At 65.9% G+C, this 57671-nt stretch carries 41 protein-coding genes (2 of these 41 cut by a window edge); 20 read left to right on the top strand and 21 right to left on the bottom strand.

From position 1 onward, the window contains the following. On the top strand, window positions 1-342 hold the end of the coding sequence (locus tag AB0N05_RS34815; RefSeq protein ID WP_364702117.1) for an NAD(P)-dependent oxidoreductase. It extends 462 nt beyond the left edge of the window; 342 of the gene's 804 nt are visible here — the last part of the coding sequence; its start codon lies beyond the left edge, outside the window; the stop codon is at window positions 340-342. Between the two features lie 546 nt (window positions 343-888). Then, window positions 889-2034, top strand: a complete 1146-nt coding sequence (locus tag AB0N05_RS34810) for an LLM class flavin-dependent oxidoreductase (RefSeq protein ID WP_364702114.1) — start codon at window positions 889-891, stop codon at window positions 2032-2034. Between the two features lie 37 nt (window positions 2035-2071). Here the strand turns inward: AB0N05_RS34810 and AB0N05_RS34805 are convergent, their stop codons facing one another. Next, window positions 2072-2452, bottom strand: a complete 381-nt coding sequence (locus tag AB0N05_RS34805) for a PLD nuclease N-terminal domain-containing protein (RefSeq protein WP_364702111.1) — start codon at window positions 2450-2452, stop codon at window positions 2072-2074. Window positions 2453-2711: 259 nt separating this feature from the next. On the opposite strand from AB0N05_RS34805, the gene AB0N05_RS34800 reads away from it, so the two are divergent. The 3 genes from AB0N05_RS34800 to AB0N05_RS34790 are packed head-to-tail and all read left to right on the top strand — an operon-like array spanning window position 2712 to window position 4809. Next, window positions 2712-3842 carry a GGDEF domain-containing protein gene (locus AB0N05_RS34800; RefSeq protein ID WP_364702109.1) on the top strand — a complete coding sequence of 377 codons (1131 nt, stop codon included), beginning with the start codon at window positions 2712-2714 and terminating at the stop codon, window positions 3840-3842. 20 nt (window positions 3843-3862) lie between these two features. Then, a complete protein-coding gene (locus AB0N05_RS34795) occupies window positions 3863-4378 on the top strand; it encodes an SRPBCC family protein (RefSeq protein WP_364702106.1) in 516 nt (171 codons plus the stop codon). Then, on the top strand, window positions 4375-4809 hold the full coding sequence (locus tag AB0N05_RS34790) for a hypothetical protein (RefSeq protein ID WP_364702103.1): 435 nt from the start codon (window positions 4375-4377) through the stop codon (window positions 4807-4809). Before AB0N05_RS34795 ends, AB0N05_RS34790 begins: the two co-directional genes overlap by 4 nt. Window positions 4810-4823: 14 nt before the next feature. On the opposite strand, the gene AB0N05_RS34785 is transcribed toward AB0N05_RS34790, so the two are convergent. The 5 genes from AB0N05_RS34785 to AB0N05_RS34765 form a co-directional block, all read right to left on the bottom strand. Next, window positions 4824-5129, bottom strand: a complete 306-nt coding sequence (locus AB0N05_RS34785) for a hypothetical protein (protein WP_364702100.1) — start codon at window positions 5127-5129, stop codon at window positions 4824-4826. Between the two features lie 222 nt (window positions 5130-5351). Then, complete coding sequence (locus tag AB0N05_RS34780; RefSeq protein WP_364702098.1) at window positions 5352-6227, bottom strand: SAM-dependent methyltransferase; 876 nt, start codon at window positions 6225-6227, stop codon at window positions 5352-5354. Between the two features lie 47 nt (window positions 6228-6274). Continuing rightward, the gene (locus AB0N05_RS34775) at window positions 6275-7459 is read right to left on the bottom strand and encodes an acyl-CoA dehydrogenase family protein (protein WP_364702095.1); all 1185 of its coding nucleotides are present in this window, start codon (window positions 7457-7459) and stop codon (window positions 6275-6277) included. A gap of 120 nt (window positions 7460-7579) precedes the next feature. Beyond that, window positions 7580-8191, bottom strand: coding sequence for a TetR family transcriptional regulator (locus AB0N05_RS34770; protein ID WP_364702092.1), 612 nt, complete (start codon window positions 8189-8191; stop codon window positions 7580-7582). Beyond that, window positions 8175-9032 carry an IclR family transcriptional regulator gene (locus AB0N05_RS34765; RefSeq protein ID WP_364702089.1) on the bottom strand — a complete coding sequence of 286 codons (858 nt, stop codon included), beginning with the start codon at window positions 9030-9032 and terminating at the stop codon, window positions 8175-8177. The genes AB0N05_RS34770 and AB0N05_RS34765 overlap by 17 nt, the downstream gene beginning before the upstream one ends. Window positions 9033-9116: 84 nt before the next feature. On the opposite strand from AB0N05_RS34765, the gene AB0N05_RS34760 reads away from it, so the two are divergent. The 3 genes from AB0N05_RS34760 (at window position 9117) to AB0N05_RS34750 (ending at window position 10902) form a co-directional block, all read left to right on the top strand. Next, the gene (locus tag AB0N05_RS34760; protein WP_364702086.1) at window positions 9117-9782 is read left to right on the top strand and encodes a YdcF family protein; all 666 of its coding nucleotides are present in this window, start codon (window positions 9117-9119) and stop codon (window positions 9780-9782) included. A 91-nt stretch (window positions 9783-9873) separates the two neighbouring features. Further along, on the top strand, window positions 9874-10245 hold the full coding sequence (locus AB0N05_RS34755; RefSeq protein ID WP_364702083.1) for a nuclear transport factor 2 family protein: 372 nt from the start codon (window positions 9874-9876) through the stop codon (window positions 10243-10245). Between the two features lie 81 nt (window positions 10246-10326). Beyond that, entirely contained in the window at window positions 10327-10902 is a 576-nt protein-coding gene (locus tag AB0N05_RS34750) for a hypothetical protein (RefSeq protein WP_364702080.1), read from the top strand. A gap of 12 nt (window positions 10903-10914) precedes the next feature. Here the strand turns inward: AB0N05_RS34750 and mgrA are convergent, their stop codons facing one another. Together mgrA and AB0N05_RS34740 are read right to left on the bottom strand one after the other, a co-directional pair. Then, on the bottom strand, window positions 10915-11955 hold the full coding sequence (gene mgrA, locus AB0N05_RS34745) for an L-glyceraldehyde 3-phosphate reductase (protein WP_364702077.1): 1041 nt from the start codon (window positions 11953-11955) through the stop codon (window positions 10915-10917). 34 nt (window positions 11956-11989) lie between these two features. Continuing rightward, window positions 11990-12580 carry a dihydrofolate reductase family protein gene (locus tag AB0N05_RS34740; protein ID WP_364702074.1) on the bottom strand — a complete coding sequence of 197 codons (591 nt, stop codon included), beginning with the start codon at window positions 12578-12580 and terminating at the stop codon, window positions 11990-11992. 104 nt (window positions 12581-12684) lie between these two features. Between AB0N05_RS34740 and AB0N05_RS34735 the strand changes: the two genes are divergently transcribed. Then, window positions 12685-13731, top strand: coding sequence for a sigma-70 family RNA polymerase sigma factor (locus AB0N05_RS34735; RefSeq protein WP_364702071.1), 1047 nt, complete (start codon window positions 12685-12687; stop codon window positions 13729-13731). Here AB0N05_RS34735 and AB0N05_RS34730 read toward each other — a convergent pair. Beyond that, on the bottom strand, window positions 13728-14168 hold the full coding sequence (locus AB0N05_RS34730) for a DUF6636 domain-containing protein (RefSeq protein ID WP_364702068.1): 441 nt from the start codon (window positions 14166-14168) through the stop codon (window positions 13728-13730). The two genes, AB0N05_RS34735 and AB0N05_RS34730, sit on opposite strands and share 4 nt — an antisense overlap. Window positions 14169-14308: 140 nt before the next feature. On the opposite strand from AB0N05_RS34730, the gene AB0N05_RS34725 reads away from it, so the two are divergent. The 3 genes from AB0N05_RS34725 to AB0N05_RS34715 are packed head-to-tail and all read left to right on the top strand — an operon-like array spanning window position 14309 to window position 17122. Then, the gene (locus tag AB0N05_RS34725; RefSeq protein ID WP_364702065.1) at window positions 14309-15073 is read left to right on the top strand and encodes an ATP-binding cassette domain-containing protein; all 765 of its coding nucleotides are present in this window, start codon (window positions 14309-14311) and stop codon (window positions 15071-15073) included. Further along, entirely contained in the window at window positions 15070-16101 is a 1032-nt protein-coding gene (locus tag AB0N05_RS34720; protein WP_364702061.1) for an ABC transporter permease, read from the top strand. Before AB0N05_RS34725 ends, AB0N05_RS34720 begins: the two co-directional genes overlap by 4 nt. A gap of 28 nt (window positions 16102-16129) precedes the next feature. After that, on the top strand, window positions 16130-17122 hold the full coding sequence (locus AB0N05_RS34715) for an ABC transporter substrate-binding protein (RefSeq protein WP_364702059.1): 993 nt from the start codon (window positions 16130-16132) through the stop codon (window positions 17120-17122). Window positions 17123-17180: 58 nt separating this feature from the next. Here the strand turns inward: AB0N05_RS34715 and AB0N05_RS34710 are convergent, their stop codons facing one another. Next, window positions 17181-18137, bottom strand: coding sequence for an AEC family transporter (locus tag AB0N05_RS34710; RefSeq protein WP_364702056.1), 957 nt, complete (start codon window positions 18135-18137; stop codon window positions 17181-17183). On the opposite strand from AB0N05_RS34710, the gene AB0N05_RS34705 reads away from it, so the two are divergent. Next, window positions 18049-19005 carry a thioesterase family protein gene (locus AB0N05_RS34705; protein WP_364702053.1) on the top strand — a complete coding sequence of 319 codons (957 nt, stop codon included), beginning with the start codon at window positions 18049-18051 and terminating at the stop codon, window positions 19003-19005. The two genes, AB0N05_RS34710 and AB0N05_RS34705, sit on opposite strands and share 89 nt — an antisense overlap. A 15-nt stretch (window positions 19006-19020) precedes the next feature. On the opposite strand, the gene AB0N05_RS34700 is transcribed toward AB0N05_RS34705, so the two are convergent. The 3 genes from AB0N05_RS34700 to AB0N05_RS34690 form a co-directional block, all read right to left on the bottom strand. Beyond that, entirely contained in the window at window positions 19021-20427 is a 1407-nt protein-coding gene (locus AB0N05_RS34700; RefSeq protein ID WP_364702050.1) for a serine/threonine-protein kinase, read from the bottom strand. A 37-nt stretch (window positions 20428-20464) separates the two neighbouring features. Next, window positions 20465-36805 (bottom strand): amino acid adenylation domain-containing protein, encoded by a 16341-nt coding sequence (locus AB0N05_RS34695; protein ID WP_364702047.1) that lies wholly within the window; start codon window positions 36803-36805, stop codon window positions 20465-20467. 286 nt (window positions 36806-37091) lie between these two features. After that, on the bottom strand, window positions 37092-38003 hold the full coding sequence (locus AB0N05_RS34690) for a LysR family transcriptional regulator (RefSeq protein ID WP_364702044.1): 912 nt from the start codon (window positions 38001-38003) through the stop codon (window positions 37092-37094). A gap of 140 nt (window positions 38004-38143) precedes the next feature. Here AB0N05_RS34690 and AB0N05_RS34685 point away from each other — a divergent pair, with 140 nt between their 5' ends. The 4 genes from AB0N05_RS34685 to AB0N05_RS34670 all read left to right on the top strand — a co-directional run bounded on the left by AB0N05_RS34685 (window position 38144) and on the right by AB0N05_RS34670 (window position 43887). Next, complete coding sequence (locus tag AB0N05_RS34685) at window positions 38144-39538, top strand: MFS transporter (RefSeq protein ID WP_364702042.1); 1395 nt, start codon at window positions 38144-38146, stop codon at window positions 39536-39538. After that, window positions 39535-40287, top strand: a complete 753-nt coding sequence (locus AB0N05_RS34680) for a 3-hydroxybutyrate dehydrogenase (protein WP_364702040.1) — start codon at window positions 39535-39537, stop codon at window positions 40285-40287. Before AB0N05_RS34685 ends, AB0N05_RS34680 begins: the two co-directional genes overlap by 4 nt. Beyond that, a complete protein-coding gene (locus AB0N05_RS34675) occupies window positions 40284-42260 on the top strand; it encodes an acetoacetate--CoA ligase (RefSeq protein ID WP_364702037.1) in 1977 nt (658 codons plus the stop codon). The genes AB0N05_RS34680 and AB0N05_RS34675 overlap by 4 nt, the downstream gene beginning before the upstream one ends. A 124-nt stretch (window positions 42261-42384) precedes the next feature. After that, on the top strand, window positions 42385-43887 hold the full coding sequence (locus tag AB0N05_RS34670; protein WP_364702034.1) for a DUF222 domain-containing protein: 1503 nt from the start codon (window positions 42385-42387) through the stop codon (window positions 43885-43887). Between the two features lie 656 nt (window positions 43888-44543). Here the strand turns inward: AB0N05_RS34670 and AB0N05_RS34665 are convergent. Further along, window positions 44544-45137, bottom strand: a complete 594-nt coding sequence (locus tag AB0N05_RS34665; protein ID WP_364702030.1) for a TetR/AcrR family transcriptional regulator — start codon at window positions 45135-45137, stop codon at window positions 44544-44546. Window positions 45138-45154: 17 nt separating this feature from the next. Between AB0N05_RS34665 and AB0N05_RS34660 the strand changes: the two genes are divergently transcribed. Together AB0N05_RS34660 and AB0N05_RS34655 are read left to right on the top strand one after the other, a co-directional pair. Further along, entirely contained in the window at window positions 45155-46129 is a 975-nt protein-coding gene (locus AB0N05_RS34660; RefSeq protein ID WP_364702027.1) for an alpha/beta hydrolase, read from the top strand. After that, window positions 46126-48501, top strand: coding sequence for a glycoside hydrolase family 3 C-terminal domain-containing protein (locus AB0N05_RS34655; protein WP_364702025.1), 2376 nt, complete (start codon window positions 46126-46128; stop codon window positions 48499-48501). Before AB0N05_RS34660 ends, AB0N05_RS34655 begins: the two co-directional genes overlap by 4 nt. A 20-nt stretch (window positions 48502-48521) precedes the next feature. Here the strand turns inward: AB0N05_RS34655 and AB0N05_RS34650 are convergent, their stop codons facing one another. The 7 genes from AB0N05_RS34650 to AB0N05_RS34620 are packed head-to-tail and all read right to left on the bottom strand — an operon-like array spanning window position 48522 to window position 57363. Further along, window positions 48522-49184, bottom strand: a complete 663-nt coding sequence (locus AB0N05_RS34650) for an FHA domain-containing protein (protein WP_364702022.1) — start codon at window positions 49182-49184, stop codon at window positions 48522-48524. Further along, the gene (locus AB0N05_RS34645) at window positions 49181-50473 is read right to left on the bottom strand and encodes a VWA domain-containing protein (RefSeq protein WP_364702020.1); all 1293 of its coding nucleotides are present in this window, start codon (window positions 50471-50473) and stop codon (window positions 49181-49183) included. The genes AB0N05_RS34650 and AB0N05_RS34645 overlap by 4 nt, the downstream gene beginning before the upstream one ends. After that, a complete protein-coding gene (locus tag AB0N05_RS34640; protein ID WP_364702017.1) occupies window positions 50470-51591 on the bottom strand; it encodes a protein phosphatase 2C domain-containing protein in 1122 nt (373 codons plus the stop codon). The genes AB0N05_RS34645 and AB0N05_RS34640 overlap by 4 nt, the downstream gene beginning before the upstream one ends. Then, complete coding sequence (locus AB0N05_RS34635) at window positions 51591-53954, bottom strand: tetratricopeptide repeat protein (protein WP_364702014.1); 2364 nt, start codon at window positions 53952-53954, stop codon at window positions 51591-51593. The genes AB0N05_RS34640 and AB0N05_RS34635 overlap by 1 nt, the downstream gene beginning before the upstream one ends. Further along, window positions 53951-55132: a hypothetical protein gene (locus tag AB0N05_RS34630; RefSeq protein ID WP_364702011.1), complete on the bottom strand. Its 1182-nt coding sequence runs from the start codon at window positions 55130-55132 to the stop codon at window positions 53951-53953. The genes AB0N05_RS34635 and AB0N05_RS34630 overlap by 4 nt, the downstream gene beginning before the upstream one ends. Before the next feature lie 6 nt (window positions 55133-55138). Further along, window positions 55139-56104 carry a glutamate ABC transporter substrate-binding protein gene (locus AB0N05_RS34625; protein ID WP_364702008.1) on the bottom strand — a complete coding sequence of 322 codons (966 nt, stop codon included), beginning with the start codon at window positions 56102-56104 and terminating at the stop codon, window positions 55139-55141. After that, the gene (locus AB0N05_RS34620; protein ID WP_364702006.1) at window positions 56101-57363 is read right to left on the bottom strand and encodes a hypothetical protein; all 1263 of its coding nucleotides are present in this window, start codon (window positions 57361-57363) and stop codon (window positions 56101-56103) included. The genes AB0N05_RS34625 and AB0N05_RS34620 overlap by 4 nt, the downstream gene beginning before the upstream one ends. Window positions 57364-57571: 208 nt before the next feature. Here AB0N05_RS34620 and AB0N05_RS34615 point away from each other — a divergent pair, with 208 nt between their 5' ends. Continuing rightward, window positions 57572-57671, top strand: the 5' portion of a protein-coding gene (locus AB0N05_RS34615; protein WP_364702003.1) for a hypothetical protein. It continues 50 nt past the right edge of the window; the window shows 100 of its 150 coding nt (coding positions 1-100); its start codon is at window positions 57572-57574; its stop codon lies beyond the right edge, outside the window.

Below are 57671 nucleotides of genomic sequence, written 5' to 3'. Positions count from 1 at the left end.
CTCTACCATTCACGATTCGGCATGGATGTGACCTGTCTGCGCATCGGCAGCTGCTTCGAGCGGCCGACCGACCCGCGCCAGCTGTCGATCTGGCTTTCGCCCGACGATTGCGCCCGCCTGCTCGAGGCCTGCCTGGCCACCGAAAAGCCCGGCTACCGCGTGCTGTGGGGCGTTTCGGCCAATACCCGCGCCATCGTCTCACTGCGCGAGGCCGAGGAGATCGGCTACCGGAGCCTCGATGACGCCGAACGATTCGCCGCCGACGTGCCGCCCGGCATGGTTCCCGAATATATCGGCGGAGCGTTCTGCGATGCGCCACTCGGACAGCCCAACCCACTGTGAGAACAGATCGAATACTGTTTGGGCGGGAAGGGGTTTCGCCTCGAAGGTGAGCCCGATGAATCTCGTCAGGGAGGCTCGAGGCGCGGCCGCGTGCGGGATGGCAACCCGTATGGTCGGTGAGCTCCCTGCTTCGTCAGCTACGTTGTGGTTCAAACGATTTCGCGCGCGATAATGGAGTTGCGTGTTCAGGGGTGTCTCCCAGTAGGATCGACTATGGGGCCGACATCCTTATCCCCCCGAGGCTGTCGCCCCACTCGGCGGCGTGTTCTACCCCTAGTCGGGTCAGTAGCCACCGCTGATGTCGATGTCGCCGGGCAACTCCCCCCTTCGCCCGGCGGCATCCACAGCGCATATCGCCCGGAGCCCCCACACTGATCCTGCGCGCTGCCCGCCTCCCAGCACTGGAAACCGAACAACGCAGGGCGGGTGCGGCGTAGGGCTTGTCTCTGGGCGCGGGGATGACGCGCGTTCGCCGGACACGGCGGCGGGTTCGACGAGATAATCGGTGCGGCACCGACTCTGGTGTTTTGGTCGAGAGGAGACCCCGTGTCGGACTCGCGTGATCAGAGATCGTTTTCGGTGGGGACGCTCGCCGGGGTGAATCCGCCGCTCGGGGCGGCGCGCTTCGCGGTGCGGATGGCACGGTTGGGGCGGCTGGATTCGATATTGACGCCGGATCATTTGATCGGGGTGTTCCCGCGTTCGGTGTGGGACAGCGATTTCACGCCGCAAGCCAAGACGCTTCGCAGCCCGGACGAGCAGTTCGATTACGCTCCGGTGCTGGCGCATTTGGCCGCCGGGGCGGGGCGGGTGCAGTTGGGGGTCGGCGTGACGGATCCGCATCGTCGCCATCCGGTGTTGCTGGCGCAGACGTTTCTCACGCTGGCGCATATGACCAAGGTGCCGCCCATTCTGGGTATCGGCTCCGGCGAGCGGGAGAACCTCGACCCGTATGGCTTCACCTGGAATCGTCCGGTGGATCGCTTGGAGGAGGCCCTACAGGTGATTCGCGCCTGCCTGACCTCGACGGAGCCGATCGAATTCACCGGCCGCTACTACCAGATCGACAGGGCCCCACTGGATTTGACCGTCCCGGCCGATCGCATGCCGCAAATCTGGATCGGCGCGCACGGTCCGCGCATGCTGGAGCTGACCGGGCGCTACGCCGACGGGTGGTATCCGTGGGAGCCGGTGACGCCGGGGGAGTACGAGCGCAGGCTGGACCTGGTCCGCAAATCCGCGCTCGCGGCCGGACGCGATCCCGAGGCTATCGTCCCCGCTCAGATGGTCCAGATTCTCACCGCCCGCACCCAGTCGGGGATCCGCCGACTGCTCCGCGCACCGGCGGTCCGCTATCTGGGCCTGTTCGCCTCGGCCGAAGTATGGGCGCGCAATGGCGCGAAACATCCACTCGGAGAGAACTTCCGGGGCCTGATCGATCTCATGCCCCACCAGCTGAGTGCGGCCGAGGTGCGGGAGGCGATCGCCGAGGTTCCGGATGAGGTCCTGCACGACTGGCTGATCATCGGCACACCCACCGAGATCCTGGCCCGCGTGCGCGCCCTGGCCGACGCCGGACTGCGGCACGCGATCATTTTTCCGTCCTCCGCGCTGGTATCCAACGCGGATGCGGCGTTCAGTTACGGCGTGGTGCTGTGGCTGGCCGCCAAACTGCGCCGATCGCCCGAGTGACCGAGGTCAGTTCACTTGCGGCCCTGAGTGTTCAGCGTCAAACCTGCTCGCCGCTTTCGCGACGGCGATCGATTTCCTGCTGGCGCGCCGCCTCCTGGCGTCGCGCTTCGGCGCGCTGCATTTCGGCGCGCTCCCGGAGTCCGCGCAAGAACGCTTCGTCCGCGGCCGGATCCGCGGGGACGTAGCGGCCCGGACGGTCGTATTCGGAATAGCTCGTCGTGGACCGAGGGCGGGTCTCGGCGATCGGGCGGCCGAGGATCAGCCACAGCAGCGCGCCCACGGTCGGCACCAGAATGACGATCAGCAACCAGCCGCCCTTCGGCAGGTGCCGGACCCCGCCCTCCGGACAGGTGATGATGTCGATCAGGCAATAGATCCACAGGCCCAGCGTGATCAGTGCTACGGCGGCGTACGGCATTGGTGAAATCTCCTGAATTATGTGCGGATCGCGGGCGATTGCCGCGCCGCACTTCCTCCCCGCGAACCCGATCCGGGCGCGCCTTTGTCCGGAGAAATGTACCCGGTGCCGATAACGACCGAATGCCTTATGACATGGCTTACAGTCATGCGAAGGCCGCATCGTGCCTGAATAGACTGCGTTGACCGGCCGAACGCGGGGGTGAACGGCGGGGTGCGGCTCGACAATGTGAGGTTCGTCCGGAGTCGAGGGGCGGTACATGCGAGTTGATCTGCGATTGCTGCGGGATTGGTGGCGTGAGGACGTCGACTACAACTGGGTGGTCGACGCCATCGCGTCCCGCTCGGCGCTCGGAGTCTTGAAGATCGCGATCGGATTGTGTGGCCTGGCCGCGCCGATCATCGGACTGCTGACCGTATTGTCTCCGGCGGGACCGGACGGCCTGCTGGGCAGGGGAGTCCTGTGGCTGCTCATCGGCGCGGGCGCGCTGTGGGGTGTGCGCTGGTGGGTGCTGCCCTGGCCCGCCGAGTCGGAATCGCTGCTGCTGATCGCGGCTGCCGATATCAGCATCACCGCGGTGTGCGCATTGAGTCCCGGGTATGTGGTCCGGTCGGTCGGGATGATGCTGCTCTTGATCGTAGGTGTGTACGTCAGCGCCTTCCAAAGTCCGAAAACCCTTGCCGTGCAGACTATGTGGTCGCTGGCTTCGGCGGGACTGCTGGCCGCGCCGCTCTTCGGCAGCGGGGACATCACCTCGGCGCTGATCATGATCATGGGGATGGCGGCGGCCGTGGTCGTGCCTCCGGGATTGCAGTTCTGTTACTGGGTGCTGCGCTGCGAAATGCTCTCGGACCCGCTGACGCAACTGCTGAGCAGGCGCGGCCTCGACTACCACACGGCGATCCTGCTCTCGCGTCCCTCGCCGCTGCCGATCGGTGTCCTGATGATCGACCTGGACCGGTTCAAAACCGTCAATGACACCTTCGGTCACGCCGCCGGTGACGAGGTCCTGGTGCGCACCGCGGATCGATTGCGTCGGAACGCGCCCGCCGGTGGCATTGTGTCCCGGTTCGGTGGTGAGGAGTTCGCGATCATCGTCCGCCTGCCGATCGCGGCGGCCGTCGACGCGGCCGATCGCCTGCGTCGTGTCATCGCCGAGCCGATCGGCTCGATCTCGGTCACGGCCAGCATCGGCCTGGCGATTGTCGATCGGGAGGTGATCGGCGATCGGCCCCGCGATCAACAGGGGGTCTGGGAGCTCGTCCGTTCCGCCGACCGGGCGATGTATCAGGCGAAACAGCAGGGCGGCGATGCCGTCGTGATCGCCGATCTCACTCCGCCTCGCAAGATCGAGGGTCCGGCGGCGGTGCGTAGCGCTACACTCGAATAGTGTCTGGGACAATTTCGACCGTGCTCAATACCTTCCGACTCAACCCCGGTATCGAGCGCACGAAATACGAAGCAGGGCAACAGGATCGCAGTTCGCGGATTATTGCCGCCCCGCCCGAACGGCTTTATGACCTCGTCAGCGATATCACCCAGATGGGTCGATGGAGTCCGGAAAATCGTGGCGGCCGGTGGATCGGGGGAGCGAGCGGGCCGGTTGCCGGTGCCTACTTCATCGGTTTCAACCGTCGTGGCCCGGTCGTCTGGGCGACTCCCTGCCAGGTGACGGTTGCCGACCGGGGGCGGCGATTCGAATTCGATGTCTATCTCATCGGCGCGCGGTGGGGCTATCTATTCGAACCATGCGACGGCGGGACACGTGTCACCGAATATCGGGACTGGCCCTATTCCGCACCGCTGATGAAACTGCTTCGATGGACAGGTCCCCTCGGCCGCCCGCGCGACAATTTAGCCCTGGACGGCCTCCAGAAGACGCTCGTGCGTCTGCAAGAAATTGCCGAAAAAGGAGGACTGCCATGATCGACAGTCGGTTTCACCCGGGTCCGCTCGTTCTCGTGGCGGCGGCCTGCTGTTCAGTAATTCTCGCCGCTCCCGCATTCGCGAAATCAGCGGCATCGATCGCGGTCGATTCCACCGTGGTCTACAACGTCTCGACCTTGACCGTCAGCGGTTCGGCCACCTGCGATGGCGGCGGCACCGCGGGAGTGAACATCACGAACGGCTCCCTGGAGCAGATGTTCCAAGGCGGCGTCGGCGGCCCGATAGCCATCCAACTCGACGGCGCGGTCCTGGTCGACTGCGACGGATCCGCACACACCTGGTCAGGCAACCTTGTCGCCCCCGGCCGCATACTGCCCACCGATTCCGGCGGAAGCCTCACAGCCACCCTCTCCCAAGGCTCTACCGTCATAGCCACCACCGGTTCGCGCCCCATCCACATCGTCCGCTGACCGAAGCCCGGTCGCTACTTCTCGGTGTCTTCGGTTTCGCTCGGAGTCGTGCCGGACTTCTTGGTCGTCAACGGAACGTTGACCCGACGCTTGCGCTGCTGTGCGGCGACCAGCTCCTGTGCCGCGACTATCTCGGTGTGGGAGGTCGTGGTGTCGCCGAAGTCTTCCTGCATGACCGAGCCAGGGAGTACACCGCCATATCCAGCGGTGGCGAACGGATGATTGAACTCGCCGCCCCCGATCCCGTGCCGCTTGATCTTGACGAGCCGGATCGTCATCAGGGTGACGGGCGCGAGTGTCAAGGCGATCGCCATAATCACCCAGGCCAGCGTAGATCCATCCACATCGGCTCCCCTCGCATTGTCTGCGCCGCCTGCCGGTCGCCCGGTTTCGGCAGTGTCCAGCCAACATAACCGCTGGTCAGGTGTGATTGCCCGGCGGGTCGAGGTTCGGCGCGTCGTCGGTGCACACCCGCCGACGTCGACCAGCCGGATGAACGATTCGATTCCGACGGCCGAGTGGAGAGCGAATCTCGGGCGAGGCTACTGAGTCGGTGCGGCCGTCGTCCTTCCGGCGCGCAGTACGTGCGGCGGGTTGAGGGTGGAGGTCGGTGCGGGGATTCCGGCGTAGTGCTGGATCAGCGCGAGACTGTCCAGATCTTCGATCGAATTGAAACCCAGTGTGCGCAAATCGGATTCGATTTGTACGGGGGTGAGGAAGCACAGCCAGGGCTCGCCCAGGGCGGCCACGCGGGCTGAGCGTTCGCGCAGGAATTCGATCTCGGCGGGGGAGTCGGGGTCGGCCGGACACAGGTAGTCGAAGACGACTCGGGTCGGGGCGGCCTGGTCGGCGATGAAGCGGAGGGTGTCGAGGACGGTTTGCTCGGTCAGGTACATGACGACGCCGAGCCAGACGAAGACCGCGGGCTGGTCGCGATCGAAGCCCACGGCGCTCAATCCCGCTGCGAGGGTTTGAGTTTCGAAGTCCACGGGGGTGAAGGTCAGCGAATCCGGGAGGGGGATGCCCGCCGTTTCGAGCCGGTCCCGCTTCCAGGCTTGCGTGTCCGGATGGTCGACCTCGAATACCCGGACGCCGGGGTACGGATTGCGGTACGCGAAGGTGTCGAGCCCGGCGCCAAGTACCACCACCTGCCGTGCGCCCGCGGCGACCGCTTCGGCAATGGTGTCGTCGGCGAAGCGGGCGCGTGCGGCCACGAACAGTCGCCGCCGGTATTGAATCGCGGCCGCGCCCGGGTCGGTCAGCGTGTTGGCGTCCATGTCAATGAGCTTCTCGGGGCTCGCACCGGCGATCCGGATGGCCATCGGATCGGTGAAAATGCGTGGCTCATTGGCGATTTGGTGATACGCGCGGGCGTAGGCGGTGGCGAGGGCAGTGCGACTTGGTTGTCCGATCCGCATACCGGAGAACCTACGTGCAGTGTCTTGCCCGCGCCACCGACTGTCGCTCAGATCATGGCGCGCAGCATCCCCTGAGGTTCGACTCCCATCGAGGTCAGCGCCGCCGAATGGTAGAGCGAGCCCGGCGTGTGGATGGCGTGTTGCAGGCCGACGTGGGCATCGCGCCAGAAGCGTTGCATGACATTCTGCTTGCGCACCGCATTGCCGCCGGAGCGGGCGAAGATCTCGTCGACCGCGGCGACGGCTCGCCAGGCGCAGCGAACCTGATTGCGCCGCACCATGGATCGGTCTTCGAAGGTGATCGGTTGTCCCGTATCGGCGAGATCGTAGAGCCGGCTCACGCCGTCCAGGAGTTGGATGCGGGAGGCGGAGATCTCGGCGGCTGCCTCCGAGATCGCGGACAGCACGTACGGGTCGTCCTTGATCTTGGTGCCCATGGCGGTGACTCGGTCGCGCTGATAGTCCAGGTGCGCGGCCAGGGCGCCCTCGGCAATGCCGACCACCGCGGCGGTGATGCCGAGCGGGAACATGGCCCAGAACGGGAGCTTGTAGACGGTTTCGGTACGCCCGGCGCGTTCGGCGGCGATCTCGCCCTCCGCGACCTCGGCGGAGTCGATGGTCCGGTAGGTGGGGATGAACGCGCCCTTGACGAGGATGTCCTTGCTTCCCGTTCCGCACAGGCCGATCACGTCCCACGAGTCGTCGACGATCGTGTAATCCTTGCGCGGCAGCACCACATGCAGTGCCTTGGGCGGCATGACGGGCTTGCCCTCGGCGTCGCCGACCAGTGCGCCGAGGAAGATCCAGTCGCAGTGATCGGTGCCGGAGGAGAAGCTCCAGTGGCCGTTCAGGATGTATCCGCCGTCGGCCGGGGTGGCGACCCCCTGGGCGGCGTAGGGGGAGGCGATCCAGGTGTCCGGGTTCTCGCCCCACACTTCGGTCTGGAGTGTGCGGTCCATGAGCGCCATTTCCCAGGGGTGCACGCCGCCGACGCCGGTGACCCAGCCGGTGGATCCGCAGCGGGCGGAGACCGCCATGACGGCCTCGGCGAAATCGCGCGGGTGCGCGGCGTAGCCGCCGAAGTCGGTGGGCTGCAAGAGCCGCATCACACCGGCCTGGCGCATGAGCTTGACGCTTTCGTCGGAGAGCTTGCCCAGGCGTTCGGTCTCCTCGGCGGTCGCCGCCAGCCGGTCGGCGATTTCCGCTACCCGGCGAACAACCTCGTGCGACATGTCCGCACCTCCGAAACTGAGAGCTGATGCCGCACCGTGCGATGCGACTGATTCGACGCTAGGGCGCGAATTGCCTGGCTACGAGTGGGATTCCCGCTGATCGAAACGCCGGTTCGCGGGTCAGCGCGCGTATCGCGCGAGGATGAGCCGGGTGGCCACGCGCATATCCTCGTCGGCGCGCGTGCCCGGCACCCAGCCGCTGAGGGTCGAGACCAGTACGCCCCACCAGCTGTAGACGAGCAGCCGGATGGCGCTGTGGTCTTGCTCGTCGGGTACCGGATTGCCGAGGGTGTTCCAAATTGCTTGCGGCAGTGCGGCTTCAGCTCCGAGCCAGCTGGGATTGTCCGGGGCGTCGGCCATATAGTTGCCCGCGGTGGCGCGCAGCATGGAGGAGCACAGCAGCGGGGTACGCAGCAGTTGCCGATTCAGTCGGACCAGGTTCTCGCCGACGGCGGTCACCGGATCGGCGTCCTCGCGGGTCCATTCACGATGTGCGAAGTGCACGATCTGAGCCTCGAAGACTCCGGCGAAAAGCTGTGTCTTGGAAGGGAAATACCGATACAGAGTGCCGATGGCAACCCCGGCGTTCTTCGCCACATCGAGCATCTGCACCCGGTCGAAGTCCGCGGTAGCCCCGAGCTCCGCCGCCACCTCCAGAATCTTTTCGCGCCGCGCCGCCTGACTGCGTGACCCCGGCGCGGCGGGCGTGCGTGCCTCAGCGATTCGCGCCACCGGTCCCCGCTCTCCCCTGCTCCTGCCTCGCGATTCTCAGCGTAGGCCGATTCGGCGCCGCGGGCCCGCCCAGCAACTCGTCGGAAATAGCGCGCGCCGCCTTCGCCACCAGCGGAGCAACTCGATCCAGCGGAGTATTCGCATCGCCGACCACCGAGATGGCACCCACCGGTCCTTCGGGATTGCGCAAAGCCATAGCGGCACAAGCGATCCCCGAGGCGTACTCCCCCCGCTCGAACGCCAGCCCGTTGGCGGTCCGAATATTGTTCAGCGCCCGATGCAAGACGCCGAGGTCACCAATGCTGCGCGGAGTCCTACGCGGAATCCCGTCCGCGTACTCGAGATCGATACGCTCCGCAGGCAGCCAAGCAAGTATCGCCTTCCCCAGCGCCGTGCAGTGCGCAGGCGCCCGCCCCCCAACTCGTGACGGCACATCAACAGCCGACCGCCCACCCACCTTGTCGAGGTAATAAACCTCAGCCCCATCCAAAACCGCAAGGTGCACTACAAGATTCGTCCGCAGACTCAAATCCAGCAAAACCGGCGCGGCCGCAGCCCGCAACGCACTATGCCCAATCTCCCGCCCCCCAAGCCCGAGTGACCGCTCACCCAGCCGATACCCGGTAGCAGTCCGATCGATCCACCGCTGCCGAGTCAACTGCTCGAGTATCCGATAGGTACTGGACCGAGGCAGATTGGTCCGCTGAGCCACCTGCTCCAACGTCCGCACCGTATGCGGCCGCTCGAACAAATCCATGATCAGCGTTATCCGCTCCACCATCGCCGTAGGAGCCTGCCGCCCATCCTCGGATTCCGCCCCCAAGCTCAACATCGAGGTCATCAAACCCACCTCTCCAAAACTGAAACCAATTCTAGTTCGAGGCTAGCAGCGCAGGTGACGACTGGGAAGAGGAGGATGCGTCGCATGACGTCTGCGCTGCTGCCGGAGGAGTTTCGTGCTGAGGTCGAGGTCCTTTGGGATTACACGCAGATGCACCATGAGGTGCGCCCCGTGGACGTCGCGGTAGGGCTGGGCAGCCACGATCTGGGGGTTGCCTCGTATGCGGCCGACCTGTACCGCCGAGGCATGTTTCCGCTGATTGTCTTTACCGGTGCGCATGGACCATTCACTGTGGAACGGTTTCCGCGTGGGGAGGCGGTGCACTTTCGGGAGCTCGCAATCGAACTCGGGGTCCCGGATCGCGCGATACTTGTCGAGCCTCGGGCAACGAATACCGGTGAGAACATCGACTTCACCCGGAAGCTGCTGGAAGATGTCGTAGGCCGCGAGATCGAGTCGGTGATGCTGATCTGCCGTCCCTATCAGCAGCGCCGCAGCTATGCGATTTGCCGAAAGCGCTGGCCCGCAGTCGATGTCGTATGCAGTTCGCGGCCGCTGCCCCTGGATCAGTACATTGCTGACATCGGTGACACCGACCGTGTCATCATCTCGCTTGTCGGCGAAATTCAACGCCTCTGGGTGTATCCGGCCCGTGACTGGGCGATTCGGCAGCAGGTTCCGGATGACGTTCGTCAGGCGTACTCGCGGCTTGTGGATGCCGGCTTCACCGGACGACTGCTTCCCGGATAGTCAGTGGGTCAGCCGGACTACCGGGCTGTAAGGCCATTGGCCGTGGGCGCACGAGCCCGGACTGCGGTGGGCGGCGTTGTAGGTTCGGGGGATGGACCGGAATGCTGTTGAGGCGTGGGTTGCGGGATATGAGCGGGCTTGGCGGTCGGAGGGGACCGACGGGCTGGGGGAGTTGTTCGGGGTGGAGGTGGAATACCTCGCTTCGCCTTGGGCTCAGCCGATTCGGGGGTTGGGGGAGTTGGGGAAGTTTTGGGAGGAGGGGCGGGATGGGGCTGATGAGGCGTTTGTGATGGAGTCGGAAGTGGTTGCGGTGGAGGGGGAGACGGCCGTGGTTCGGGTGGCGGTGGAGTATGCGCGGGATGTGCCGTGGCGGGATTTGTGGGTGTTGCGGTTCGGGCAGGACGGGCTGTGTAGGCGGTTTGAGGAGTGGCCGTTTGCGCCGGGGCAGGAGGATGGGCAGTGAGGGGTGGTTGCTGGCTGGTGGCTCGGTAACCAGGGTTTGCCCGGAGGTGGGGCGGGATGGGGGTGTGCGACGATCGACGGTATGAAATCGCTTGGCGCGCTCCTGGTTTGCGCACCTTTGTGTATTGCCGGGTATGGCGTGATCAGGTTGATCGGGAAGGCTGACGGGCAGTACGGGCCGGGGTTGGATTGGCAGTTCGCGCATTTGGTCGGGTTGTTGGGGCTGGGGTTGTTCATTCCGGTGGTGGTCGGGCTCGGGTGGATGCTTCCCTCGGGCGGGGTGCGGAATGCGGTGGTCACGGTCACGCTGATCGGGTTGGCGGCCACGATCATTCAGTTCGGGGCGGATGTCGTTTTCGCCGCGGAGGCGAATGATGCCGTGGATATGAGCAGGCGCAGTGATGACTTCTCGGCTATTCCGGGGATTCGGATGGCGATCTATTCGGTGGGGCCGCAGCTGTTCTTCCTCGGCCTGGTGGTGCTGACGGCGCTGCTGGTGCGGGCGCGGCGGTTGCCGTGGTGGAGTCCGGTGGTCGCTCTGGCCAGCGTGCTGCTGCCCGCGGTGAACCTCGGCCTGCTGCCCATCGCGGGGGTCGGGTTGCTCGCCGCCATCTGCCCGGCGTCGGATTCGCGGACTCGTCAGATGTCGAATGTTTGACGTTCGAGCGGGTTAGAGCGCGCCCAGGCGGGCGTCGCGCCAGAGATCGACGGCTCCATCGTTCTTCAGCAGACCGTCGATCTCGGCGAGTTCGGCCGCGTCGAAGTCGAGATTGTCGAGCGCGCCCACGTTCTGGTCCAGCTGCTCGGTCGAGGATGCGCCGACTACCAGCGAGGTGACCCGCTGATCGCGCAGCGCCCAGGCCAGGGCCAGTTGGGCCAGGGTCTGCCCGCGCCGTCCCGCGATGGTGTTCAGCTCACGCAGACGTTCGATCATCTCGGTGGTGAGCAGCTCGGTCTGGAACGACTTGCCTTGGGTGGCACGGGATCCCTCGGGCACACCGTCGAGATACTTGCCGGTGAGCATGCCCTGCGCGAGCGCGGTGAAGCCGATGACGCCGAACCCGTGCTCGTCGGCGGTATCGAGCAGCCCATCGGTTTCGATCCAGCGATTGAGCATCGAATACGAGGGCTGGTGGATGAGCAGCGGCGTACCCAGTTCGCGCAACAACCGCGCCATGGTCGCCGAATCCGCAGCGGTGTACGAGGAGATGCCGACATAGAGCGCTTTGCCTTGCCGCACAGCGGTATCCAGCGCGGCAGCGGTCTCCTCGAGCGGCGTCGTCGGGTCGAATCGGTGCGAGTAGAAGATATCGACGTAATCCAGCCCGAGCCGGGTGAGCGACTGATCGAGCGAGGCCAGCACATACTTCCGCGACCCGCCGCCCTGCCCGTACGGTCCGGGCCACATATCCCAACCCGCCTTGGTGGAGATGATCAATTCGTCGCGGTATCGCGAAAGATCCTCGCGCAGTAGACGTCCCGCATTGATCTCGGCAGCACCGTACGGCGGACCATAGTTATTGGCCAGATCGAAGTGAGTGATGCCGAGATCGAACGCATGCAGGGCGACCTCGCGCTGGGTCTCGAAGGGACGGTCGTCGCCGAAGTTGTGCCAGAAGCCGAGCGAGAGCAACGGCAGATCCAGACCGGATCGTCCGCTGCGGCGGTAGCGCATGGCCTCATAGCGGTTCGGAGCGGCGACGAACGTCATCGATGATCCCCTTCTGCTGTCGGAAGCTTCCAGCCTAATCAGAGACGAATTCGTAGGTGCAGGAGAGGAGCCCCTCACCGATCTTGTGGGTGTCGATGAGGTGCATCGGCTTCTTGTCGCGGGTCTCGTCGAACAGGCGCACGCCGGTGCCGAGCACGACCGGGAAGACGACCAGCCGCAGTTTGTCGGCCAGGTTCTGCTCGATCAATGTGCGCACGAGCCGATAGCTGCCGTAGACCAGGATGTCACCGTCCACTTTCCGCTTCAGCTCCGAAATCTCCTTTGTCGCATCCCCATTGAGGACCGTGGTGTTGCTCCACCCAGGATTCTCGAGCGTCGACGACACGACGTACTTGGGGAGGCTGTTCATTCTGTCGGCCCACCCGCGGCTCACGCGGATGTCCATATGTGGCGTCCGGGCCGCGAACCACTCGAAGCTCCGCCTGCCCAGCAGTAGTGCCTCGGCGCTCAGCGCTTCCTCCGTCTCAACGGCGGTCCAGTCTTCGAGGTCCTTACTGCCCACGAACTGGTGGAACCAACCGCCCAGCTTGAAGCCTTCCTGACCGTCCGGGTCTTGGACCACTCCATCGAGAGTGGCATTTGTGCTGATGACGATCTTTCCCATTTCCGTGCTCCCTTGACAGTGTTGTCGGCTAGCACTGATCCAGACGTCGCGGGCGCGGGAAAGGGGGCGCGCCCCCTTCGCGCCTTGCCCGGCGTCCATACAGGATGGAACTGCACACGAGGAATGAGGTGGCGAGCGTGGAGTCGGAGCGGGCAGACCTATTGTCGAGGGCGCGAGCCGGGGACGGCGAGGCGTTCCGAGCGCTGACCGAGCCACATCGCCGCGAGCTACAGGTGCACTGCTACCGGATGCTCGGATCCTTTCAGGATGCCGAGGACGCTCTCCAGGACACGATGCTCGCCGCGTGGCGAGGTCTCGAACAATTCGACGGGCGCGCCTCGATGCGCACCTGGCTCTATCGCATTGCCACCAACCGGTGCCTCGACGCGCTGCGCTCGGCCCGCCGACGCCCCGCCAAGCAGTGGGATATTCCGGGGATCGAACCACCCGAACCCACTCGTCTCGGCGAAATCCCTTGGCTTGAGCCCTATCCCGATGCCCTGCTGGATGGTGCGATGAGTGTGCCGCTCGGGCCGGAAGCGCGCTATGAACAAACCGAATCCATCTCGCTGGCGTTTGTGACCGCCCTGCAGATCTTGCCGCCTCGTCAGCTCGCCATTCTCATCCTGCGCGACGTGCTCGGGTTCCGCGCGAACGAAGTGGCCGACATGCTGGATACGACCGTCGAATCGGTCAAGAGTGCCCTCAAACGTGCGCGAGCGGGCATGCAGCGCTTGCCTACTACCCGGGAACAGTCGCCTGCCGGAGATTCCCGCGCCGAGGACGCGATCGTGGCGAGGTTCGTCAGCGCCTATGAATCGGCCGATATCGATGCGCTGGTGGCTCTGCTGACCGATGACGTCTTCATGTCGATGCCACCGATGCCTCTGGAATACCAGGGGCGAGACATTGTGGCCCGTTTCTTCTCACTCATCTTCGGCGCGTCCCAAAGATACGCGCTGGTGCGAACCCGAGCCAATGGTCAGCCTGCATTGGGAGGCTATCGACACACCCCGACAGGCATCCATGGATCCGGCCTGTTCGTCCTCACTCTGACCGACGACAGAATCAGCGCACTGACCGTGTTCGAACCCGTCGTCCTACCCGCCTTCGGCCTACCCGAATCCCTCCCGGCCGCATTGCGGCCCTAGCCCATTCGGTAATCCTGGCGGGAGACGTAGAAGTAGTGCCGGGTGCTGGTGTCCGTGCAGGTGATGCCGCTGACGTCGCTGGAGCATTCGATGCTGCCATTGCGGATGGTCTGCCCGTAGTTGAGCACCGAGTAGCTGCTTCCGATCATGGTGTCATGGGCGCAGCTGAAGCCCACTCCGTCGGTTCGGCTGATTTCGAGGGTGTGACCGTATTTGACATGGCAGTCGGCGGGAGCTGCCGTGGGCACATAGGTGAACGTGCCGATATCGCATCGGACGAGTCCGGCTCCGGAGCCGTCCGAGGCAATCACGCATGCGATGTTTCCTGAGGGGGCCTGGAATGTCACCGATTCCGCGGCCTGTGCCGTGGCGGCCGGAAGTCCGATGAAGAGCCCGGCCGCGAGTGACATATTGAATGCGAGTCTGCGGTTTCTCATACTTCTCGATTGTGCGGCGCGACCTTGCAAAGGCCTTACGACGATCTTTCGCCATATCGTCTCCGGCACAGGGGGAGCGAACGTACGATCGGCAAGCGGACCGGACGTCCGTTCAGTCGATCTGATCGAGGTGATCGTCAATGCCTACCGTTGTGCTCGAAGCCGAGGGGCTCAGCAAGCGGTATGGCGGCGTGGAAGCCTTGCGTGGGGCCAACTTTCAGGTATTCGCCGGGGAAGTCGTGGCATTGATCGGGGACAATGGCGCGGGGAAATCGACTCTGGTGAAATGCCTTTCGGGGGCCGAACAACCCGATGGCGGGCGAATCCTCTTGGATGGCGCGCCGGTTCGAATGGGCACGCCGACCGCGGCTCGGCGGCTCGGAGTGGAGACGGTGTACCAGGATCTGGCCGTCGCGCCCGATCTTGATCCGGCCGCGAATCTGTTTCTCGGGCGCGAGCTGTTCCGGCGCGGACTGCCGGGGCGGCTTGGGATGCTCGATCGTAAGGCTATGAGAACCCAAGCGGCCGAACACTTTCAACGATTGGGCGTGGTGCTGCCCCGCGCGGATGTGTCGATCGGATCGCTGTCGGGCGGACAACGGCAGACCGTTGCCGTTGCGCGCGCGGTGATGTGGGCGAGCAAGGTGGTGTTCATGGATGAGCCGACCGCCGCGCTCGGCGTGGTCCAGCGTGAGCGGGTGCTCGATGTGGTTCGCCGCGTGCGAGATCAAGGGATTTCGGTGGTGCTGATCAGCCACAATATGCCCGAGGTCATGGCCGTCGCCGATCGCATAGAGGTACTGCGGCTGGGTCGGCGGGTGGCTCGCTTCACGGCCGCCGATGCCACGCTCGAGCAACTGGTCGGGGCCATGACCGGGGCACTGAATACCGAGGATGCGGCATGAGCGCCGAGACCGACACCGTGCTCGAGCTGCCGCCGCACACCTGGTGGCAGCGACTGGCGGGGGTCAGCACGCTGTGGATCGGGATCGTGCTGGTGGTGCTGTACGCGTCGTTCAGCATTGCGCGCCCGGATGCGTTTCCGACCCGATTCACCCTGCAGACCTTGCTGATCGAGACTTCGGTGCTGCTGGTTCTGTCGATCGGGATGACGTTCGTGATCGTCACCGCGGGCATCGATCTGTCGGTCGGCATGGTGTTGATCTTCTCCGGAGTGCTGGCCTCCAAGACCATGGAGTGGCTCAGTCCCGGCGAAGACGCCACCCATGCGGGGTGGGGCATCATCCTTCTCGGCCTGGCCATGTCCATTGCGGGCGGGGCACTTTGGGGCCTCATCAATGGATTCCTGGTGGCCAAGGCCAAGATTCCGCCGCTGATCGTCACCCTCGGCTCCTTCGGCGCGGCGTTGGGTGCTGCCCAGCTGATCACCGGCGGTGTGGACACCCGCACGGTCCCCGAAAAGCTGCGCAACTCACTGGGTTTCGGCACCATGCTGGGCGGCATCCCGAACCTGGTGTTGGTGGCCGCGGCGGTCACGCTGTTCGGCGCGTGGCTGCTGCACACCACCCGCTTCGGCCGATACGCCTATGCGATCGGCTCCAGTGCCGAGGCGGCCCGACGCTCCGGTATCGGTGTCACCCGGCATCTGATCCTGGTCTACCTGATGGCCGGATTATGTTCGGGCCTGGCGGGTTTCATGAATTTAGCGTATTTCGGCACCACTACCATCGGCGGCCATAGCACCGACAATCTCGATGCCATTGCCGGTGTTGTGATCGGCGGCACCAGCCTGTTCGGCGGGGTCGGGTCGGTGCTGGGCACTGTGATCGGGGTGTTCATCCCGTCGGTGCTGCGCAAGGGCTTTGTCATCGCGGGGGTGCCGGTGTTCTGGCAGCCGATCGCGGTGAGTGTCGTGCTCGTGGCGGCCGTGTGGTTCGACCAGATTCGGCGCAGGTCGCGAGAACGGAAATAACCCAACGCATTTCGAAGGTGAGAGCGTGATGATGAGGCCGTTGTATATTACCGTGCCGCGAGCGGCCGTGCTGGCCGGTGTGGTGCTGACTGTGGCGGGGCTGGTGGCGGGTTGCGGTGGCTCGGTGAACAATTCGGGTGACACCCACCCGAAGAACCTGGTCCTCATCCCCGGTGTCGCCAATGAACCGTTCTACATCTCCATGCAGTGCGGCGCACAAGCCGAGGCCAAACAGCTGGGCTACACCCTGGATACCCAGGCCCCCACCCAATTCGACGCCTCGCTACAAACCCCCGTCCTCACCGGCGTGATCGCCAACAAGCCCGGCGCGATCCTCATCGCCCCCACCCACGCGCAAGCCATGGCCAGCCCGATCAAGCAAGCCAAGGACGCCGGAATCAAGGTGATCGAGGTCGACACCGCGCTGGAAGACACCTCGATCGCCCTGTCCTCGATCGCCTCCGACAATGTGAAGGGCGGCCAGCTGGCCGCCCAAACCCTTGCGAAGCTGGTAGGCGAGAAGGGCCCCGTCCTGGTGATCAACACCAAGGCCGGCACATCCACCACCGATCAGCGCGCCCAAGGCTTCGAGGCCGAACTGAAGTCCAAATACCCCGGCATGACCCCACTAGGCGTGCAGTACAACAACAACGAGGCCGCCCAAGCCGCCTCCATAGTTACGGCGACCCTCGCCGCCCACCCCGACCTCGCAGGCATCTTCGCCACCAACCTGAGCTCCGCCGAAGGCGCAGCCACCGGCCTCCGCAACGCAGGCAAACTAGGCCAGGTCAAAGTAGTCGGCTTCGACGCCAGCCCCAAACAAGTCCAAGACCTGAAAGACGGCACAGTCCAAGCCCTGATCACCCAAAACCCCGGCGACATAGGCAAACAGGGCGTAGACCAAGCCGCCGCCGCCCTCGAAGGCAAGCCGGTAACCCGCAAAATCCAAACCGACATGATCGCCCTAACCCAAGAAAACATGTCCACCAACGAGCAATTCTTCTACAAGTCCAAGTGCTGATTGTCGGCCAATGCCACCAAGAACCGCCCCGGCCAAAGGCCGGGGCGGTTCTTGTCGTCTAGGTTCGTGTGATCACGACCGCCCAAATCGGCAACAGCACCAGCGCGAGCACCGTGGTCTTCACGACCACCGAGGCGGCCAGATCGACATCCGTGTCATAGGTTTGCGCGAAGATGAACAGGTTTTGAGGGCTGGGCATGGCCGCGATCATCACGATGTAGGCCAGCCACGGACCACCAATACGGAACCCCCAGTGCGCGATGCTCAATGCCAATAGGGGGAAGCCCACACACTTGAACCCGATCAGCCAATATTCGTCGCGATCGGCGCTGCGCAGCCGAAGTCCAGTACCGCCCAGATGCAGACCGAGCGCGAACAACGCGACCGGAGAGGCCGCGGCACCCGCCATTGTCAGACAATTCAGAATCGATTGCGGGACTCTCACCTTCGCGATATTGGCGGCGATGCCCGCCCAGCATGCGAGCACCAATGGCGTCGTCAATGCCACGATCAAGCCACGGCGTATCCCGCCCCCAACAGGAATATCGAGGTCGGTCGGATCGCTCGGCGTGTATTCCATGACAGCGATAACCACAGTCGTCAGCACGCAAACCTGAAGAAGGATCACCGGAAAGATCGGTGACACGTCGTTGAACAGCAAGGCAAAGACCGGTAGTGCGACATACGCCGTGTTGACCTGGCAGGCGGCCATGATCCGCAGCGCGATTTCCCGTGGCCCGCCGCCGCGCCATCTCCCGACGCACGCGACCGCGCCCGCCGTGACGACCGCTGTGGTCGTATACGCCGCGAGCGCGGGAAGGTTGAAGATGCTTTGCAAGTCCGCGGTATAAAGGCTGCCCGCTAGGTAAGCGGGGATGGCAAACCGGAAGGCGAACTCGGAGAAGGCCCTCGACACGCTCGCGTCGATGATCCGGCGGCGCGCGAACACTACTCCCGCCGCGAACAAGAACACCACCGGCGCAAGCTTCGCGACCATCCCGAGCAGATTGGTCACCTGCCCGACCCCGCCCATACCGTCACGAGTGGAATGTACTGGGCCCGGTGATCGCGGGCTGAGTAGGCTCGGGGGCACTATGGAAGCCTTCTATGTGCCGGACTCCGGGGACCCGAATCGGTTTCATTCGACTGAGTTGACCAGGGGGCCTTGGTCTCCTGATGCTCAGCATGCTGGGCCGCCTTCGGCTTTGTTGGGGCATGTGATCGAGCGGTGTGAGCCGCGGGAAGGGTTTCGGGTGGGGCGGGTTTCGGTGGAGATTCTTGGGCCGATTCCGATTGCTCCCTTGACTGCTGCGGCATGGGTTAGTCGGCCTGGGCGCAGTGTTGAGTTGATCGAGGCCACGTTGAGTACCGATCAGGGGCCGGTGCTGAAGGCCAATGCTTGGCGGCTGCGGCAGGCTGACCCGGAGTTGGAGATTCCGCGGGAGGTACTGCCGGTTGGCATCCACCCCGGCCCCGAATCTGCCAGATCCGAGCCATTTCCGTCCACTCAATCCATCGGCTTCCACACCGGCATCGAATACCGCTTCATAAAAGGCACTTTCGATGAGGCCGGGCCCGCCGTCTGCTGGATCCGGCTGCGCTACCCCATAGTCGCGGGCACCAGCCCTAGCCCCCTAGAGCGGACCCTGGCGGCCGCCGACTCGGGAAACGGCGTGAGCTCCGTATTGGACTGGGATCAATACCTTTTCATCAATACCGACCTGACGGTCACCCTCCATCGCGAACCGGCGGGCGAATGGGTGTGCCTGGACGCCACCACCTACCCCGACCGCACCGGCATAGGGCTGGCCGAATCCCGCCTCTTCGACGAGAAAGGCCCCCTGGGTCGAAGCACCCAAACCCTCTTCCTCAGCCCCCGCTGAGATGAGGGACGAGCGTTAGGTGGGGAGGTCTCCGGAGTAGGGGTTGGCGCCGGTGATTGTTATGCGGGAGTAGTGGTTGCTGAAGGGGATTACCGCGTCGAGGGTGACTGTTACGGGGTAGAGGTTGTAGTTGCCTGCTGAGCAGGTGGGCTTGCAGCTGTTCAGGTGTTCGGTGCCGGTGCCTTCGGCTTTGGTTGCGTCCCAACGGGTCCAGGTGAGGGCGTCTATGTAGGTGCTCGCGTTTGTGCCGCAGTTCATGGATGTGATGTGGTCTGGGCGAATTTCGGCGGCGGCATCGCACTGGGCGATGACCTGCGGCGGATTCACCGATTGCGCCGGGAGAGTGGTGCTGGATGTCGTGGCCTGGGTGGAGGTGGTGGCTGACGTGAGTGGATTGCCATTGCCGCGGGCGAAGACGAATGCCGCGGCTGCCACGGCCGTGGTGAGCGCTAGGACTGCGGCGGCGAGGGCCCATCGGACCGACCGTGGGGTGGGCGATGGCGGGCGCGTTGCAGGTTCGGGTGTGATCAGTCGCCGGTCGCTGTCCGGGAGCCGGGTCGGCATCATGTGGGGGGCAATGGTTGTGGCGTATGCGGCGGCCAGGACTCGGCGGGCTTCGGTGGCGAATTCGGTGCAGCTGGGGTAGCGGTCGCCGGGTTGTTTGGCCATTGCGGTGGCTATTACGTAGTCGAGGCCTGGAGGGAGGCCGGGGTGGAGTTGGCTGGGGCGGGGCGGCGGGTCGAGCAGATGTGCGGCGATGACCGCGGCTTGATCTCGGCCGGGGAAGGGCTGTCGGCCGGTGAGGAGTTCGAAGAAGGTGCAGCCGAGGGAGTAGATGTCGGCGCGGTGGTCGGCCGGTTCGGATCGGAATCGCTCGGGGGCGGTGTAGGCGAGGCTGGCCATCAGGCCGGAGGCGGTCATCGTGGCGTCCAAGGTGCGGGCGATACCGAAATCGGCCACGACCGCCCGTTCCTGTACGCCATCGATATCGAGCAGCAGATTCGCCGGTTTGACATCACGGTGGATCACGCCGTTCCGATGCGCGTGATCGAGACCCGCTGCGGCACCGGCGATCAGGCCGACGGCACGAGTGGAGGGCACGCTGTGCTCACGGGTGAGCAGCGCTGCAATATCGCCGCCGACTATGTACCTCATCGACAGCCACAGGGTGCCGTCCTCGGTGCTGCCGCGGTCGTAAACGGGGATGATATTCGGGTGTTCGAGGCGCGCCACCAGATCGACTTCCCGATCGAAGAGAGTGCGAACGGCCGCGTCGCCGACCTTGGTGTCACTGAGCACCTTCAATGCCACCAGGCGGTTCAGCCTCGGATGCCGGGCCAGATAGACGACACCCATCCCGCCGACGCCGAGCCGCCGCTCGATCGTGAAGCCGGCGAATATTGTTCCCGGTTGTAGTTGCACCCCCGCAATACCTTTCGGCTGACACGCGTACCTGTTTCTAGCATCCGCCCAGTTGGGGTGCGGCGGAACCGGAGATCAGGGCCTCGGCGATGCGACGGAGGGCGGGGGCTGAGGTCATGGCCCAGTGGGTGGCCTGGATGGGGTGGTTGTGGATTGAGCCGGTGATCGCCGCTGCCCAGGTTTGAGCGTTGACGGATTCCGTCGGATCGTCCAGGGCTGCTGTGAAATAGGTGAGATCACCGGTGTAGGCGCGGGGGTGGTAGGTGGCGGCGAGGGATGCGGAATCGAGGGCGGACGTGATGACTCGTTCGATTCGGTCGGGGCCGAAGGAGGCGAAGGGTTCCGGGAGAGCGGATAGGTGGTGGGCCAGTTCGGTGGGGTTGTCGAGGGTGATCGGTTGATCGGTCAGTAGGCCGCCGAGGAGGTCGGACAGGGTGGGTGGCGTCGCGTTGGGTGGTCCGGTGGGGGACGCGGTGGATAGGCGGCTGTCGAGCATCGCCAGGAGGGCTATCTGATGGCCCTCTGCCTGGAGTTGGACGGCCATGGCGTGGGCCAGGACGCCGCCGAGGGACCAGCCCAGGAGGTGGTAGGGGCCTTCGGGTTGGACTGTGCGGATGTGGTTTACGTAGAGGCGGGCCCAGTCTTCGATGGAATCGGGGAGGGGTGTGCCGGGGGTCAGGGCGGGGGATTGGAGGCCGTAGAGGGGGTGGTCGGACGGGAGGTGGGCGGCCAGACCCGCGAAGGACCACGCGATGCCGCCGAGGGGGTGGATGCAGAAGAGTGGGGCGGCGGTGGTGGTCGTGTGGGGGCGCAAAGGAAGCAGGATGTCGAATGCTGCTTCGGGGGTGAGGGTTTCGGGGGTGTGTAGCTGGGTGATGATGGCTGCGGGGGTGGGGGAGGTGAAAACCCACAGGACGGGGATCGGTTGGGCGAGTGCATCGCTCAGGTTCGCGACCAGCTTGGTCGCGAGGAGGGAATTGCCGCCCAGTTCGAAGAAGTTGTCGTCCAAGCCGATTCGGTCCACTCGCAGGACGGTGGCGAAGACTTCGCAGATCGTGGATTCGAGGCGGGTTGCGGGGGCGCGGTAGGTGCGGGTGGTGAGTTCCGGTGCGGGCAGGGCCGCGCGGTCGAGTTTGCCCACCGGGGTCAGGGGGACGGCGTCGAGGAGGACGACCTTCGCGGGGACCATGTGGGACGGCAGGGTCTTCGCGATCCAGCTGATCAGGGGCTCGGGGTCGAGTGTGCGGGCCGGGGCGGGGAGTACGTAGGACACCAGAACTGTTGCGCCGGTGGGGGTCTCCCGGCCGACGGTCACCGCGAAATCCACGTCGGGATGGGCGGCCAGCACCGCGTCGATTTCCTCGAGTTCGATGCGGAAGCCGCGGACCTTGACCTGGAAGTCGGTGCGGCCCCGGTAGTCGAGGGTGCCGTCTGCGTTCCAGGCGACGATGTCGCCGGTGCGGTACATGCGGGTGGACTGGTGGAACGGGTTGGCTACGAAGCTGGCGGCGGTCAGGCCGGGACGGTCGAAGTAGCCGCGGGCCAGTTGAGCACCGGCCAGGTAGAGCTCGCCGGGGACGCCGGACGGCACCGGGCGCAGGCGCGAATCCAGGACGTAGACCTGGCTGTTCCATTCCGGTGTGCCGATGGGGATGGAGGAACCGGTGATCTCGGCGACCCGATGGCTGGTTATCGACACCGCTGCCTCGGTGGGGCCGTACAGGTTGAACAGGGTCGCCTCCGGTGCGGCCGCCGTGAAACGGCGGGCCAGGGCGGCGGGGAGGGTTTCGCCGATGGCCAGGACTCGGCGGAGCGATTCCGGGAGGTCGCCGGTCAGCAGGGCATCGAGCATGGAAGGGACCGCGTGCAGGGTGGTTACGGCCTCGCGGGCCATCAATGCGTTCAGGTAGACCGGGTCGCGATGACCATCAGGGGCGGCGATGACCAGACGGCCGCCGCAGGCGGCGGCGGACCAGAACTCCCAGACCGACAGGTCGAAGGTCGCGGCGGTTTTCAACAGCACGGCATCATCGGCAGATAGGCCGAATTCGGCTGTCTTCCAGAGCAATTGATTCACGATTGCGTCGTGTGAGACCGTCACGCCTTTCGGGTGACCGGTGGAACCCGAGGTGAAGATGACGTAGGCAGCATGGTCGGCGCGCAGTGGTGCGTGGCGGTCCTTGTCGGTGACCGGGGTGGGGCTGAACGCGGACAGGTCCAGCTGATCTGTATGCACCACGGCCGCAATGGAAGTGGTGAAATCAGTATCGGTATCGGTCAAGATGCAGACCGGTGCCGTCGTCTTCAGAACGTAGTCGGAACGCCGCTCCGGCTGATCCGGATCGACCGGCACGTAAGCGCCGCCGGTCTTGCTGACCGCGTACATCGCGATGACCAGATCCACCGAACGCCGGATGGCCAGCGCCACTCGCGATTCCGGTCCGACACCGAGCGAGATCAGGAATCGTGCGAGCCGATTGACCTGTGCGTCCACTTCCGCATACGTGAATCGACTGCCGTCCGCGGCCACGAGAGCCACTGCCTCGGGGGCGGCCGCGACACTCGCGTCGAGTAGGTCTACCAAGGTCGAGCAGGAAGGCAGCGAATGAGCAGTGTCGTTCCACCCCAGCAGGATTCGGGAATTCTCCTCCACAGTCAGCAGGTCGATCGCCCCGACCGGCACTCGCGGATTCGCGACCACCGCGTCGAGCACCCGCAGGAACCGGTCCGCGAACCCCTGAACCGTCGACTCGTCGAACAGGTCTGCGGCATACGTGAGAACCCCGCCGATGCCCGAGGGCGCACCCTGCGCGTCGTAGGCGTCGGCCATGATCAGGTGCAGGTCGAACTGCGACAGCTGCCGATCGGTCGTCAACCCGGTCACCGTCAAACCCGGTAGCTCCATGCTGACCGGGGCCAGATTCTGGAACGACAGGCCGACCTGGAACAGCGGATGTCGTGCGGTCGAGCGCACCGGATTAAGGACCTCGACGAGTCGCTCGAAGGGGACGTCCGCGTGCGCGAAGGCTTGGACATCGGTTTCCCGCTGCCGGGCAAGCAATTCGGTGAACTGGGCACCCGCGTCGACCCGGGTACGGAACACCAGGGTATTCACGAACATGCCGATGAGATCGTCCAGCTCCGCCGCTCCACGACCCGCTATCGGTGTGCCGACGGCGATATCGTCCGTGCCGGACAGTCGAGCCAGCAGCACGGCGAATGCGGTGTGCACCACCATGAACAGCGTCGCACCCTGCGCCCGGGCCAGATCCGTGAGCGCGGCGTGAGTGGCCGCCTCGATATGCAGTTCCACGCGTCCGCCCGTGAAGGACTGCACGGCCGGACGCGGCCGATCACGCGGCAGCTCCAGCTGATCCGGAAGCTCGGCGAGCTCGCGCTGCCAGTAGGCGATCTGCTCGGACGCCATGGACCCGGGCTCGTTCTCGCTGCCGAGCAGGGCGCGCTGCCACAGCGCGTAATCCGCGTACTGCACGGGCAACGGAGTCCACTGTGGTGCATGGCCGCCGATGCGAGCGGCGTACGCCGACACCAGATCTCGCGTGAGCGGGCCTACGGAATAGCCGTCGCCACTGATGTGATGGACGACCATGGCCAGGATGAAATCGCCCTCGCCGACCTGCCATAGCGCGGCCCGCAGCGGCACCTCGGCCGTGACATCGAAGCTGGTCGAGGCGAGCGTCGCGACCGCCGATTCCACCTCGGTGGCGGCGATGGCGCGCACCTCGAGCCGCGGCACAGCGGCATCGGAGAGCGGCAGGACGACCTGCACCGGACCGGTTTCGAGCTGTGGGTAGACCGTGCGCAGAATCTCGTGCCGCGCAATGAGATCGGTGAAGGCCGCTCGCATTGCCTCGACATCCAGCGCGCCCGAGCGCGGGTCGGCGGAGCGTAGGCGAATCGCGATGGGGATGTTGTAGGCGGCCGAACCGGCATCGAACCGATTGAGGAACCACATGCGCTGCTGTGCCGGGGACAGCGGAATCCGTTCCGGCCGTTCGCCCGCCACCAGGGTGGGACGCGCCGGTGCCCCGGTGAGCTTCGCGAGCTCCCGAGCCAGTCCCGCGACCGTGGGTGCCGAGAACAGTATGCGCACCGGCACTTGGGCATCCACCGCCATGCCCAGCCGAGCGGTCACCCGGGTGGCGAGCAGGGAATTGCCGCCCAGCTCGAAGAAGTTGTCGTCGGCTCCGATTCGCTCCAGGCCCAGCACATCGGCGAAGATGCCCGCCACGGTCCGCTCGGCCGCAGTCGTCGGCTCCCGATGCACACGGCACGTGAATTCCGGTGCGGGAAGGGCATTTCGGTCGAGCTTGCCGACGGCTGTCAGTGGCAGCGCGTCGAGCACCACGACCGACGCGGGAACCATGTACGCGGGCAGCACGCGCGCCGCCCACCGCACCAACTCTTCCGAGTCGAGCGCCCGCCCCACCACATACGACACCAGCACCGTGGCCCCGCTCGGGTTTTCGCGGCCGATGGTCACCACGTGGCAGACCTCGGGATGCGTCGCCAGCGCGGCGTCGATCTCACCGAGCTCGATACGGAACCCACGGATCTTCACCTGGAAGTCCGTGCGGCCCATGCACTCCAGCTCACCGCCGACCGGCCCGGCGGCCGGTACGCCGACCCACCGCACCAGATCGCCGGTCCGATACATGCGGGCACCCGGAGGCCCCCACGGATTCGCGACGAACCGCTCGGCCGTCGCACGAGCACGCCCGTGGTAGCCGCGTGCGAGCGCGGGTCCACCCAGATACAGCTCACCCACCACACCGGGTGCGACCGGTTGCAGTCGATCGTCGAGCACCGCCGCCCACCCGCCGGGGACCGGACGGCCGATCGACACCCGTTCCCCCGCACGCAGAGTCGTGTACGTCGCGCCGATGGTCGCCTCGGTCGGGCCATAGCCATTGATGAAACGCCGTCCGGGCTGCCAGGTGGCCAGCAGCTCCGACGTGGTCGCCTCACCGCCCGCGGAAACCACCGCGAGATCGTCCAGGCCATCCGGATCGAGGGTGCCCAGCAGTGCGGGGGTGATGATCGTGTGCGTCACCCGCTCGGCGCGCAGCAGATCATGCAGTTCGGTGCCGCCGACCATGTCGGCGGCGGCGATCACCAGGGTCGCGCCGCTGTAGCAAGCGGTCGCGATCTCCTCGAGCGATTGGTCGAAGCTCGGCGAACACACATGCAGCATCCGGGATTCCGGCTCGAGCCGCAGCATGTCCGCCGAATGGCTGACGAGCCCGCCGAGACCGGCATGGGTGACGGTGACACCCTTGGGCAGACCCGTGGACCCGGACGTGTAGATCACGTACGCGGGATGCGAGAGACGCAGCGGCGCACGACGTTCCGTGTCGGTCACCGGGCCTCGTTCATGAGCGGCGCAGCTCGCGAGGGTCGAGGGGTCATCGAGCACCAGCCAATCGACCGCGCCCGGCAGGCCATCGACCTGCGCGGCGACGGTAATACCCACTGTCGCAGCCGAATCGGACAGCATGTACCGAACCCGGTCCACCGGATAGCCCGGATCGACCGGCAGATACGCGCCACCGGCCTTCGCCACGGCCCAGATGGCCACCACCATCTCGTAGGAGCGCCGGATCGCCAGCGCCACCACCGTTTCCGGCGCGACACCTCGATCGATCAGCACTCGCGCCAAACGGGACGAGAGCTGGTCGAGCTCACCATAGGTATAGCTCCGCCCGCCATCGCGCACGGCGATCCGATTGCGGCCGAGGCCGACTCCCTTGGTCAATAGATCCGGCAGCAGCCCGACGGTAAGCGGAATGCCCCCACCCATCCGGGTCAGGCGCTCGTATTCACCCGAGGCAAGTATCGGTAGCTCGCCAGCGCGAGTCTCGGGCCGGTCCGCGACCGCAGTCAGGACCCGGCCAAGCCGGGAGGCAAAGGCGTACGCCGCGTCATAGTCGAAAAGGTCGCGAGCGAACGATATTTCGCCATGCATTCCGTCCGTGTCGCCGTCGGACAACGACACCGCCAGATCCGCGACCGCATCCGGAGGGCTCTGGAACGAGAGCGCCACCTGGAACAGCGGATGCTGATCCGCCGCCCCCAGCAGTTCCGCGAGGTCGCCGAGCGGAATACCGGCGTGCGCGAACCCCTGTAGCTCGGTCCGATGCGCCTCCGGCAGCAGATCGATGAAGCGTGCACCGAGGTTGATCCGGTTCCGCAACACCAGTTCGGCCCGGCTACCGCTCGGCGCGGGCGTTCCGATCGCAATATCGTCGGCACCCGAGAGCCGGGCAAGCGTGACGGCGAATGCCGTGCGCACCAACGCGGTCCACGTCACGCCCGCATCATCGGCAAGTCGTCGCAGCCCGAGGTTTACCTCCTCGAGCACCGAGAACCGTACTCGCCCACGGTCATCCGGCCCCAAGCCGCAATGCGCTCGGTCCCTGGGCAGCTCCAGCCGACCCGGCAGTCCCGCCAAGGCATCACGCCAGTACCGGGACTTGGTGATCGAATCATCGGCTTCGATATCGAGCAGCAGCGCGACCTCGGCCGCACTCCGATCCGGTCCGGCAATGAGCTCGCCGAGCACCCGCCGCAGTCGATCGGCGACGGCCTGTGCGGTCTCCTCGGAAACCATGTCCCGCCGGTACTTCACCTGCACCTGCGTGCGGGAATTCAGGAAGACCAGCACGGTGATCGGATAGTGCGTGAAGTCGTCGGCTCGCAGCCCGTCGATCCGCAATCCATCGATGGCCCCACCGGCCTGCCGCAGTCCCTCGACGTCCACCGGGTACGACTCGAACACCAGCATGGTGTCGAACAGCTCGCCGCGCCCGGCAATGCGCTGAATGGCACCGAGTCCCAGATGGTGATGATCCAGCAGCGACGCCTGCTCGGCCTGCACATCGTGCACCAGGGTTCGGACCGAGGCGTCCCGCCCAGCCGAGCCGAATCGCACGCGCACGGGGATGGCATCCACGAACAGGCCGATCATCTCGCCGATGCCGTCAAGTTGTGCCGGTCGTCCGGAGATGGTCGCACCGAACACGACATCGTCCCGCCCGGTGCTACCGGCAATGACCAGGCCCCATGCCGCCTGAATGACCGTATTGGCGGTGACCTCGGCGGTCGCGGCGTAGCTTGTGAGCGCCGCCGTTTCCGAGGTGGACAGTTCGAAGTCGCAGCGGCCGAACCCATGACCCGTTGGGGCGGGCCACGCCAGTGCGGAGGCCAGCATGGTCGGCTCGGCATCGGTCAGAACATCCGACCAAGCCTCGCTCGCGGCATCGCGGTCCTGCCGGGAAAGCCATTGCAGGTAATCGCGGTAGGGCCGGACGGCCGGAAGCGGAGAGTCATCGCCACCGGTCGCGTAGAGAACCAGGAGTTCCTTCAGCAAGAGCGGCATGGACCAGCCGTCGAGCAGAATGTGATGCCCGGTCAGGACGAGGTGATTGTGTGCGTCCGCGCTACCCGACTCGGTGACGAACACGGTGAAGCGCAGCAAAGGCGCGACCGCTGGATCGAATCCGCGGCGCTGCTCGGCGGCCATCAGCCCCGCCAGCTGGGCCTCGGACACCCCTTCGACAATGCGCAGCGGCACCTCGACATCGTCTACGACGAGCTGCACCGAACTGCCGTCCGCGGCCGCCACGAAGGCCGACCGCAGGTTCGCATGCCGATCCAGCATGGTTCGAGCCGCACGTCGCAACCGGTCGGTATCCAGCTCGCCGATCAACTGCGCCGCCAACTGGATGATGTACGCGTCCACTGACTCGTCCAGCAGCTCCATGAGCACCCGCAGCGAGTCCTGCAGCGGCGACAGCGGCAGCACATCCGACAGCCCCGGATATCCGCGATGCCACCGGTCCAATTCGGCCTGGGAGACCCGGACCAGTGGCACATCGGAAGGAGTCAGCCCGCCCGCCAGGGGATTTCGTGCATGCTCGGCAAGTGCTGTGAGCGCGGCCTCGTAATCGGCGGCCAATTCTCGAACCGCGCCCTCATCGAGAATCTCGCTCGCATAGCCGAAGCTGAGTTCCAACCGTGGTCCCGCAGCCGTCTCGGCGGTGATCGCATTGATGTCGACCACCGTGCCGACGGGCAGCGCCGGGTCATACTCGAAGTCGAGCTCACCCAGGTCCGAAGTCGGCAGCCAACTCTGGTCGGCCAGATCGGCGGGCACACCCGTGCGCCCGAGATAGTTGAACCCGATCTGCCCGATATCCCCGGCGAGCAGGCCCGCCGAAGCCGGATCCAGATGCCGCAGCAGGCCGAAGCCGATGCCCTTGTCGGGCACCGCGAGCAGCTGCTCCTTGATCGACTTCACGACGGTCGCCAGGACAGCGACATTCGAGAGTTCGGTATTCGCGCCCATCGCGGACAGATCGATCGCGACGGGATGGACGCTGGTGAACCAACCCAGCGTGCGCGTCAGATCAGCGCCCGGCAGCACGGTTTCCTCGCGCCCATGGCTTTCCAACCGGACCCGGGTCACCGGCGCGTCGATGCCACGCCGTTTCCGCCAGACGCGCACTGCCAGTGCGAGAGCCGCGAGCAGTCCATCATTCACACCACTGCGATAGCGGGCGGGCAGCGTGGTCAGCACGGCTTCGGTGACGTCGACCGGCACCTGCACGGTGATCGATCGGACGGTCGAATGCGTATCGACAGCAGGATCGAGCGCTCGCGAGCCCAGCAGCGGATCGGGTGTGGCCATGGTCCGCTGCCAATACCCGAGCTCATCGGAACGGGCAGGCGCACCGGCGATTTCACTCAGCCCGTGCGCCCACCGCCGGAAGGATGTCCCGACCGGCGGCAAGACAATCCGCTCGCCCGCCGAGTACTGCGCCCAAGCCAGAAGAAGATCGGGGATCACAATCCGCCACGAAACGCCGTCGATCACATAGTGATGCGCCGCCACGACCAGCACATCCCGCGCATCGGATCTGCGCAACCAGGCGAAGGCGATCATCCGGCCACTCGCGGGACTCAGCGCACCCAATGCGGAATCCACTGCCGCACTGCCGATTCGGGAAAGCTCCGCCCCGTCGAGGTCGGCAGCCACCTCGATCTCGGCCACCAGCGATTCCGCCTCGACCGCATCGCGAGACACGGCCTCGAACCGCCACCGGCCCGCGTCCTGCCATACCCGCGACCGCAACACCTCATGCCGATCCAGCACCGCGTCGACAATCGCGACCAGCCCGGCGCGGTCGATGCCCTCCGGCAGTCCCAACACCATGGTCTGCGCGAACCGATCCGATGAACCGGCACTGAGGAATTCGGCGAGTACCGGCGTCAGCGGAATCTCACCGACACCACCGCCCGGCAGCTCCGCCAGCACAACCGGCGCGGCAGCCCCGCCCGCGCTCGAGACCCGGGCCAATGCCGCCACGGTCCGCTGTTCGAACACATCGCGCGCGGTGAACACGATCCCCGCCGCCTTGGCCAGCGACACCAGCTGAATCGACATAATGCTGTCGCCGCCGACCGCGAAGAACGAATCGTTCACCCCGACCGAGGGCACACCGAGCACCTGGGCGAACAGCCCAGCCAGCCGGGATTCGATCGGCCCCTGCGGCGCTCGGGACGCCGAGGTAGCGAAGACCGGTTCCGGCAAGGCCTTTCGATCGAGCTTGCCATTGGATGTCAGCGGCAGCTCATCGATCACGACAATGGCCGCGGGCACCATATGAGCTGGCAGAATCTCCGCCGCATGGGCGGTGAGCCGTGCGGCATCGACGCTGCGGCCTTGCGCCGCTTGCACATACGACACCAGCGCCGTCGCCCCGGACGGCAGCGTCCGCCCCATGGTGAGCGCGAATCCGACCTCCGGATGACCGCCCAGCACCGCGTCGATCTCCCCGAGCTCCACCCGGAAGCCACGCACCTTCACCTGCGCGTCGGTGCGCCCCACATAGTCGAGCTGCCAAAAGATCGACGGCAGTGCGACATTCCCGTCCCGCTCGCCGGGCGCGGCATACCAGCGCACCACATCGCCGGTGCGGTACATCCGCGCACCGGGCGCACCCCACGGATCGGCGACGAAGCGCTCGGAGGTGAGCCCGGCCCGATTGCCATAGCCCCGGGCCAGACCGCCGCCCGCCAGATACAGCTCACCCGCGACACCCGGCGGCACCGGGTTCAGCCTGGCGTCCAAGACCAGTGCGGACATGCCGTGCACCGGAACACCGACCGTAATGCGCTCTCCGGGAGCCAGTTCCGCGTACGAGGAGATAATCGTGGTCTCGGTCGGCCCGTAGCCATTGAGGTAGCGTCGGCCCGGCTGCCAGCGGGCCAGCAGTTCGGGCGTGGTCACATCACCGCCGACCTGCACCATTTCGAAGGCGTCCAGCCCGGTCGGATCGACGGTGCCGAGTACGGCGGGCGTGATGATCGCGTGCGTCACGGCCTCGGTGCGCAAGAGGTCGCCGAGTTCGACGCCGCCCACGATCTCGGCGGGCGTGATAACCAGGGTCGCGCCGACGGACAAGGCGCACAGCCATTCCAGGACGGACGGATCGAAGTTCGGCGAGCAGATGTGCAGGAATCGGTGGTGCGGTTCCAGGCGGTAGCGGCGTACGGCCTCATTGAGCAGGCCGCCCAGGCCGCTGTGAGTGACGGTGACGCCCTTGGGGATTCCGGTCGAACCCGATGTGTAGATGACGTACGCGGGGTGCTGCATGCGCAGTGGCGCAAGACGATCCGCATCGGTAACGGGTGTCGCGGGCTGCGCGGCGCAGCGACGATCTGTCTCGGCGTCGTCGAGCAGCAGCCATTGCGGGCCGACCGGCAGCCGATCGGCGTACTCGGTGGTGGTGATGCCAAGCATCGCGCCGGAGTCGGCCAGCATCTGCCGGATCCGTTCGGCGGGGTACGCCGGGTCGATCGGGACGTGCGCGCCACCGGCCTTGGCAATGGCCAGCACCGCCAGCACCATCTCATAGGAGCGCGGCTGCGCGACGGCGACCAAATGCTCGGGGCCGATACCGTGCTCGATCAGCACTCGCGCCAATCGCGAACTGCGGTCGTCGATTTCGCCGAACGTGATCGAACGACCCCGGTATCGCACCGCGACGCGATCACGGCCGAGCTCCACGCCGCGAGTCAGCAGATCGGGCAGCAGTCCGGTGGCCATCACCTGATCACCGGCGACATGAGTCAGCAATGCCAGCTCGTCGTCGCCGAGCAGCGGCAGGTCGCCGATCAACTGATCCGGTCGCTGCACGGCTGCCGCCAGCAGTCGGAGGAAACGCTCGGCGAAGACCTCCACGGTGCGCCGGTCGAACAGCTCTGAGGCGAAAGCGAATTCACCCGTGCCCCGATCCTGCTGAACATGCAGGGACAGGTCCAACGAATCGCGTACGGCGGGAGGCTGGTTCCCGATCGACACCATCGTCTGGACCAGCGGATGATGTGCGGCCGACCGGATCGGATCGAGTAGCTGGACCAGCCCGTCGAAGGGCAGCTCGGCACGTGTGAATGCCTGGAGGGCAGTGTTATTCGCCTGCCCGAGGAGATCCTCGAAGGAGGCGTCGCCCGGCACGTGAGTGCGCAGAACCACGGTGTTCGTGAGGGCAGCAGGCGCGCCGATCGCGATGTCATCGGTACCCGATAGTCGCGCAAGAAGCACCGCGAATGCCGCGTGCACGACGGTGAACACAGTGGTGTTCCGCGACTGTGCAAGCTCTCGCACTCGTTGCTGAAGCTCCGCACCGAACTCGAAGCCGAAGACCTCGGTGGTAATGGCCGCAGCCCGGGGGCGATCCACCGGCAGGTTCAACTCGTCCGGCACCCCCGCCAGCGCACCTCGCCAGTACCGCGTCTGCGCGATCACGTCATTGCGGGCATCGACCAGTTCATCGAGCTCGGCGGGAGTGCGTTCCGGCATGGCGACGAGCTCGCCGAGAAGCGATCGCAGCCGATCCGCGAGGGCCTGCGCGGTCGCCGCATCGACCAGATCACGCCGATGCTGCACCGCAATCCGCAGCCGGGGACCCAACTCGACCTCGACCGCGACCGGATAGTGGGTGAAGTTGACCGCTTGCAGATCATTGATCTCCAAGCCGTCGATCGTGCCGTAGGCATCGCGCAAGCCCGCGGCGTCGACGGGGTAGGACTCGAAAGCCATCAGCGAGTCGAACAATTCGCCCGCACCGGCAATGCGCTGAATCTCGGCCAGTCCGAGGTGATGGCAGTCGAGCAGCGAAACCTGTTCGGACTGAAGCCGACTCAAAAGAATCCGCACCGGTGCGTCGGCATCGAATCGAACCCGGACCGGAATGGTGTTCGCGAACAGCCCGACCATATCGTCGACACCGTCGAGCTGCGGCGGACGCCCGGAAACCACAGCGCCGAAGACGATATCGTCACGGCCGGTGCACGCCGCGAGCACCAGTCCCCAGGCCGCCTGGACCACGGTATTGACGGTGACCTCGGTCGCCGAGGCGAATGCCACCAGCGCCGCCGTCTCGGACTCCGACAGTACGGCCGCACACACCCCATGGCCAATGGCGGCCGACGCGGGCGGGGCCAATGCCTCGGCCACCCGGGTGGGAGTCACCTCGGCCAGAGCCTCGCGCCAATTATCCAGTGCGGCTTCGCGATCGCGCTGCGTCAGCCACGCAATATAGTCGCGATACGGCCGCACGCGCGGCAGCACCGACGAATCACCGCCTGTCGCATAGGAAACCAGGAGTTCCTTCATGAGCAGCGGCATTGACCAGCCGTCGAGCAGCAGGTGATGCGCGGTCAAGACCAGATGGGTACGTCCGGATTCGGTGCGGTACACCGTGAATCGCAGCAGCGGTGCGACCGCGAGATCGAATCCGCGGGATTGTTCGGCGGCCAGCAGTACACCGGCATCCGCATCCGGAGTATCGATGACCTGCCACGGCACGGCCACGCTCTCGGTCACGATCTGCACCGGAGTGCCGTCGGCCGTGGCCCCGAATGCGGTGCGCAGAATGGCGTGCCGGTCCAACATCACCTGCGCGGCCCGGCGCAAGCGATCCAGATCGATCACACCGGACAACTCCATTGCCCACTGCAAAAGATAGGGGTCCGAATCCTCGGAAACCTGTGTGAGGAACAGTAATCCGAGTTGCAGTGGTGACAGCGGCAGAACATCGGCCAGCCCCGGATACTCCCGATGCCAGCGATCGAGTTCGCCCTGAGTCGTCCGCACCAGCGGGACATCCGCCGGTGTGAGTCCACCGGCCGCCGGATCATGCACATGCCCGGCGAGCATGGTCAGCGCGGCCACCCAGTATTCGGCCAGCTCGCGCACGGCGGGCTCGTCGAGAATCTCGGAGGCATAGGCGAACGACGCGGAAAGCTGTGCACCGGAATCGGTGTCGGTCACGATCGCATTGATATCCACCACGGCCGCCGCGGGCAGCTCCGGATCCTGAGCGGCTCCGGGCTCACCCCAGGCATTGGTGGGCAGCCAGCTTCCGTCCGTGAGCGCCTCGGGCACATCGCCCGTGGAGATGCGGCCGAGATAGTTGAAGCCGATCTGGCCGAGCGCCCCGTCGAGTTCGCCCGCGGTCGCGGTGTCGAGGTGCCGCAGCATGCCGAAGCCAATGCCATTGTCCGGCACCGCGAGCAGCTGTTCCTTCACGGCCTTGAGCACCGCGCCAGTCGCGTCACCACCCAACCAGGCAGCATCGGCATCGATGCCGGACAGGTCGAGCGCCACCGGGTACATGGTGGTGAACCAGCCGATGGTGCGATTCAGGTCGGCACCGGCGACGACATGCTCTTCCCGACCGTGTCCCTCGAGTCGGATGCGGGTCGCCACGGCATCGACGCCCCGATCCCGCCGCCATGCGCGCACCGCCAGCGCCAGCGCCGCGAGCAGGCCGTCATTGCCGCCACCTCGATACAGATTGTGCAGCTCGGTCAGCACCGCATGGGTGACCTCGGCGGCCACCGTGACGCTGAAATGCCGCACTGTCGAAGAAGTGTCGAGGGTCGGGTCGAGGGCACGTGCGCCCAGCAGTGGATCGGCGACGGTCAGGACCCGCCGCCAGAAGGGCCGCTCCTCGGTGCGGTCCGCCTCGATCTGACCGTGTGCCCAGCGCCGGAACGACGTGCCGACACCCGGCAGCGTGATCCGATGCCCACCGGCATGCTGTGCCCAGGCAGCCACCAAGTCCGAAATCAGAATGCGCCACGAAACACCGTCGATCACATAGTGATTGGCCGCGACGATCAGCACATCCGGGCCGTCCGGTCGAGACAGCCAGGTGAACGCGACCATTCGTGCGGCCGCCGGATCCAAGGTGTCCAGAGCGGAATCCATTGCCACACTGGCAAAGTCGCTCAGGCCATCAATATCCAGACCGGCGGGCGCATCGGCATGGCTGATCAGCCCACCCACATCCACCGCACCCGGCGGCAGGGTGCGCAGCTGCCACTCACCCTCGGCGAACCGCAGCTCCGCACGCAACATGTCGTGGTGATCCAGTACCGCGGCGAGCGTGGTCACCAGCCCAGTCCGGTCGATGTGCTCAGGCAGCGCGAGCACCATCTGCTGGGTGAACCGCCCGAACGATCGCCCGCCGCCGAGATGTGCGGCCAGCACCGGAGTCAAAGGCACATCCCCGACGCCACCGCCGGGCAGCTCCGCGAGCGTCGCCACCGGCTCGGTCCCGATCACCGCGACCCTGGCCAGCCCGGCAACGGTGCGATGCTCGAACACATCCCGGGGCGTGAACACCATGCCCGCCGCCCGCGCCCGCGACACCAGCTGGATCGACAGAATGCTGTCGCCGCCCACGGCGAAGAACGAGTCCTCCGCACCGACCGGCACCCCGAGTACCTGTGTGAACAGCTCGGCGAGCAGGGTTTCCACCGGCCCGTCCGGCGCACGCGACACCGTGCTCTCGAAGACCGGCTCGGGCAGTGCCTGCCGATCGAGCTTTCCATTGGCGTTCAAGGGAATCGCGTCGAGCGTGACAATGGCCGAAGGCACCATATGTCCGGGCAGCGATGCTCCCGCGAAGCGCGCGAGCTCTCCATCCGCGATGGCTATCCCATTGCGCGGCAATACATACGACACCAACATGGTCGCCCCCGAGGGCGCGACCTTCCCGAGCGTGGCGGCGAACTCGATATCGTGATGCCGGGTCAGCGCGGCATCGATCTCACCGAGCTCGATCCGGAACCCGCGGATCTTCACCTGGAAGTCCGAGCGACCCACATACTCGATGGACCCATCGGCCGAGCGGCGCACCAGATCTCCGGTGCGATACATGCGCGCTCCGGGTGTCCCGCAGAATGGCCCGGCCACGAATCGCTCCGCCGTGAGGCCCGCCCGCCCCAGATACCCTTGCGCCAGTGCGGGTCCGGAGAGATACAGCTCGCCGATCACATCGGCGGGCACGGGCCGCAATCGCGAATCCAATACCACCGCACCGATTCCCGCGAGAGCGGGCCCGATCGTAATGGCCTCTCCGGACGACAATTCCGTGCTGCTCGTCGCGAGAATGGTTGCCTCGGTGGGGCCGTACGCATTGAAGAACGACCGTCCGTCCGCCCACCGCTCGACCAGCCCCGGCCCGAACGCATCACCCGCGACGACCACCACCCGCAGCGCGTCCAGCCCGGCCGGATCCACCGTCTCCAGCGCCGCCGGGGTAATGAGCATGTGCGTCACCCGCTCACGCCGCAGCAGCTCGGCAAGCTCGGACCCGCCGAACGCCGTGGCGGGGGAGATGACCAGCGTCGCGCCGGAGCTGAATGTCAGTAGCAGTTCGAGCACGGACACGTCGAAGTTCGGCGAACACACGTGCAGCACACGCGCATTGCCGTCCACCGCATACCGCTCCCGCGTGGTGGCGACCAGGTTCCCCAGACCCGCATGGGTCACCACAACGCCCTTAGGGCGGCCAGTGGACCCGGAGGTATAGATGACGTATGCCGGATGCTGCTCGCTCAGCGTGCGCACCCGATCGACATACGAGATCGGATGCGTGGCCCGAGCCGCCACCCCAGCCTGAAATTCCGGCTCGTCGAGATCGATCCATTCGATTCCGCTATCAAGCTGCGAACGATGCGTCGAATGCGTAAGTCCCAGTACCGCTCGCGAGTCGGTGACGATGAATGCGCCGCGCTCGGCCGGAAGCGTCGGATCCACCGGCACATAGGCCGCACCGGTCTTGGCGATCGCCCACACCGCCAGCACGGATTCGATCGACCGGGCGAACCCGACCGCGACCACATCCCCGGGTCCGACGCCCCGCGAGATCAATTCCCGCGCCAGCTGCGAGGAGGATTCGTCAAGCTCCCGATAGCTGAGCTCCCGACGATCGCCGCCCGTACTCGGGTTATAGCTGATGGCAATGGATTCGGCCGCCGATTCGACGGTCGCGGTCAGCAACTGCGCGAAGAGCGGGCTACCCGACCTGCGACGAACACGCTCTCGAACGGTACGACGAACCCTATCCATCCGAGTACTGCGTTCCTCTCACATCGAGCCCGCGGGTGTAGTGATACCGACGGACTCGGCAACCTCCGGTGCGCGTTAGCGGACCGATGCGAAAGCCGAGGGAACATCGATTCTTAGGGCAATTGGCACATATCAGACCACAGGTTGCGGCGTCGTGTTGTGACACCGGTTTCATTCGAGGTCGGTTGCCGGACTATAGCCACTCGCCGATCGACGCTCAGCGGGCGGTGCCCATGAGCTCGGCGCGCTGGGCGCGGACCTCGGCGCGCAGGGCCTCGACCACGGCGGCCACCTCCGGTCGGCGCAGCGTTTCGGAGCGGGTGACGAGCCAGTAGGTGAGTCGCACGGCCACTGCGTCCGGGAGGATCCGGGTCAGATCGGGGTGGCGGTCCGCCATGAAACAGGGGAGCAGGCCCAGGCCCGCGGCGGCCCGGGTGGCTTCCACGTGAACGAAAACGTTTGTGGAGGAGATGGATTCGCGCATCTTGGGGGCGAAGCTGGGGGCCAGGTCCAGGTCGTCCACCTGGAGCATGGAGTCGATGAAGTAGACGAGGGGGTGGCCGGTCAGGTCGGCGATTGTGGCGGGGGCTTCGTGTTCGGCCAGGTAGGTGTCCGAGGCGTAGAGGCCGAGAATGTAGTCGCCCAGCGGGAACGCTTGGGCCCGGCCGACCTGGGGTTTGCCGACCACTACCTCGATGTCCAGGCTGGTGCGTTGCAGCGAGGCGCGGCGGGTGGCGGCGACGATTTCGACGGCGACCTTGGGGTGGTGGCGCTGGACTCCGGCGATGGCGCGGGGCGCGACGTAGGCGCTGAACCCGTCGGTCGCGGACATGCGGACCACGCCCTCGAGGGTGCGAGTGTCCGAAGTCAGTGAGCGCACGGCGGATTCGATCGCCTCGGCCGCCACCAAGGCTTCCCGCCCCCGGTCGGTCAACTCCCAGCCGCCGGAACCGCGGGTCAGGACACGACCGCCCAGTGCGTTTTCCAAGGCGGCGATGCGGCGCGAGATGGTCGTGTGGTTGATCCCGAGCTCCTCGGCGGCCGAGATGTATCGACCCGTGCGGCCCACCGCCAGCAGGACCAGCAGGTCATCGGGGTTCGGCCGGGGAGTGGCGGAGGTCACGCTCATTTCTGCATATTCGCAGATATGGGCTGCGAAGTTGGGCATTGCGGGCAGAAGTATCTGCACGAATACTCTGACGCAGTCGAATTTGTGGGCCGCATCACATCAATGAGGGGTGCTGCGGCCCGAGCGTTAGGAGTTGCGCGATGAGCGTTCGCGTTGACGAGCCCGAGCCGTCGAAAGCAGAGTCCACCACCGGGCTCGCGGGGCTGCGCCGGGTGGTGGCCGCCTCCATGGCGGGCACCGTCGTCGAGTGGTACGAGTTCTTCCTCTACGGCACCGCGGCCACCTTGGTCTTCAACAAGGTGTTCTTCGCCAAGGGGACCAGCGATCTGGACGCCATTCTCGCGGCGTTCGTGACCTATGCGGTCGGCTTCGCGGCGCGGCCGCTGGGCGGACTGGTGTTCGGGCACTTCGGGGACAAGTACGGGCGCAAGAAGCTCTTGCAGCTGAGCCTGCTGCTGGTGGGTGCGACCACCTTCCTCATGGGCTGCCTGCCGACCTTCGGCCAGGTCGGCTATCTGGCCCCGGCGCTGCTGGTGGTGCTGCGATTCGCACAGGGCTTCGCGGTCGGCGGTGAGTGGGGCGGCGCGGTTCTGCTTGTGGCAGAACACAGTCCGAGCCGCAGTCGCGCATTCTGGGCATCGTGGCCGCAAGCCGCCGTGCCGCTCGGCAATATGCTCGCCACGGTCGTGCTGCTGGTCCTGACATCCACGCTGTCGGACGCCTCGTTCCTGTCCTGGGGCTGGCGCGTCGCCTTCTGGCTGTCGGCGGTGGTGGTGCTGATCGGTTACTACGTGCGCACCAAGATCACCGATGCGCCGATTTTTCTTGCCGCGCAGAAGATCGCGGAACAGGAGAAGGCCGCCTCGATCAGTGCCATCGAGGTGCTGAAGCGGTACCCGCGCGGCGTTTTCACCGCCATGGGACTGCGTTTCGGCGAAAACATCCTGTACTACCTGGTGGTCACGTTCTCGATCACCTATCTCAAGGTGCACGTGGGTGCGAACACGAAGGTCATCCTGTGGTGGCTATTGGCCGCGCACGCAGTGCATTTCGCGGTGATCCCGCTGGCCGGACGGCTCAGTGACCGGTTCGGTCGCCGGCCGATCTACCTGATCGGCGCGCTGACCGCGAGCACCTGGGGCTTCTTCGCCTTCCCCATGATGGACAGCAAGCACAATGCGGTCATCCTCTCCGCCATCATTATCGGGCTGGTGTTCCACGCCTTCATGTACGCGGCACAGCCCGCCATCATGGCCGAGATGTTCCCGACCCGCATGCGGTATTCCGGTGTGTCCCTGGGCTATCAGGTGACCTCGATCGTGGCCGGATCGCTCGCGCCGATCATCGCGGTGCGGCTGTTGAACACCTACGGATCCTCGGTGCCGATCGCCTGGTATCTCGCCGGGGCCTGCGCGATCACGGTGGTCGCGGTGCTCTTCGTCCGGGAGACCAATGGCGCGTCCCTGTTGGATATCGACCGCGCCGATGCGGAAATCCTGGCGGCAGAAGCTGATCGGAAGGTAGTGAGTGCATGACGAAGGGTGAGCTAGCTGGGCGCACCGCCCTGGTCACGGGCGGTGCGAGCGGGATCGGGGCGGCTTGTGCGCGAGAGCTCGCCACCCTCGGGGCCGAGGTCACCGTCGCCGATATCGACGGTGTGGGAGCCAAGACGGTGGCGGCGGAGATCGGCGGAAAGGCTTGGGAAGTAGACCTTCTCGACGTCACCGCCCTCGAAGAGCTCCGCCTCGACACCGACATTCTGGTGAACAACGCGGGTGTGCAGAGCATCAATCCGATCGTCGACTTCCCGCCGGAGCAATTCCGGAAGTTGCTCGCGCTCATGGTGGAAGCGCCGTTCCTGCTCATTCGCGCGGCGCTGCCGCACATGTATGAGCAAGGGCGCGGACGGATCATCAATATCTCGTCGGTGCATGGGATTCGGGCCTCGGCATACAAATCCGCGTATGTCACCGCGAAGCACGCGCTCGAGGGGTTGTCCAAGGTGACGGCGCTCGAGGGTGGACCGCACGGCGTGACCAGCAACTGCGTCAGCCCGGGGTATGTGCGAACGCCGCTGGTGGACAAGCAGATCGCCGATCAGGCCGTCACGCATGGCATCGCCGAGGAGGAAGTGGTGGAGCGAATCATGTTGACCGAGAGCGCCATCAAGCGACTCGTGGAGCCCGAGGAGGTGGCCTCGCTGGTCGGCTGGCTCGCCTCCGATGCGGCGCGCATGGTGACCGGCGCGTCGTACACCATGGACGGCGGATGGAGCGCCCGATGATCGAGGTGACCTCGCCGGTGACGGCGGCGCAGTGGACGCCGAGTGAGAGCGATATCGCGGCGGCTCGGATCACCGATTTCACGCGATTTGTGGAGCAGCGCTTCGGCATCGACGCGCCGGACTATCAGGCACTGTGGGAGTGGTCGGTCGACGATATCGCTGGATTCTGGTGGGCGGTGTGGGAATACTTCGACCTCGGCACGATCCCGGCTGAGGTGGTGACCGGGAATGGCATGCCGGGCGCCCGATGGTTTCCCGGAGCCCAGCTGAACTACGTCGACCAGGTGGTGCGGCACGCCCGCACGGACCGGCCTGCGATCATCGCCATCAGCGAGGACACGCCACCTCGCGAGCTGTCGTGGACGGAAATGCTTTCTCGCACCGCAGTACTGGCCCGATCGCTGCGGAAGCTCGGTGTGCGGCCGGGGGATCGGGTCGTCGGCTATCTGCCGAACATTCCCGAGGCCGTGATCGCATTCCTTGCCGCCGCGAGCATCGGTGCCATTTGGAGCGCGTGCGGGCAGGACTACACCGCGACGGCCGCGTTGGATCGGCTCGGCCAGCTGGAACCGACGGTGCTGATTACCGCCGACGGCTACCGCTATGGCGGCAAGGCGCATGACAAGCGGGATGAGATAGCTTCTCTGCGTGCGGGTTTGACCAGTCTGCGCGGCACCATTGTGGTGTCCAGGCTCGGGTTCGAGGTTCCGGACGCGCTCGACTGGGACGATGCGACCGAAGCACTCGACCCGCAGGCCGCCGTTCTCGAGACCACGGCGGTGGAGTTCGAGCACCCGCTGTGGGTGCTTTACTCGTCCGGCACGACCGGCAAGCCCAAGGGCATTGTCCATGGGCACGGCGGCGTGCTGCTGGAACACCTCAAAGCCATTGCGCTGCAATCCGATATCGGAGCCGAAGACACCTTCTTCTGGTACACCAGCCCCAGCTGGATGATGTGGAACTTCCAGGTCGCCGGTCTGCTCGTCGGAGCCACCATCGTCTGCTACGACGGCAGTCCGGCATATTCGGCCCCGGATGCGTTGTGGGCCATGGCCGCTCGCATCGAGGCCACTGTGCTCGGCACCAGCCCCGGATATGTCCTCGCCTGCGAGAAGGCGGGTGCATTCCCGTCTGTGGCCCATGACCTGTCGGCCTTGCGCCTGATCGGTATCACCGGTGCGGCCCTGCCCGCCTCGTCATCCCTCTGGCTCCGCGACCACGTCGGCGCACACATCCCGGTCGCTTCGATCAGCGGCGGGACCGATGTGGTCTCCGCCTTCATCGGCGGTGCTCGCACTGTTCCGGTCTGGCCCGGCGAACTCTCCGCCCCCTACCTTGGCGTCGCCCTCGACGCTTGGGACGAATCCGGGCGGCCGGTTCGAAACACAGTGGGGGAGTTGGTAATCACCAAACCTATGCCCTCCATGCCGGTGAAATTCTGGAACGATCCGGACGGCTCCCGATACCGCGCCGCCTACTTCGACATGTTCCCGGGCACCTGGCGACACGGCGACTGGATCACCCGCACCGACCACGGCAGCATCATCGTCCACGGCCGCTCCGACTCCACCCTGAACCGCAATGGAATCCGCATGGGCAGCGCCGACATCTACCAAGCGGTGGAAGCACTCCCGGAAATCGCCGAAGCCCTGGTCCTCGGCGTTGAACAACCCGACGGCGGCTACTGGATGCCGCTGTTCGTCGTACTGCCCGCAGGACAAGAACTCACCGACGCCTTGAAGCATCGAATCACTGCCACTATCCGCGCCGAGGTATCCGCCCGCCACGTCCCCGACGAAATCATCCAAGCCCCAGGTATTCCCCACACCCGTACGGGCAAGAAGCTCGAGGTGCCCCTGAAACGCTTACTCCAGGGCGCCGATCCAACCACGGTCGTTGACCCGACTGCCGTGGATTCGCCGGAACTGTTGGCCTGGTATGCCTCCCGCCGTCCACAACCTGCCATGAAATGAGGACAAACGCCACGAATGGTTGTGGATGAACAGGCCGGTTGCGAACAACGAGATTGTCTGAATATCCGCAGATCAGATGCTGTATTCGCTTCTCTTGCTTGATCATTCGCGGTAGAATTAGCACATGAGTTCGAACCAGGAAACATCCACCGCACCGGAGGCCAGCCACCTGGCCACCGCGGTGAATGCCCTGCTCGACACCTCCCTCACCGCCCTGCCCGAAGCCGACATCACCGCACTGCTGCACGAGATCGAAACCAGCACACGCCAACTGGCCGCGCTCGGACACCGACTGCTGGTCGAAGCCTGTGAGCGGTCGCTGCCGCAGCGCGTGGGCGCGGGCTCACCGGTACGGTTCCTGGAAGAGACCCTGCGCCTGTCCCATGCCGATGCCATCGCACGGGTGAACGCCGCCAAGCACCTTGGGACTTGGCATGACGTGAGCGGGCGGGCGTTGGCGCCGATGCTCGCGCACACCGCGAACGCGCAAGCCGCCGGGGAGATCTCCGCCGATCACGCCCGGGTGATCGCGAAGATCACCGACCGGATCCCACACCTGATCCCGCGTGAAGACCGCGAAGCCGCCGAGCAGATCCTCGTGGAGTTGGCGCGCTCCGCAAGCCCGGATGACCTGGTGAAGGTCGGTGCGCGGATCCTCGATCACCTGGATCCGGACGGCACACTCACCGACGACTCCGACCGTGCTCGCCTGCGTGGGGTGGTGATCGGGCGCCAGCGTGCCGATGGCATGTCTCCGATCAAGGGTGAACTCACCCCGACCCTGCGCGCGCTGCTCGATCCGGTGTTCGCGAAGCTGGCACGCCCGGGCATGTGCAACCCGGAAGACCCGCAAAGCCCGTGGATCGCGGATGATTCGGTGCCGCGTGAGCAGGTCGAACAGGCCGCCAAGCGTGATCACCGCAGTGCCGCGCAACGCAATCACGATGCGTTGCAGGCATTGCTGCGCCCGGAAATGGGACCCACCGAACTCGGGTCTCATCGCGGACTGCCGGTCTCGACCGTCGTCACCATGTCGTTGGCCGAGTTGGAGTCCGCGGCTGGTGTGGCGACCACGGCCTCGGGTGGCACGGTATCAATTCCGGCCGCACTGAAGCTCGCGGAGAAGGCGTTGCCGTTCCTGGCGTTGTTCGATCACGCGGGTATGCCGCTGCACCTGGGACGTGGGCAGCGCCTGGCCAACCCCGCACAGCGCCTGGCGTTGATCGCCGCCGAGCGGGGCTGCACCCGGCCCGGCTGCAACGCCCCGGCCACTTTGACTGCGGTGCATCATGTGTCGGAGTGGGCCGACGGCGGCGTGACGGACATCGAGAATCTCACTCTTGCGTGCGATCACTGCCATGCCTTGGTCAACGACGGCCCCGACGGCTGGAAAACAGTGAAACTCGGTGCCGATTCGCAGTTCCCGGGGCGTACCGCGTGGATCGCACCGGCGCATATCGATCCGACCGGTACACCCAGAGTCAATCACCGCCACCACTCCAAAGAGCAGTTGGCGCTGGCGAAAGCCCGGATCCGGGTCCGCGAGGAGAGAGATGCGCGCGCGGCATGGTTCCACCGCCGAACCACCGCGCAACGCACCGCCGCGCTGGCCTGCGCCAATATCTGAACATTCCCGCATCGTCACCGCCCGTGACGCCGACACCCCCTGTCGGCGGCACGGGCGTTCGCGTTTTGCTGGGTCGGCTCGGCCTGCGGCCATCGCTGTCATTAACCGCACCGGTCAAAACCAGCGTCTCGGTCGCTCGTGTCCCAAGCGCACGGCAGTACGGATATCGCGTGGTGGCGCCGCCTGCCGTACCCGACGTTGGCTCCCCAGCCAGGAGCCGTCTCCTCTCGTCCCGGCCTGGCTGGAAGGTTGTGGTCCCGTTCCGGGACCAAACCCCAAAAGACAAGAGATACAAGACAAAAGACAAGGGCGCCTGGACGAGAAAGAGAGGAAAGAACTCGAGCACAAGACTCGAGATACCTCAGCCAGGGACACAGGGGGCGGGCATCGGCGTGTCGCAGCGTGTCGACCCGGCCTGTTCATCGAGGGGGGACATGAGCCGGGGTTTTGTCCGTTTACACCAGCCTCATGTCCCCCCTCGATGAGTTCCACCCCGCGCGCTGGGCGTGTCGGGCGGACGGTGGGGCCATGCCGGGCGTTTCGGGCTGCTCGTTGGGGTTGGTCTTTGCTCTTGTCTTGTATCTCTTGTTTTGTCCCTTCTTGTCCAGGCGTCTTTGTCTTTTGTCTTGTATCTCTTGTCTTTTCGTCTTTTCCCTCTACGAAATCGAAGCAATCAGCTCGTCGATGTACGTCCGGAACAACGCGGGCATGTCCACGTGCTCCGGGTCCAGAAGCCATTGCAGCTGAAGGCCATCCATCATCGCGAAGATCTGGCGGGCGTGGGCAGCGGTGTTGATGTCGGGGCGGAATTCGCCGTCGGCTATGCCGTCTTCGAGGACCTTGACTAGGTAGGCCTGGAGTAGGCGGTAGCGGTTGACTACCCAATCCCGCGCCGGGTGGTCGACTGTTACCGCTTCGCTGGTGACGACGGTGAAGAGTTGGACTAGGCCGGGGACGTGTTCGTTGTGTTCTACCAGTTGGACCATTTTTTGTAGGGCGGCTTTGCCTCGGAGGTTGCGGTCGAAGCCGAAGCGGTCGTAGTCGAGGCGGTCTCGGTATTCGAGGACTGCGGCCAGGAGGGCGGCTTTGTTGGGGAAGTAGTGGAGGAGGCCGGGCTGGGAGAGGCCGCAGCGTTCGGCGATTTCGGCTATGGAGGCACTGCGGTAGCCGTTGTCGGCGAAGGCCTTGAGGGCCTCGTCGATGATCTGCTCTCGGCGGGCTTCGCCTCGGGTGCGGCGTTGCGGCGTCATGAAGTGCGACAGTAGTCATGTGTAGTGAGCAGGCAAAATCCTTCCTGGGTAACGAAGGGATAACAGTACCGAGTGAGTGCTCGGTAAACTGGGGATCCGCTGGCACACTCGTGCCAGCCGTACATGGCCGTACGAGGGAAGGAATGGCGATGGCTCGGATCCCGATCACACCGATGACGTTGGGGGGCGGGGCGGGGACGCTCGCCGCGTGGGAGGCTGTGCCGCCTACGGGGGTGGAGGTTCGGGGGACCGTGGTGTTGGTGCCGGGGTTCACGGGGTCCAAGGAGGACTTCGAGGGGATGCTTCCGGTGCTGGCTCAGGCTGGGTATCGGGCGGTTGCTTATGACCAGCGGGGGCAGTGGCAGTCCGAGGGGCCGGAGGATATTTCCGGGTACACGATGGACGACTTTGTGGGGGATCTGCTGGGGGCTGTTGATCAGGTGTCGCCGGATGCGGCTGTTGAGCTTGTCGGGCATTCGTTCGGTGGGTATGTGTCGCGCGTGGCTGTGATTGCCCGGCCGGAGCGGTTCCGCAGCTTTACCCTGCTTGCCTCGGGGCCATCTTCGGTGGAGGACATCAATTTTCCGCCGCCGCAGCTGGTGGCTCAGGAGGTGGAAGCGGGTGGGCAGGAAGTCATTTGGCAGCAGATGAGTGCTGCTATCGCCAGTGGGGGGCTCGAGTTTCCGGCGGGTCGGGCCGAGTTTCTGCATACGCGGATTCTGGAGACGAAGAAGGCGAATATTCTCGGCATTCTGAAGGTGATGGAGCAGCCGCCGGTGAAGGATCCCGCCGAGCTGCGTGACGCCGGGGTGCCGCTGCTGGTTGCCTATGGCGACACCAATGATCTGTGGGCGCCGGAGGTCCACGAGAAGTTCGCTGAGCAGCTGGGGGCTAGGACGGCGGTTTTCCACGGCAGCGGGCATGTGCCGAATGAGGATGTGCCGGAACAGGTGTGCGCGGAACTGGTGAAATTCTGGAGGGAGCTGGCATGAACGAACTGATCGATGAACTGCTCGCCAAGCTGGATTTGGCGGCCAAGATCAAGCTGATTTCGGGGTCGAACTTCTTCCGGTTCGCGGGGGACTCCAGCATCGGGCTGGCTGAGATGCCGGTGTCGGATGGGCCCTCGGGGGTGCGCGGGGAGCTGTGGGACGAGCGGGATCCCTCGGTCAGCTTGCCTTCGGGGACTGCGCTGGCCGCTACCTGGGATCGTGAGCTGCTGACCGAGATCGGTGCGTTGATTGCGGCTGAGGCTCGCCGTAAGGATGTGTATGCGGTACTGGGGCCGACCATCAACTTGCATCGATCTCCGCTGGGCGGACGGCATTTCGAGTGTTTTTCCGAGGATCCCATGCTTACCGCCGAGATTGCCGACGCCTATGTGCGGGCGGTTCAGGCGCATGGCGTGAGTGCGTGCCCGAAGCATTATGTGGCCAATGATTCCGAGACCGAGCGATTTACCGCCGACGTCATTGCGGACGATCGCACGTTGCGTGAGCTGTACCTGTATCCGTTCGAGCGGTCGGTGCAGGCGGGGGCCTGGATGATCATGGCCGCTTACAACTCGGTCAATGGCACCACTATGACTGAGAACGATCTGCTCGACGAGCCGCTCAAGGGTGAGTGGGGGTTCGACGGGGTTGTCGTATCCGATTGGACCGCAGTGCGTTCCACTGGTGGCGCGGCCAAGGGGAATGATCTTGCCATGCCGGGGCCTTGGGAGCTGTGGGGTGCGCCGCTGGAGGAGGCGGTGCGGAAGGGGGAGGTGCCGGAGTCGGCCATTGACGAGAAGGTGCGGCGCATACTGCGATTCGCGGTTCGGGTCGGTGCGTTGAACGGGACGCCGCAGGAGGTACCGGCTTTCACCGATGCGGCCGCGCAGCGGGTGGTGCGGGAGGCGGCGGCCAAGGCGATGGTGTTGGCGTCGAATGATGGGACGTTGCCATTGCGGAGGGATGCGCGGGTCGCGTTGCTCGGGTCCGCTGCTGCTGAACCTCGGTTTATGGGTGGTGGTAGTGCGACAGTTATTCCGGCGCATACGACTTCGCCGCTGGCGGGGCTGTCCGAGGCGCTGACGGTGGCCTATACGCCGGGGGTGCATCTGAGCGATGCTTTGATTCCGGTGCCGCTGGATCTGGTTACCGATCCTGAGACCGGGACGCCGGGACTGGCGTTGCGGTACCTCGATGGTGAGACCGTGTTGGATGTCGAGCATCGGACTGCGGGCGGTCTCATGCTGTTCGGTAATCCGAATGCCATGGCTGCCAATGCTATCGAGCTGCGTGGGCGGCTGCGTGCGGATGTGTCGGGGAAGTGGCGGATCGGACTGGCGGGAGTCGGGACGCTGAGTCTCGAGATCGACGGCGAGAAGCTGGTCGAGGAGACCGTTCTGCCGGAGGGGAGCGATCCGGTCGAGATGCTGTTGAATCCGCCGCAGCGGTTCGCTACCCGCACGCTCGCTGAGGGTGACGAGGTGGATGTGCGCATTCAGCTGGTTCCCGCGCCGGGGCTGCCCGCCATGGGGTTGACGTTCGCGGTGGGGCGTCCTCGTCGCGCGGATGACGAAGAGTTCGCTGCCGCGGTGGAATTGGCGCGCAAGTCCGAGGTTGCGGTGATTGTGGTCGGGACTACCGAGCAGATCGAGTCCGAGGGCTTCGACCGGAAGGATCTGCGACTGCCGGGGCGTCAGGACGAGTTGGTTGCCGCCGTGGCCGTGGTGAATCCGCGGACCATCGTGGTGGTGAATTCCGGGTCGCCCGTGGAGATGCCGTGGCGGGATGATGTCGCGGCGGTGCTGCTGAGCTGGTTCCCGGGGCAGGAATTCGGGTCGGCGCTGGCGGATGTGCTGACCGGGGCGGCCGAGCCGGGTGGGCGGTTGCCTACGACGTGGCCTAAGACGATGGCCGATGTGCCGGTGTTGGATACCAAGCCGGGGGCGGACAATTCGCTGCCCTACGGGGAGGGTATTCACATTGGGTATCGGGCGTGGCTGAAATCGGGTGTGGCACCGGCGTATCCGTTTGGCCATGGGCTGGGATACACCAGCTGGGGGCTGGAAGATCTGAAGGTGTCGGGGCGTACTGCCACCGTTACCGTGCGCAATACCGGCGACCGGCCCGGTCGACAGGTGGTGCAGGCGTATCTGTCTCGCGAGAGCAGCGCCGTGGATAGGCCGGTGCGTTGGCTGGCGGGCTTCGCAGTCGTCGAGGCCGCAGCCGGTGAATCCGTCACCGCCACAATCGAACTGCCGCGACGTTCGTTCGAGCATTGGACGGCCAAGGGCTGGGCTATCGAGCCTGGGACCTTCACCCTGCACGTCGGCACGTCCGTGAACGAACTGCCGCTCACCGCCGACATCGCTTGATCGGTTCCGGGTCCGCATCGTCAGGGTGGGCCTGCGTCAGGCTCGGAAGTCAGGGTGATGGTGGTCCACCCGCCCACGTGAATGCGGTCGCCATTGTGCAGGGGGACTGCGACTTTGGCGCGGATGGGGTCGGGGTTGCCGTTCAGGCAGGTGCCATTGGTGGAGCCGAGATCGGTGACGGTGACTGCGGTGCCGTCGATGTGGATGATGGCGTGGGTGCGGGATACCGCGATATCGACCGGGGCCATGCCCAGGTCGATATCCGGGTGCACGCCTTGGGAGTCGCTGTGCTTGCCGATCAGGATGTCGGTGCCGCGCAGGGTGATTCGGCGGTTGGGGTAGTACTCGGGGAACTCCAGGCGCTGGGCGTCGGGGCCTTTCTGGGCGAGCATGCGGGAGTAGTGGGCGCGATCGGCGGTGATGGTGGCGACCCATACCGCCAGGGCCTCGCCTCCCTCTGTGCCGTGGGGGTCCGGAGGTGGTGGCGGAGGCGGCGGAGGCGCGGGCAGGAGGGTGTCGTGGCCGCAGTCCTCGCAGAAGCGGCCCGCCACCGGCGCGCCACAGGCGGGGCATTGGGTGAAATTGATGGTTGCGGCATGGGATTCGGAGCCCATGGGGGAACCGCAGGTGTCGCAGTAATCCGTGGAGACGGACGGATGGCCTTCGGGGCAGGTGGGCATCATGACCCTTCCTTGCGCACCCGCGCGGTCTTCCTGGATCGCACGTCGAGGGCGAGCGCATCGGTCTTGTCGATCTCGGCGCGCAGGCGGGCGGTGCCGGTGCGCTCATCGACATCGACCACCGCACGCAGGAGTTTGGCGGTGTTGTCATTGCCGGACTCGGCCGCGAGCCGTACCGCGCGTTGCAGTTTGGCGGTGGCCGTCACGAGGTCGCCCGCCTTGCGTGCATCGAGGCCCTGCCGGATGACGTCGGCCAGTTCGGCCTGGCCGGTGTAGTGGGCCACGCGGCGGCTGATTCGCGCGGAGAGTTCGGTGTCGGTGGTCCACACGGCCTTGACCTTGCCCTCGCCGAGCGGCTCGCCATCGGCGACCACCCAGACTCGGGCGGCGAGCTTCTCGCGGCCGGGTGCGGCGGGTTCGATATCGAGGGTGATGTGGTAATCGCGCTCCTCGGTACCCCAAGCGCCGAGCGGGTATTCGCCGATCTGCTCGGAGGCCCCGGTGGTCCGGCGGGACGTGAAATCCTCGATGGAGGGCGCGACCTGCTTGACGAAGACGATCCGCGCGCCGACCGGCGTCCACACCCGCAGTGTCAGCTCCGGAATGGCCTTCTCCATGGCGACTTCCATCATGGAGGCGAAATCCGCGGCGAGTTCGTGCGGCTGCTTCACGATATCGAGGGTGCCGTGCAGTGTGAAGGCGATGGGGTCCAGATCCTCCCGCATCCAGTCGCCGCCGACACCCCGGCAATCGCAGGTGAACACGCCCTCGGATGCCTTGATCTCCGCCTCCAACTCGGCGGTCGTCTCATGCTCGTTGCGGCCGTCGGTGAGCAGGATGGCGTGCACCATGGCGTCCGGATGGTGTTGCGCGACAAGGCGGGCCAGAGCCAGCCAGGTGCCCATGGCGGTGCCGCCGTGCGGACGCAGCTTGTCGAGGGCGTGCCGGGCCGCGCTGCGCGTCTGCTGGCTCGCGACGGCGGACGGGGCGTCCTTCGGATAGACGACTTCGGCCTTGTCGGTGCCTTCGACAACCACGAATCGGGTGCCGTCGGCCACCACATCGAGTGCGGCGAGCGTGGCGCGCCGGGCATTGGCGAATTTGTCGCCCGCGCCCATGGAACCGGAGCAGTCGATAATGATGATCTCGACCCGCTCCTTCGGCGGCTCGGCTATCGCCAGCTGGTCGGTGATTTCGATGGTGATGATCGCTTCGGCGGTGCGTGCGCCCTCGGCCAGATACTCGTTCTGGTCGACGTCGATCGAAATGCGGTTGTCCGCAGCGGAAGTCATAGGGTGTCTCCAGCTTGCTCGGAGGTAGGTTCAGCGAAGGGCACGGGTACGAGGGCGACCGTGATGTTGTCCTTGCCGCCCGCCAACAGCGCCTGATCGACGAGTTTGCGGGCGGCGGGGAAGGGCGGGGCTCCGGTCGCGAAACTGGCCAGGGCCGCGGCTTCGGGGAAGTAGTTCCACATGCCGTCGGTGCAGACCAGCAGGACGCCGGGCTCCTGAATATGCACGGAGCGAACGACATTGGCGGACCACTTGTGCTCGCTGTCCGCGCCGAGCCAGCGGGTCAGCACGTGTGCGTGCGGGGCGTCCATGGCATCGGCCTCGTCCATCAGGCCGGTTTCGACCAGGGCCTGGGCGAGAGAGTCGTCGACGGTGAGGCGTTGGGAGCCTTCGCCGGGTTGCAGCCAATAGGCCCGGCTGTCACCGACATTCGCGACCGTGATCCGGGCGCCGCCGGACTCGTCGAATTGGACGATGGCCGAGACATAGGTGCAGGAGGGGGCGCGGCCTTCCGGGGTGCCTACCGCGCGGACCGCTTCCGCGGCGGCGGTCAGGCCGGACATGACGCAGTCCTCGGCGGGTTTGTCTTCGGCCAGGGCTTCGAGGCAGGCGTCGATTCCGGCGCGGACCGCCGCACCCGAGGCCGCCTGTGGGTCTTCAGAGGTGGATACGCCGTCGCAGACGGCGATCACGACGGTGGCCGGGCTGCCCGTCGGGCCCTCGAGAATGGCGGCCGAGACCGCATCCTCATTGCGCGCGTGCGTGATGCCGCGGTCGGTGATCAGGAAGGTCGCGCCCAGGTCGGCTTCGAAACGGTCGCGCTGCGGTCCCAGCTGACCGCATGCCACGCAGTAGCCGTCGTCGTCGAATTGCGTGCCGCCGCAGTTATCGCAGGCGATCTGGGAATTCGCGTCATAGGACAGCGTGGTGCCGGTGTACGGCGCTACGGTCCGGCTCAGCACGCTCGGCTCGGCCACCGGCATGGTGACGGCATCGCGCGAGGTCGACGGTCCCATGGGCGGCAGCGCGATTCTGCGCACCCCTAATTCCCGTCCGCATTCCTCGCAGAAGCGGTCGGTCGCGGCGGCGAAGGTGCCGCAGCCGGCGCAACGCGGCATCACAGCGTCGTCCTCGGACGTACGGTATTGGCTTGCTCCACGAGTGCTATTCGTTCCCATATGTCCTCGGTTTCGTGGGCGAGGGCTCGATAACAGCGTTCCAAACCGGTTCGCACCCCCTGTTGATCGAGCACCACATCCAGTAGTGGGTCGTGATCGGTGGGTACCCGGCCCAGGCGCAGCCATTGCAGCGCCGCGCCGAGCACCCGCATCTGTGCCTGTGCGGCACGACGTCGGCTGTCGATGGTGAGTCGTTGAATCCGCTGTCCGGCATCGCGAATCAGTGTTTCGGTGAGTTCGCCGGGGCGTTCGACGGCAAGGAGAGTGTCGACCGCCGCGATGGCTGCTTCGGTGTGCACAGCGGACGCGGGGTCGACCTGGTCGAGCACGGCGATCGCGCCCTGGCGATTGCCGGCGTGGCGGTGCAGCCGGGCGAGTCCGAAGGCGGCGCTGGTGAAGGAGCGGTCGGTGCGCCACACCGTCTCGTAGAAGCGCGCGGCGCGATCACGTTCGGCCTCGGATTCATCGGACTGGATTTCAGCGGTGACGGCCAGGGCCAGTTTGGGTGCGAGATCGCCCGGCAGGGCCGAGTACAGGGCGTCGAACTCGGCTGCCGCGGCCGCCCAATCGTGTTGCAGCAGCCGGGCCTGGCCTCGGAACCAGGTGAGACGCCAGTCACCGGCGAGCGTGTCCTCGAGGTCATCGAGGCGGGTGAGCGCGGAGTCGGCATCGCCGTACTCGAGTGCGGCCCGGACCAGACGCAGCGGAATCTCGAGGGATTCCTCCTGTCCGGTCACCACCGAGCGCAGGCCCAAGGTGATCTCGCGCTCCAGATCGTCCGGCTTGGTCGTGCTGATCGAAGCCAGCAGCGCGGCTCCGCTGTCGTTCGGGTCGACCAGCGGAACCGGCAGTCCGGCAATGATCTTGCCGGGATTGTCCGGGCGGGCATCGACGCCGAATACCGCGCGCGGCGGCCCGAAGCGGGAGGACATACCGGGGCGGGCCAAGCCGTCCTCGGCGGCCAGCAGTTCGCGCAGCACGCCGGTGAGCTGATCGCCCATCTCGGTCATGGAGGTGAAGCGGGCATCCGGATCGGGATCCGTTGCGCGCGAGAGGAATCGGTGCAGCGACTCGTGCCGGGCCAGCAGCGGCTCGGTATCGGGGCCGGGGAGCGGGCCCAGGCGGCCGTGCTCGTGCGGGACGCGCATGAGCAGGACGGCCAGGGTGCGGCCGACGGTGTACACCTCGGAGGCGATGGTCGGGCCCGTCTCGCCGACCTCGGGGGCTTGGTAGCCGGGGGTGCCGTAGATGGCGCTGTGCTGGTCCTCCATGGAGATGACCGCGCCCAGATCGATGAGCTTGAGCTGCTCCTCGGTCTGCATGACATTGTCGGGCTTGAAATCGCAGTAGGCCAGGCCGTGGGAGTGCAGATATTCCAGGGCGGGAAGCATTTCCAGGATGTAGGCGATGGCTTGGCCCGGCGGGAGCCACAGGCCCTCGGTCTCGCGGCGTCGGCGCAGCAGCTGCTTGAGCGAGGTGCCGCCGACGTACTCCATGACGATGTAGCCGACCGATTCGCCGTCCGGTCCGAAGCCCTCGGCGAAGTTGTGGATTCGCACGATGTTCGGGTGGTCGACCTGGGACAGGAAGCGGCGTTCGGCCACCGCCGCTCGCATGGCATCGGCATCACCGGTATTCAGCAGGCCTTTGAGCACCATGGGCTTGTTGTCGAGCTTGTGGTCCACGGCGAGGTAGATCCAGCCCAGGCCGCCGTGGGCGAGTGCGCCGAGTACCTCGTATTGCCCGCCGACCAGATCGCCGCGAGAGAGCTTGGGGGTGAACGAGAATCGGGTGCCGCAGTTGCCGCAGAAACCCTCCGTGCGGCCGGGTTTGTTGTCTCGGCTGCGGCCTACGGGCTGATCGCACTTGCCGCAATAGCGTTGATGCTCGGGGACTTTGGGGTCGTCCAGGACCGCGGTCGTGGGGTCGATCGGGGCGACTCGGGGGACATTGACCATGCCCGCGCCCAGTCGGCCGCGAGTCGCGCCGGAGGAGCCGGAACGACCCGAGGGGCCGGTGCGCACCGATCGGCTACCGGTTCTGCCGCTGCCGGTGGAGCGCGCGCCGGTCCCGAGGGAATGGTCGCCCGCTCGCGTTGGCTTGGGTCCGGAGACCTCGGTGGTGGCGAGTGCGGACTGTGGAGCCGGTGCGGCACCACAGGTTTCGCAGTAGCCGTCCTCGGCGATCTTTCCGCCGCAGTCGGCGCACGGTGCGACGGTGCCCACGGCCGCTGGCGCGGCACCGCACACGGTGCAGTAGCCGTCTTCGATGGTCCCGGTACATCCGGCTTCGGTGCAGGTCATGGACGCCTCCCCGTTTTCTGCGCGATGAGTTGGCGGTAGTCGGTGATGGCGCGGGTGACCGCGGCCAGATCGCAGGGCCTGCGGGAGAGCAGGCCCGCGGCTATGCGGCAGGAGGCCAGGACGTCGCGGTCCTCGGCGACGCCGAGGCGGGCGGCCTTGGCGCGGTAGCCGGTGAGGCGGCCGCGGAGTTCGGAGCGGCGATCCAGCAGGCCCTGGGCGAGTTCCTCATTGTGGGTGGCCTCGGCCAGAGCCTCGGTGACTCGGCGGCGGAGGTCCCACAGGGCGGCGGGGTCGGCCGGATGCGCTTGCAGGGTGGTCAGTTCCGCGCCGAAGACGGCCGCGTCGTCGGCGTGATCGGGGAGCGGGGCGGCGAGGATGGTGCGTTCGACCTCTACGCGGGCGCGGCGGGCGCGCTCGTAGGTCTTGGTGAGGGCCTCGATACGGACCCGGACGCGGGTGATGGCTTCGTTCCAATCGGCGGCGATGGCGGCGAGTTCGGTGCGCAGCTCGGCGGCATCGCGCATGCGGGTGGCGAAATCGGCGAGGCTGCGGTCGATCTGGCCGGTGGTCAGGGCCAGCGGGTCCACGGCGGCACGGCGGGACAGTTCGGCGATATCGGCTGCGAGCGTGCGTAATTCGGGCAGGCCGGTGCCGATCTTCTCGAGTTCGATGCGCATGGGCTCGGTTTCGGAGACGATCCGGCTGTTCACGGCGTCGACCGCTTCGAGCACCGCGACAACCATGGGGAAGGCCGAGCGCATGCGCTCGAGCAGGTCGGTGAAGCCCATATGGATCACCTCGTGCCGGGGACCGCCGAGCGCGCGCAGTGCGAGGGGAATCGTGGTGCGGGACAACTCGACCGGCTGTCCGCGCAGCAGGGCGGTGAGCTCCTCGCGGTCCAGCGCGTCCAGCCGTCGCCGGGCGCGGGCGGCACGCGCTTTGTCCAGCAGCGCCCGCACTCGTGCGAAGTCCTCCCACATCAGATCCAGGGCGTCGCGGGCGGGCGTCCAGCGCTGCTCGGTCACCCCCGACGGCGGGAATCGGCGCAACAACACCAGCCCCGGATGCTTATCCAGCTCGACCAGAGTCGAGGCGATGGCGTCGATTTCGCGTTCCCGCTCGGCGATTTCGCGGTCGATTTCGGCGACGGTGAGAATGTGCCCTGAATTCCCCTGCATCACGACTCACTCGATATACCGGGGCGCGGGCGGGGAGGCGGGACCGAGCTTGGTCATGCGGGAGTTGTAGAGCCGCTGCCAGGTACCGTCGCCGCGGACCCGCTCCAGCACGCCATTGACGAAGCGCACCAAATCGGTTTGCGACTTCTGCACGCCGACCGCGTAGTTGTCGTAGGCCAGCGGGTCGCCGACCACTTCCAGGTTCGGATCCTGCTCGGCCAGACCGAAGAGGATGGGCGCGTCGGTGCTGATCACATCGACCTGGCCCTGTTGCATGGCGGTCAGGCAGTCCAGCCAGTTCGTCATACCGATCACCTTGGGGCGGTTCGGAATAGTGAACATCGCCTCCAGTGTCGTCGTCTTGAAGACACCGCACGCCCGTTTTTGCGCGAGATCCGTCGCGGAACGGATACCGGAGCCCTTGGTCACCAGCAGGCGCTGATCGGAAACGAAATAGGTGCTGGAGAACTCGACATCGCGGCGGCGCTCGCAGGTTGCCGAGAAGGTCTGCGCCACAATGTCGACCTCATTGTTCTGCAAGGCTGCCGCCCGGTGCGCGGAGTCGATGGGACGCAGTTCGATCGCTCCCGGATTGCCGAAGAGATCCTTCGCGATCTCCCTGGCGATATCGATGTCGAAGCCCTCGATCTCACCGGTCGCGGGATTGCGGAAGCCGAACAGGTACTGATTCTGATCGACTCCGACGCGGAGTTTGCCGCTGGCGACGATCTTGGCCATGGTGGACCCGGCGGGCATGGCTCCCGGCTGGGGTTGTGCGCCGGGGCGCAGGCTCGCGGTGGCGTTGCAGGAGTCGTCGCCGCGCTCATTGGGGGCGCTGGTGATCTCGGCGGCATTGGGCGGCAGGAGAGATTCGGCGGCGAGTTCCATGGGCGGGGATTGCGGGGTCGCACCGCATGCGGTCGCCACGACGGCGAGGGTGGCCAGCAGCGCCAGCCGGATTCGCTTGTTCACAGGAACTCCTTCAACCGCGGCCACACCCCGAGCCCGATGGCCGTCGCGGCCGCGAGCAGTAGCACCAGGGTGCCGAACGGGGTCAGCGTGAGCGCATCGCCCGCGCCGTCCGCGCCGTCGCGAACCTCGGCGCGAGTGCGTTCGAGTTCGCCTTGCAGTGCGGTGTCCAATGCGCCGAATCGGGTGGCGGAGGTATCGGGACCGGTGCCGATGGACTGCTGGACCGCATCCTTGTAGCTATTGCCCTGGTAGGCGAGGGTCTGCTTCTTGTGACTGTCCTGCCAGCTGGTGAAGGCCTGCGCCGCCGGGGAATTCGAGTCGACGGCGTTGTCCAGCGCGGTGCGCACGCCGTCGATATCGGTGGTGAAGCGTTTCTCGCTCTCGGTCAGATCGCCGCGCGTGATGAGCAGCAGGGTTTCCTCGGTGCGGGCCTGCTGGGCGAGAAGCCGGGCGCGGGAGAGGGTTTCGAAGCGGGTGGTGGCGGCGGTGTCGATGGTGGCGGAGGCGGCCACCTCGGCGGTGACGATCCACAGCAGGGCCAGCAGCACCGCGCCCGCCGCCGCGGCCACGCCCGGATTGATCCAGCGATTGGTGCGGCGCAAGAGCACTCGCGACCCGTAGCCGCAGGCGGCGAGCACCAGCACCAGCGCACTGATGCTCAGCCACGGCAGACCGGAGATGCCGCGCTGGTCCTCGCGCAGCTGGGCGAGGCGGGAGGTCTGGAGGTCCGCGGCGTTCTTCAGGATGGAGGTCTGCATGAGGGCGGAGGCCTGCCGCAGGTAGGCCGAGCCGACCGGGAGGCCTTGACGGTTATTGGCGCGGGCCGCCTCGACCAGGCCGGTGTAGGTGGGCAATTCGGCGGCGATCTTGGCGACGATCCCGCGGGTGTTCGCATCCGACGCGCCGGTGGTGGCCTCGGCCAGGGCGGCGGCCGCATCGGCGAGGGACTGCCGGTACTGCGTGCGCACGTCCGTGGATTCGATGCCGCCGGAGAGGAATGCGGTGGAGGCCGCGGCGTCGGCGGCGGAGAGTGCGACATAGAGCCGCTGGGCCGCATTGGCGAGCGGTTCGGTGTGTTCCAGGACGGTGTCGCGTCGGGTTAGCTTGTCGCCGAGCTGGTTCGCGCATATGAGGCCCGAAATCAAGCACAGGATTATCAGGCCCGCGCTCACCATGCTGATGACGCCCGGCGCGGTGCGCGCGAAACGCCGCGTCCACTCCGCCGCGTTGCGGATGGTCGCCGGTAGCCGACTCCTCACACCGTTCCCCCGTTCGACCGGCCTCTGCGCCCGTAGCCAGATCGTACGGTAGCCGCGCGGGCCGTGTCGATCACATTACGACCAGTCGGAATTGATTGTTGGAAACGATAATTCGAATGTTCTTGCATACCTGGAGCCGACTGTGAAATCCAGATTTAACGGCGTGTAATCGCCGGGAAACGTGCTCGCACAACACTTGGTTCACCCGATGAGCATCCCCGGTATCGCAATCTTGTATGGCGGTATCGTGCAACGCAAATGGGCCGTCAACACCATACTCATGGCCTTCACCGGATTCTCGCTGGTCC

Source organism: Nocardia sp. NPDC051030, assembly GCF_040683015.1.
GTDB lineage: Bacteria > Actinomycetota > Actinomycetes > Mycobacteriales > Mycobacteriaceae > Nocardia.
This window is presented reverse-complemented; position numbering and strand designations above follow the sequence as displayed.

What these genes read in the sequence shown, in the direction of transcription:
- AB0N05_RS34805 (WP_364702111.1), bottom strand. Translation starts at nt 2,452, where the DNA reads ATGCCGTACGCCGCCGTAGCACTGATCACGCTGGGCCTGTGGATCTAT.
- AB0N05_RS34800 (WP_364702109.1), top strand. Translation starts at nt 2,712, where the DNA reads ATGCGAGTTGATCTGCGATTGCTGCGGGATTGGTGGCGTGAGGACGTC.
- AB0N05_RS34790 (WP_364702103.1), top strand. Translation starts at nt 4,375, where the DNA reads ATGATCGACAGTCGGTTTCACCCGGGTCCGCTCGTTCTCGTGGCGGCG.
- AB0N05_RS34780 (WP_364702098.1), bottom strand. Translation starts at nt 6,227, where the DNA reads ATGCGGATCGGACAACCAAGTCGCACTGCCCTCGCCACCGCCTACGCC.
- AB0N05_RS34775 (WP_364702095.1), bottom strand. Translation starts at nt 7,459, where the DNA reads ATGTCGCACGAGGTTGTTCGCCGGGTAGCGGAAATCGCCGACCGGCTG.
- AB0N05_RS34765 (WP_364702089.1), bottom strand. Translation starts at nt 9,032, where the DNA reads ATGACCTCGATGTTGAGCTTGGGGGCGGAATCCGAGGATGGGCGGCAG.
- AB0N05_RS34760 (WP_364702086.1), top strand. Translation starts at nt 9,117, where the DNA reads ATGACGTCTGCGCTGCTGCCGGAGGAGTTTCGTGCTGAGGTCGAGGTC.
- AB0N05_RS34755 (WP_364702083.1), top strand. Translation starts at nt 9,874, where the DNA reads ATGGACCGGAATGCTGTTGAGGCGTGGGTTGCGGGATATGAGCGGGCT.
- AB0N05_RS34750 (WP_364702080.1), top strand. Translation starts at nt 10,327, where the DNA reads ATGAAATCGCTTGGCGCGCTCCTGGTTTGCGCACCTTTGTGTATTGCC.
- mgrA (WP_364702077.1), bottom strand. Translation starts at nt 11,955, where the DNA reads ATGACGTTCGTCGCCGCTCCGAACCGCTATGAGGCCATGCGCTACCGC.
- AB0N05_RS34740 (WP_364702074.1), bottom strand. Translation starts at nt 12,580, where the DNA reads ATGGGAAAGATCGTCATCAGCACAAATGCCACTCTCGATGGAGTGGTC.
- AB0N05_RS34735 (WP_364702071.1), top strand. Translation starts at nt 12,685, where the DNA reads ATGGAACTGCACACGAGGAATGAGGTGGCGAGCGTGGAGTCGGAGCGG.
- AB0N05_RS34730 (WP_364702068.1), bottom strand. Translation starts at nt 14,168, where the DNA reads ATGAGAAACCGCAGACTCGCATTCAATATGTCACTCGCGGCCGGGCTC.
- AB0N05_RS34725 (WP_364702065.1), top strand. Translation starts at nt 14,309, where the DNA reads ATGCCTACCGTTGTGCTCGAAGCCGAGGGGCTCAGCAAGCGGTATGGC.
- AB0N05_RS34720 (WP_364702061.1), top strand. Translation starts at nt 15,070, where the DNA reads ATGAGCGCCGAGACCGACACCGTGCTCGAGCTGCCGCCGCACACCTGG.
- AB0N05_RS34715 (WP_364702059.1), top strand. Translation starts at nt 16,130, where the DNA reads ATGATGAGGCCGTTGTATATTACCGTGCCGCGAGCGGCCGTGCTGGCC.
- AB0N05_RS34705 (WP_364702053.1), top strand. Translation starts at nt 18,049, where the DNA reads ATGATCCGGCGGCGCGCGAACACTACTCCCGCCGCGAACAAGAACACC.
- AB0N05_RS34690 (WP_364702044.1), bottom strand. Translation starts at nt 38,003, where the DNA reads ATGAGCGTGACCTCCGCCACTCCCCGGCCGAACCCCGATGACCTGCTG.
- AB0N05_RS34685 (WP_364702042.1), top strand. Translation starts at nt 38,144, where the DNA reads ATGAGCGTTCGCGTTGACGAGCCCGAGCCGTCGAAAGCAGAGTCCACC.
- AB0N05_RS34680 (WP_364702040.1), top strand. Translation starts at nt 39,535, where the DNA reads ATGACGAAGGGTGAGCTAGCTGGGCGCACCGCCCTGGTCACGGGCGGT.
- AB0N05_RS34675 (WP_364702037.1), top strand. Translation starts at nt 40,284, where the DNA reads ATGATCGAGGTGACCTCGCCGGTGACGGCGGCGCAGTGGACGCCGAGT.
- AB0N05_RS34670 (WP_364702034.1), top strand. Translation starts at nt 42,385, where the DNA reads ATGAGTTCGAACCAGGAAACATCCACCGCACCGGAGGCCAGCCACCTG.
- AB0N05_RS34665 (WP_364702030.1), bottom strand. Translation starts at nt 45,137, where the DNA reads ATGACGCCGCAACGCCGCACCCGAGGCGAAGCCCGCCGAGAGCAGATC.
- AB0N05_RS34660 (WP_364702027.1), top strand. Translation starts at nt 45,155, where the DNA reads ATGTGTAGTGAGCAGGCAAAATCCTTCCTGGGTAACGAAGGGATAACA.
- AB0N05_RS34655 (WP_364702025.1), top strand. Translation starts at nt 46,126, where the DNA reads ATGAACGAACTGATCGATGAACTGCTCGCCAAGCTGGATTTGGCGGCC.
- AB0N05_RS34650 (WP_364702022.1), bottom strand. Translation starts at nt 49,184, where the DNA reads ATGATGCCCACCTGCCCCGAAGGCCATCCGTCCGTCTCCACGGATTAC.
- AB0N05_RS34645 (WP_364702020.1), bottom strand. Translation starts at nt 50,473, where the DNA reads ATGACTTCCGCTGCGGACAACCGCATTTCGATCGACGTCGACCAGAAC.
- AB0N05_RS34640 (WP_364702017.1), bottom strand. Translation starts at nt 51,591, where the DNA reads ATGCCGCGTTGCGCCGGCTGCGGCACCTTCGCCGCCGCGACCGACCGC.
- AB0N05_RS34635 (WP_364702014.1), bottom strand. Translation starts at nt 53,954, where the DNA reads ATGACCTGCACCGAAGCCGGATGTACCGGGACCATCGAAGACGGCTAC.
- AB0N05_RS34630 (WP_364702011.1), bottom strand. Translation starts at nt 55,132, where the DNA reads ATGCAGGGGAATTCAGGGCACATTCTCACCGTCGCCGAAATCGACCGC.